Origin of the sequence: Agrobacterium sp. AGB01, from assembly GCF_014851585.1 — a bacterium.
GTDB lineage: Bacteria > Pseudomonadota > Alphaproteobacteria > Rhizobiales > Rhizobiaceae > Agrobacterium.
Window position 1 is genome coordinate 1381871 of record NZ_JACVAB010000001.1, and the last position, 57671, is coordinate 1439541.

Consider the following 57671-nt stretch of genomic DNA (forward strand, 5'->3'; position numbering starts at 1 on the left):
GTTTCCGGCGTCGTGCTCAAAGTAACCAACGGCTGTCTGAGCACTGCCGCCATGATGTGAAGGTACGAAAATGCAGGTTATCGAAACGCTCGCTGAAGGGCTGAAGCGCGAAATCAAAGTAGTTATTCCGGCTGACGACATGAAGTCTCGCCTCAATGAGCGTCTTGCTGACGCCAAGGACAAGGTCCGTCTGAACGGCTTCCGTCCGGGCAAGGTTCCTGCTGCACACCTGAAGAAGGTATACGGCAAGTCGATCATGGCTGAGCTGGTCAACGACCTGATCCGTCAGAAGCCTTCTGAAATCCTGACCGGCCGTGGTGAAAAGTCTGCAACGCAGCCTTCCATCGCGATGACCGAAGACGAAGCAGAAGCCGACAAGATCCTGAACGGCGAAGCTGATCTCGAATTCACACTGACCTACGAAGTCATTCCTGCCATTGAGCTGAAGTCCAACGACGGCATCAAGGTTACCCGCGAAGTTGTTGAAGTCTCTGAAGACGAAGTCAACGAGCAGATCCTCAAGGTTGCTGAGAGCGCCCGCTCTTACGAAACCAAGAAGGGCAAGGCTGCTGACGGCGACCGCGTGACCATGAACTACCTCGGCAAGGTCGACGGCGTTGCTTTTGACGGCGGCGCTGCTGAAGATGCTGAACTGGTTCTCGGTTCTGGCCGTTTCATTCCTGGCTTCGAAGACCAGCTCGTTGGCGTCAAGGCTGGCGACGAAAAGACCATCACCGTTACGTTCCCTGCTGATTACCCAGCTGCAAACCTTGCTGGCAAGGAAGCTGCCTTTGACATCACCGTCAAGGAAGTTGCTGCCGCTGCTGCTGTTGAAATCAACGACGAACTGGCTTCCAAGCTCGGTCTCGAATCGGCTGAAAAGCTGAAGGAAATCGTTCGTGGCCAGATCGAAAGCCAGTACAGCAACGTAACCCGCCAGAAGGTAAAGCGTCAGATCCTTGACCAGCTGGACGAAATGTACAAGTTCGACACGCCAGCTGGCCTGGTTGATGCCGAGTTCGACAACATCTGGCGCCAGATCAACACCGATCTTGCACAGTCTGGCAAGACCTTTGCTGACGAAGACACCACGGAAGAAGAAGCACGCGAAGAATACCGCAAGCTTGCTGAGCGCCGCGTTCGTCTCGGCCTCGTTCTCTCCGAAATCGGCGAGAAGGCAAATGTTGAAGTGAGCGAAGAAGAAATGCAGCGCGCGCTGTTCCAGCAGCTGCAGCAGTTCCCTGGCCAGCAGAAGGAAATCCTTGATTTCTTCCGCAACACCCCAGGCGCTTCCGCTTCGCTGCGTGCTCCGATCTTCGAAGAGAAGGTCATCGACAAGCTGCTCGGCGAAATCTCTGTAACGGACAAGACCGTTTCCAAGGAAGAACTGCTGGCTGACGATGCTGAAGAAGCATCCGAGACCAAGAAGAAGGCTCCGGCAAAGAAGAAGGCTGCTCCTAAGAAGAAGGCAGCTGAAGGCGACGCCGAGTAATCCTTTTCATCCACCGGATGACCAATTTAAAAAGGCCGTAGCACCCGCTACGGCCTTTTTCTTTTGCCATAACAGGAAAATTGCCACTTTCACCTGTAGTTTCGACTATTCGCAATTGCAAAAATATCACGCTGCATAGCAAACAAAAATGTGAACGCCTTTCACTCTTGTTCATCTCCCGTTCATCTGGCACCCTTGGGTCATCGTTATCGAGTCACGTCTGAGAGATGTGGGTGAGGGATGACGTACTGCCGATAGTCGGCGGTTGGCGAAGGTCTGCTCGTCGCAGCATGGCTTTTGCGCGTGGTGCCGGATGCGTTCCGCACTCAGTAGCGTCGATGTGAACCAGATATGGTTCGTTGTGGGTCGATGCCAATATTCAACGGGTTTTGCGTCATGGCACTGCGTGAAGACGCATGTCTGGCGCCCTGAGGTGATTGAGGGCAGACTGATGTATGCAAAAACCAGCCAGCGTATGTTTCTGGCAATTGTCATGCTGGTTCTTTCTCCGTCCCTGTCATTGGCAGATGAGCGTGGATTGATCTGGAACCCGGTGAAGAACTCGGACCGGTCCTACACGACAAGGATTGGTGCCAGGTTGCCGACCGACACGCCCATTCGTGGCGGGTTGGAAATGGGCGTGAACGCGTCCAAGGGGGGCGCGATCGTTGATTCCCCGGTGCGCCTGTGGGGCAATCTCACGCTGTTGTCAGAGAATCTGCCTGGTGTGTCGATGGCGCGTGATATCGGCGTGCTGATGAATGCGCTGACCGGTTCGGGCAGCGTTACAATGACGTCCTCGCAAAAGCGCATCGTCACGTCCGAGCTGGACGTGGAAACCAACAGGAACTTCACTGTGCGGTATGATGGTTCGGCCCGCCAATGGGGTGGGGTGAATGTGTCGCAATCGCTGCGACTGACGCGCTCGGAAACCGGGACCAGCTTCGTGCTGACCGGCAATAGCAAGGATACGTTTTCTGAATTCAGTTCGGATGTGGCGCTTGAGCAGCGTCTGGGTGACAATATCACTGTAACCGGAACGCTGAGGCAGGGTTATGAAGATCACTTCCGCCCGGCCATCAGCGCCCGTTACAAAATCAGTTGGTAGTGACGTAAGGCGAGTGCGCCTTACGTTTCTTTTTTCAGTTCACCCATACGGTTCCATGCGTCGAGGCCGGCAATCTTGTAGGCTTCGGCAAGGGTAGGGTAGTTGAAGGTATTTTCGACGAAATATTCGACGGTGCCTTTGAGGTTGAGAACCGCCTGGCCGATATGCACCAGCTCGGTTGCACCTTCACCGACAATATGAACGCCAAGCAGGCGGCGTGTCTTCAGCGAGAAGATCATCTTCAACAAGCCGGTATCGAGACCCATGATATGGCCGCGCGATGTTTCGCGAAAATGCGCAATGCCGCATTCATAGGGAATGCCACGTTCTGTGACTTCCTCTTCGGTCAGGCCGCAGGTGGAAATCTCTGGAACAGCGTAGATGCCGTAAGGGAAAAACTGCGGTGGTTCGCTGGTCGGTGCACCAACCGCGTGGCGCGCGGCAATACGGCCCTGTTCCATTGAGGTTGATGCGAGGCTTGGAAAGCCGATTACGTCACCGGCCGCATAGATGTTGGGAACCGAGGTCTGGAATGTCTCGGGGTCCACCTTAAGGCGGCCGCGACTGTCAGCCTCAAGGCCGCACGCGGCAAGGTTAAGCGTGTCGGTCGCGCCAACACGACCCGCAGCAAACAGCACAGTTTCCGCCTGCAGAACACGGCCGTTGCCAAGTGTCACCTTGCACTTGCCGTTTTCTTCGCGCTCGATCTTTTCCGCCTTCTGGCCGAAGATCAGCTTCATGTTGCGGTCGCGCAGCTGGTAGGCAAAGTCTTCGACAATTTCCTTATCGATGAATTCAAGCATGGTGTCACGCGGTTCAACTACGGTCACCTGGGTGTCGAGCGCGCTGAAAATCGTGGCATATTCAATTCCGATAACGCCGGCGCCAATCACGATCATCGAGCGGGGCAGTTCCTTGATTTCAAGGATTTCGTCGCTGTCGAGAATGGCATCATGGTCAAAGGGCACATGTGGCGGACGGTAGGGCCGAGTGCCTATAGCCAGCAGAATCGAAGTACCAGTGACTTTCTGCACTTCGCCATCACTCTTCACAACCTCAAGCGTGTTGGCATCAATGAAGGTTGCCATGCCGCGCAGATGCTGCACACGGTTTCTGGCAAACTGATGCTCCAGAACTTCGACTTCATGGTCGAGTGTGATGAGAAGACGGCGGCGAAGATCTTCGGCGTTGATTTCCTGTTTGACACGGTATGAGCGGCCGTAAAAACCGCGCTCACGCCAGCCAGTCAGGTTCAAGGCTGTCTCACGAAGCGTCTTGGAAGGAATGGTGCCAGTGTGCACCGAAACGCCGCCCACGCGTGAACCTTTTTCGATAACCAGAACTTTCTTTTCCAGTTTTGCTGCCTGAATAGCGGCGCGACGTCCTGCCGGGCCACTACCGACAACGATGAGATCGTATTGATTCATGCAAAGCCTCGAAACGATGAACTTCTAAAGATAACGGTATTCCCGTTTAATGAATGGCTTCCGGTGGAGATGTCATGATGCCATCCGCGTCAGGCGATAAACCGAATCCGCCTGCCATTGCTGCGCCAACAGTGCACTGCAACAATTGCCTGCGTCAATCTGTAGCGTACGAGTCTGACGGATTCGTAACTGAATGGCCGTTTTGCGAAAATAAATATCGTGGCGTTACAAACCGCTAGGGAGACGGACTGCGTCGTCCGGAGACACTTGCGAGCCACCTGCTTACGGTCACTTACTGTTTCTGTAGGTTTGACAGCTGTTCACGAATGCCCGCCATATCTTCGCGCAATGCTGCCAGTTCCGCCAGCACCTTCATGTCGATCTTCTGGTGCAGGGCAAACACTTCCAGCTCGGCCTTCAGGTTGACCTCATAATCCTTGGCCGCCTCAAACCTGTCACGGGTCGTCTGCCGGTTTTGCGACATCATGATGATCGGTGCCTGAATGGCTGCCAGCATCGACAGGATGAGATTGAGGAACACGAAGGGGTAGGGGTCGAAGGCATCCGAGGTCAATACGATGACGTTGATCACAGCCCAGGCAATCAGGAAGGCTAGAAAAGTGAGGATGAAGCCCCATGATCCGCCCACTCTGGCGATCGAGTCGGCCAGACGTTCCCCGAATGATGTTTCGGCCGAAAAGGCCGCATTGGTGTCCGTACTGACAAATTCCCGGTTTTTCGCGATTTCGAGAACACGCTTCTCGACATCTCCAATGTCTTTTTTGGAGCTTTTGAAACGCGAAACAATGGCTTCATGAATATGGGACACAATATCTCTCCGTCATGGGAACCTGCTAGAGGCTGACGAAGAGATAAGCGTTTGCCGGGCGTTCGTTCAACTGCTTTCGGCGGGTGTCCGTGTTTCGCCCCAGCTATCTAAATTGTTCAGCCAGTCAAAGCCGGGGAAAAAGCGCGACTTGCCGTATTTTTCGCCAAACATCATGTCGTACTGCAGCAAGCGGTAGTCCCTGATGATGTCGGGTATCGACTGGGAGGAAATCGACCAGTCGGCAATGCCGTTATCCTTGGCATCCACCAGCATGTGACGGTCCACAACCGGGTACTGCTTCTGCACACGGCCAAGCATGCCGGTGTAGAAGGGATCATCCATACCGGCAGTTTTCAGCACGTGGTACGGCAACATGGCAGGGCTGATCGAGCCGATGTTTTTGCGTGTACCTGACTTGGACGACCACACTACCAGAGGGGTCTCATGTTCGCGCTTCATCACCTCAAGCGGCGCGCGGCGTGTCGCCACCATGCCCGGCATATAGCCGCTTTCGACATAGACCTGACCCATCGGTGGCAGGTGATCGCCAAAAGTCACGATGATGGTTTCGCGGTTGCGTTTCTTGGCCCAGTCGATCAGGCGCGCAATGCTCTTGTCGGACTCGTTCACGCCCTGCGCATAGGTCGCCAGCGCGTCTTCGGCACCGGGCGAAAGATTGCCCTTGCCATCAACCCGGATGGAATTGCTGGCGTAACGGTTTGCCTCATAGGGGCCATGGCCCTGCAGCGTCACCGCAAACAGGAACAGCGGGTTCTGCGCGTTATCGGCCGTGCTCATGATCTGCTCGAACAGCGCCTCGTCAGAGGCGAAGATGCCGCGCTTTTCCATGGCCGGCATGTTTTCTTCCGAGCGGAACTCTTCAAAGCCAAACGACTTGTAGACCTCCTTGCGGTTCCAGAACCATTCCTGGAACGGATGCATGGCAATGGCCGAGTAGCCCTCAGCGCGGAAGAACGTCGCCAGCGATGGCACCGGGCCGCGTATATATTGCTGATAGGGAATGCTGCCATAGGGCAGGAAGGCGTTGGAGAAGCCGGTCAGCGCTTCAAATTCCACATTGGCCGTCATGCCGCCAAATTCCGGCGAAAACACATTGCCGGACTGTGTGGCGCGAATGGTCGGCATCGGGTCTGGCGTCAGCGAGACGTTGGAAAGCTTGCGCGGGTCCCACAGCGACTCGTTCATGATGACGATAACGTCGGGCCTTTTGCTGTTGTTGATGGCAAAGGCCGAACCGTCGGCATAGATATCGGCAATATTATCGGCATTATAGGCATCCGGCGCCGAGACATTGGCCATCGGAATGTTGAAGGTAAAGGCCATGACAAAACCGTTATGGCGATAGTTTTCCTTCTGGTCCCACATCATCGGAATAATGTTCAGGCGATCGCGGATCCAGGAATATTGCGAATATTCCATCAGGGAACCAAGACCGGCCAGAACCGGAACGGCAAGCACGAGGCGCCACAGACGGCCGGTGAGTGGCAGCGCAGGCGACGCCTTGTAGATGAAGCGGGCTGCGAAAACGATGGCAACAATGGCAATGGCAAGACCGGCAAACACACCGACCGCCGCCAGTGGCCGCGCCTGCAACATGGCGGGCAGCAACTGGAAAATCTGCCGGCCAAACAGCATGTCTGACGGGTAGAGCGGGTCAGACAGATAAAACTGCTTCTGGCTGGAAATGAGGGCCGGGATGAGCAGTGCCGGTACCGCAATGATAAACGATTGGTAGTGGCGGCCAAACAGCGCGTCGAGTGCGATCATCGCCAAAAAGACCGCAGCAACCGTGGTCATGCCGGGGCGGGCGGTCGAGGTCAAAAATGTGCCGACATCGGTCAGCGTGCCGCGGGCAATCCATTCCAGGAGAACGACCAGAAGCAGCGCGCCAAGCAGGGTATTCACCACGAAAACCGCTTCGCCCAGCAGCATCGTTATGCGCTTGATACTTCTTGTTGAAAGGGCAAAAGCAGCCCTCTCGGTTTCCTCGATCTCGGGAACCGATTTACTCAATGTCGTCACTCCGGCGGTATGGTCACAGAATCATGAAAAGATCTGTCGTCAATTTGTCATGTAACTGTCACATAAGTTTCATGAACGCGACATGAACTGTTGAAAATGCACAGTGTTTCGGGATGAAATTTACGTGACCGCGCCTGTGCTTCTCATCACTGATTGCGGAGTAGGACGCCACACGTTAAATGGTTATGTATGAGCGACTTACACACCACACCGAATACTCTTCGAATTGCTGTCGGGCAGTTCAATCCAACGGTTGGCGACGTGGCGGGCAACCTCGCCAAGGCGCGTGAGGCAAGGGCAGATGCGGCCAGCCAGGGTGCTGACCTTCTGCTTCTGACCGAGCTGTTTATTTCAGGTTATCCGCCGGAAGATCTGGTTTTGAAGCCGGCGTTTCTCAACGCCTGCCTGACGGCGGTTGAAGATCTGGCGGCAGACACCGCCGATGGCGGTCCCGGCGTCATCGTCGGTTTTCCACGACAGGGTGAACTTGGCCGCCACAACTCGGTCGCCGTGCTGGACGGCGGCAAGATCTTGATGCTGCGCGATAAGATCGACCTGCCGAACTACGGCGAGTTTGACGAAAAGCGTGTGTTCGTGGCCGGTGAAATGCCCGGTCCCGTCAATTTCCGTGGTGTCAGGCTTGGTATCCCGATTTGCGAAGAAATCTGGAACGACATGGGCGTGTGCGAAACGCTGGCCGAAACCGGTGCTGAATTGCTGCTGGTGCCCAACGGTTCGCCCTACTATCGCGGCAAGGTGGAAGTGCGCCATCAGGTGGCGCTGCGTCAGGTGATCGAAACCAATCTGCCGCTGATTTTTGCAAACCAGCTTGGCGGGCAGGACGAACTGGTATTCGACGGCGCAAGTTTTGCGCTGAATGCCGACAAGAGCCTGGCATTCCAGATGAGCCAGTTTGAGGCGACACTTGCGGTCACCGACTGGAAGCGCACTGAAAACGGCTGGCACTGCCACAGCGGCCCGATGTCGAAAATCCCCGAGGGCGAGGAAGCGGATTACCGCGCCTGCCTGTTGGGCTTCCGCGACTACGTCAACAAGAACGGTTTCAAGAGCGTCGTGCTTGGGCTGTCCGGTGGTATCGATTCCGCCATTTGCGCCGCGATTGCGGTCGATGCGCTGGGTGAAGAGCGTGTTCGCTGCATCATGCTGCCATACCGCTACACCTCAGATGAATCGCTGAAAGACGCTGCCGATTGCGCCAAGGCGCTGGGCTGCCGTTACGACATCGTGCCAATTGTCGAGCCGGTGGAAGGTTTCCTGTCGTCGCTTGCCGACCTGTTTGAGGGCACCGAAGAGGGCATTACCGAAGAAAACCTGCAAAGCCGTACCCGTGGCACCATCCTGATGGCGGTGTCTAACAAGTTTGGCTCCATGGTGGTGACAACTGGCAACAAGTCCGAGATGTCGGTGGGGTATGCAACACTCTACGGCGACATGAATGGTGGCTTCAACCCGATCAAGGACCTCTACAAGATGCAGGTCTACGCCATTTCGAAATGGCGTAACGAACACGTGCCGCCAACCGCGCTTGGTCCGTCCGGTGAGGTGATACCGGCTAACATCCTGTCCAAGGCGCCATCGGCCGAACTGCGTCCAAACCAGACAGACCAGGATTCGCTGCCACCATATCCAGTGCTCGACGATATTCTGGAATGCCTGGTGGAGCAGGAAATGTCGGTGGATGACATTGTGGCGCGCGGCCATGACGTCACGACCGTACACCGCATCGAGCATCTGCTTTATCTTGCGGAATACAAGCGCCGGCAGTCTGCACCGGGTGTGAAAATTACCAAGAAGAACTTCGGGCGTGATCGGCGTTATCCGATCACCAACCGGTTCCGAGACCGGTAGAGATAATAGCGGCGCGGATCAAACCGCGCCGTTTTTGTATTGTGGGTTGCCGTGCATGGCCGCAACACTACTCTCGTCGTCATTCTCGGGCTTGGCCCTGATATCTGTCGGCGTTGCATATTTGGCGCCGGTTTAGATCCTCGCCACCGGGGCGAGGATGACGTTTGAGTGAGGCGCGTCCCACCATCTCCCTTACTCCTATACCTGTTACAGGAGTCCAGTTGACGTGCGTCCGCACGGCGTAAAAACTCTATTCAGCCCAAAGACTTGGGCTGGCCTGGATTCCCGTGACGAGCACAGGAATGAGGATCGGTTGGTGTTGCTCTCTACACCAAGAGTTTCTTCTATTCGTGAACGTTGCCGGTGCCGCAACCAAACTCTCGTCGTCATTCTCGGGCTTGACCCGAGAATCTATCCACGTTGCATATTTGGCACCGGCTTAGATCCTCGACACAAGGACGAGGATGACGTTTGAGTGGGTGGATGAGCTTGAAACACACTCATCTCTGTCCTCGGGACAAGCCCAGGATGACGGCAGAAATAGAGGAATGCACCATTCCCGTACCTATATCACCTGACCGACATCGATGCGGTTGCCATCCGGGTCTTCAAACACGAAGGCGCGCAGGCCGTAATCCTTGTCTTGCAGACCTTTGATGATGCGCAGGCCATGTTGTTTGCACAGCGTATGCAGGGCATCGACGTCACTCACCATCATGTGGGCCACGTTGAAGGGGGCTGCCTCGTGTGACGGCTGCAGGGTCAGATGCAGCTCAGCATTGCCCTGTTTCAGGATCATGAAACCAACGGGATTGCCGTTTTCAAATGACTTAGTGAAACCGAGTACACCGACATAGAAGTCATGGGCCTTTTGAATGTCCTTGACGGGAAGCATGGCGGCAATCCGGCCAAAACGGATGCCTTGATCGGCGATGGAATTCATCGCGGAACCTCGAACCTGGGAGAAACGGGGCAGGGTAAACGGACGGTGCCGAAACGCTGCTGTTCTCCTTTTTTGAATTTGCAGGACGGTGCCTGCGGCAATAGGATCATTATGTGAAGGTGTCGGGCGATGCAAATGAAATGTCGGCCACTCCTGTCGATGAGCAACCCCGGGAGGATGCGTGCGCAGTTCCATCGAAATCTACAACATCCGTACCCGTCAGATGCGTGTGGTCTGGCAGACCGAGGCGCTGTTTGAAGCGCCCAACTGGTCGCCGGATGGCCAGTACCTTCTGCTCAATGCCGATGGGCTGATCTATCGCCTGTCGCTTTCGGGTGATCCGACACCGGTCAAGGTGGACACAGGGTTTGCGACCCTGTGCAACAACGATCACGGCATTTCGCCTGACGGTTCGCTTTATGCCATTTCCGACAAGGTGGAGTTTGGCAAGAGCGCAATCTACCTGCTGCCGTCTTCCGGCGGCACGCCAAGGCTGATGACGCACAATTTGCCATCCTATTGGCATGGCTGGTCGCCGGATGGAAAATCATTCGCCTACTGCGGCATTCGCGATCAGGTTTTTGATATATATTCCATGGACATAGAAAGCGAAGTTGAATCACGTCTTACGCATGGTGAGGGCCGTAATGACGGGCCGGATTATTCCGCCGATGGCCAGTGGATCTATTTCAATTCCAGCCGCACCGGACTGATGCAGATATGGCGTGTGAAGACTGATGGCTCATCCGTCGAGCGCGTCACCGACAGCAATTTTGGAGACTGGTTTCCACATCCGTCGCCATCAGGCGACAAGGTGGTGTTCGTGTCCTACGACGCCGATGTCTTTGATCATCCCCGTGATCTGAATGTGCGGGTGCGGTTGATGGATGCCGATGGCGGCAATGTCGAGACGCTGTTTGAACTGTTTGGCGGGCAGGGCACCATGAACTCGCCCAACTGGTCGCCTGATGGCGATGAGTTTGCCTATGTCAGGTATTTCCCGGCGACCTAACGCCACATGCTCCCGTGCTTGCATTTGCGCGATGTAGCGGACATAAGCACTGCCGTCAGGTGCCTGCACGACGTGCGGGAGAATCGGGAATCCGGTGCAAGACCGGAGCGTGCCCAACGCTGTAAGGCGGACATCTGCTGCACCAATCGCCACTGGATGTTCCGGGAAGGCGGCAGCGGAAGGACGATGCCAAGCCAGAAGACCGGCCAGACATCATAGACCAGCCCGTATGGACGGCGGGAATGGTTGTTTGCCGGGTGGGTTCTGAGGGGCCTGCCGGCGATAGGCATTGTTGGGGATTGACGATGCAGGACGATCCGTTTTCTGAAGCCCGCCACGCGGCCGGCGCTTTTTCCTGTGACGACAAGGCAGCCGTTTACCGGGCCATTGAGACGCGCCGTGATGTGCGCAATGAGTTTGAAAGCCATCCATTGCCGGATGATCTGGTGACAAGGCTGCTGGCTGCCGCTCACGCCGCGCCCTCGGTCGGTTTTATGCAGCCGTGGAACTTCACACTGATCAGGGATCATGCGATGCGTGAGGCCGCCTGGCAGGCTTTTGCCCGTGCCGATGAGGAAGCGGCGCTGCTGTTCGAAGATGACAGGCAGAGCCTTTATCGTAGCCTCAAGCTCGAGGGCATTCGCACCGCCCCTCTCAGCATCTGCGTGACCTGCGATCCGACCCGTGGTGGCACCGTCGTTCTGGGGCGCACCCACAATCCACGCATGGATGTCTATTCCACGGTCTGCGCCATCCAGAATCTGTGGCTTGCCGCCCGTGCCGAAGGCGTGGGCGTCGGTTGGGTCAGTATCTTCCATGATGCAGACATACGCCGCATTCTCGGCATACCCGACCATATCGAAATTGTTGCCTGGTTATGTCTGGGTTATGTGACCGAACTCTACCGAGAGCCGGAACTGGCCGTGAAGGGCTGGGCCAAAAGGCTGCCGCTGGAAGATCTGGTTTTCCACGATCAATGGGGCCGTCGCTAAATCTATTGGCGCGTGTGAGGAAAAGCGTCGTGCATCACTGCTGCTGCGGTTGTGCACCTTGTAGAGCCGGATTGTGCAGATCGATCCGGCTGGTTTCCTCGGGCAGAAACTGTGGTCCGACGACCCGGACTTTACTATCTTTGGGATCATAGTCGCGCTCGACAGGCGCTGCGGCAACCGGCTGTTCTGTCTGCTTCTTTTCGCCATTCGGCGTCTTGATATCGGTAACGCCGGAATAGGGTTCTGCGGGTTTTGACTGGTTGGCCTCTTCCTGCTTTTTCATCTGGTCGAAATATGACGCCATGTTGCAGCCGCAGGACGGCGAGCGGGTGTCTGCTGACGTGTTGCGATAGGCAAAGGCGGTCGGCAGGTCCTTGTATGGTTTGCCGGTCTCGGCAGAAACCATGTCCGCACTCTCCTGACCTTGCAGGGAGTGGTAATAAAGCTCCGTCTCAGAACCCGGGCACATTTGTTCACAGGTCGCGGCCTGACGGCGAAAATCAAGCGGTGAGGCATTGGACGAAATCGGGAAAAATGCGCCGTCACAGGTCCGTACGCACAGGGTTCTAAGGCCGCCCTGCATTGGCGGTGTGAACACCGGCTGGCGGTTCGGGTCCACCTCGATCATGCCGGGTGGGGCAAATTCCTGGGTCTGGTCATTCGGGCTAGCGGCGGCAGACTGCGGGCGCTCGTCAAAGCAGCCATTGGCATCAAGTGCGGCCATGATACGATCACGGTCAACGCCTCGATTGCGCTGCTGTGCCATCATCTGGTCGCGGCTGACAAGCAGGTCGTCACGCTCCGCCTCGGCGTCATAAAGTGCATCTTCGATCTGGTCGCACAGCTGGGCATTTTCACCGCCGTAAACGACGATGCTGCCGCTCGAGCAGCCATAGGCTCTCAGATCATTGCGGATTTTGCGGATGATGATGTTCTGGCGGGTCAAGGCGCTGGCAAAATGGCGCACTTCGGCAGTGTTGCCAATAATCTGCGCCGGTGCGCGCAATTCCTGACGCAGGTCATCACACACCGAGGCAGCAAAGGACACGGCAGGAAAGCTACCGATCAATACCGGTAAAAACAGCATTGTAAAATTGCGCAGTTTCAAAGCTGTCACCTGTATGTTCCGCTTCCGATGTGGTTGCGTTTTCGGCTTCGCGTCTGCGGCCATCCAAACAAAAAGGATGGAAAAAGATATGCCGCAAGCGCCTCATTCATCAGATTGTTATCATATAAATGAGGCAGTTGCGGCAATCGGCAATTCAAAACTGCGTTAACGCAGCTTTAGGGCACCATTACGGATGCGAGGCTTCCACGACAGCCAGGGCTGCCATGTTGACCACGCCGCGCGATGTCACGGTTGGCGACAGAATATGTGCGGGCAGGGCGGTGCCGAGCAGGATCGGGCCAACATGCAGCGCATCTGTCATGGTGCGAACCAGACCGAGCGAAATATTCGCCGCGTCAAGGTTCGGGAACACCAGCAGGTTTGCTTCGCCAGACAGCGTGCTGTCAGGCATGGCGCGCTTGCGCAGGCTTTCGGTCAGGGCAGAACCACCCTGCATTTCGCCATCGACTTCCAGATCCGGTGCGGTGTCACGCACGATCTGCAAGGCGTCACGCATCTTGCGGGCGCTTTCCGAATCACGCGAACCAAAGTTCGAGTGGCTGATCAGCGCGGCCTTTGGCGTGATGCCGAAGCGGCGGATTTCCTGAGCGGCCAAAATGGTGCTTTCCGCAACTTCTTCTGCGGTTGGATTGTAGGTCACAAACGTATCGGTGAAGAAGGTTGCGCCACGTTGCGAGATGATCAGGCTGAGGCCGGAGAATGCACGCACATCCTTTTTCTTGCCAATGATCTGGTTGACGTCACGCAGGTGACGGTCAAAACGGCCTTCAAGACCGCAGATCAGCGCGTCTGCTTCACCGCGCTTGACAGACAGCGCACCGATGACGGTGGTGTTGGTACGAACGATGGTGCGGGCAGCTTCCGGGTTGATACCCATGCGGCCAACCAGCGCGAAGTAATCATCGACATATTCGCGGTAACGTGGATCGTCTTCCGGGTTGACCACGGCAAAGTCCGCATGAGGACGAATGCGCAGACCGAAACGCTTGAGGCGGGATTCGATGATCTGCGGACGGCCGATCAGGATCGGTACGCCGGTGCCTTCTTCCAGCAGAACCTGGGCGGCACGCAGCACACGCTCGTCTTCACCTTCCGAGAAGATGATGCGCTTCTTCTCAGCCGATTTTGCAGCGGCAAAGATTGGCTTCATCACGAAACCGGAGCGCCAGACGAAACGGTTCAGCTGGTCGAGATAGGCGTCGAAATCGGTGATTGGACGCGATGCAACGCCGCTTGCTGCCGCCGCACGGGCAACGGCCGGTGCAATGCGCAGGATTAGGCGCGGGTCGAATGGCGATGGAATGAGGTAGGTCGGTCCAAACAACGGTGTGTCACCGGAATAGGCTTTCGCAGCCACTTCCGAGATTTCTTCCCGCGCCAGTTCGGCAATTGCCTTGACGGCCGCCATCTTCATTTCTTCGTTGATGGTGGTTGCACCACAATCAAGGGCGCCGCGGAAGATGTACGGGAAGCAGAGGACGTTGTTCACCTGGTTCGGGAAGTCCGAACGGCCGGTGCAGATCATCGCATCAGGACGGGCCGCACGCGCGACTTCCGGCATGATTTCCGGGTTCGGGTTGGCAAGCGCCAGAATAAGCGGCTTTTCAGCCATCTGTACCAGCAGCTCAGGCTTCAGAACGCCAGCCGCCGACAGGCCGAGGAAGACATCTGCGCCATCGATGGATTCGGCCAGAACGCGCTTGTCGCTCTTCTGGGCGTAGATTTCTTTCCACTCGTCCATCAGGGTATTGCGGCCGTCATAAACGAGGCCTTCAATGTCGTGAACCCAGATGTTTTCTTTCTTGGCGCCCAGCGATACCAGCAGGTTAAGGCAGGCAAGGGCTGCCGCACCGGCGCCCGACGTGACGATCTTGACATTGCCAAGCGACTTGCCGGCCAGTTCCAGACCGTTCATCACGGCGGCAGCCACGATGATGGCGGTGCCATGCTGGTCGTCATGGAATACTGGAATGTTCATCTTTTCGCGCAGCTGGCGCTCGACTTCGAAACATTCAGGCGCCTTGATGTCTTCAAGGTTGATGCCGCCAAAGGTCGGCTCCAGCGCCGAGATGGTCGAGACCATGTCGTTGATGCCGGGCGCGTCGATTTCGATGTCGAATACGTCGATGCCGGCGAATTTCTTGAACAGGACGGCTTTTCCTTCCATCACTGGCTTGGAGGCCAGCGGACCGATATTGCCGAGGCCAAGAACAGCCGTGCCGTTGGAAATAACAGCCACCAGATTGGCGCGTGCCGTATATTCGGCGGCCGTTTCGGGGTTTTCGTGAATGGCAAGGCAAGGTGCTGCAACACCCGGCGAATAGGCCAGCGCCAGGTCGCGCTGGTTGCCGAGCGGCTTGGTCGGTTGAATTTCGAGTTTGCCGGGGCGCGGATAGCGGTGGAAAAAGAGCGCCTGTTCGTCCAGGTCAGCACTTGCTGGTTTTGGTTGAGTTTTGTTTTTATCCTGCGAATTCATTCCTGCACCGCTTTTTTCAAATGTTTTCGTTGGGCTTCTGAATACATCAATCAGCCCCATGGTACAGCCGTTATTTGATTGATTCGTGTCAAAATGAGTGTGGGTGAAGAGGGTTTTGCGGCAGAAAATAGTCCTTTGTCATGATGCTGAAACACGACTCTGGTTCTGGAGTATGTAGTTTGATTGCCAAGACAGGGGGATGAATTCCGTGGCCCGGCAAATGGAAACCAGACATTTCAGAACCTTATTTATCTCGGACGTGCACCTTGGCTCCAAGGCTGCCAAAACCGACTACCTCCTAGATTTCTTGCGTCATCATGATGCTGACACGATTATTCTGGTGGGAGACATCATTGACGGCTGGCGTTTGCGCCGCAACTGGTACTGGCCGCAAGGCTGCAATGATGTTGTACAGAAACTGCTGCGCAAGGCGCGCAAGGGTGCCCGGATCATCTATATTCCCGGCAACCATGATGAGTTCCTCAGAGAGTTTCCCGGTTCGCACTTCGGCGGTATCGAAGTCGCCGAACGCATGGTGCATGAAGCGGCAGACGGCAAGAAATACCTGATCATCCACGGCGATGAGTTTGACGTGGTCGTGCGCAATGCCCGTCTGCTCGCTTACCTCGGTGACTGGGCCTACGACGCAGCAATTGCCATCAATGTGATACTGGCGGCCGTTCGTCGCCGTATCGGCCTGCCATACTGGTCGTTCTCGGCCTGGGCAAAGCTGCAGGTCAAACATGCCGTCAACTTCATTGGCGAGTTCCAGCGCGTTGTGGTGGACGAAGCCAAGCGTAACGATGTGGACGGCGTTATCTGCGGTCATATCCACCACGCCGTGATCAGCGAGATGGACGGTATCCGTTACATCAATACTGGTGACTGGGTGGAAAGCTGCACGGCAATTGCCGAAAATGAAGATGGCAGCTTTGAACTGATCACCTGGATGCAGGCTGAAGAAAACCCTGAAAACATCGAGCAGGAAGAACAGATCGCTCTGCCACCGTTCCCGATGCGCGCTGCCTGATGTGACAGAGTGACAAGCGCCTCTCTGGGCGCGCATTTCATCTCAGGCTGTCACCCGAAAACAGCGGTTGCCTCCAGTGTTTGGCGGCAACCCAGCTACTTTTTCGGCGTTACTTTGCGTCCACGTGCCACTTTTTCCGGGACGCTTTTTCCATATTCATTCCACCAGGCCGTCAACGCTTCCATTGTCGGACCGAGGCCTCTGGCTTTCGCAGTTATCTCGTACTCCACGCGAGGCGGGACCTCGGCGTAGACCGTGCGGGAAACCAAACCGTCCAATTCAAGCTCCCGCAATTGGGCGGTCAACATATGCTGGGTGATGCCAGGAATGGCTTTGCGCAGCTCGTTGAAGCGATAAATGCGCTGGTTGAGAAGCCACATGATTTCGAGTTTCCATTTACCCGAAAGCAACGCGAATGCACGCCGCATTTCTTCGTGCATATTTGTGCCGTCCGGCTCATTAGTCTGGTTTTCCATACTTACCACGCGAAATTCATCCTACTCGCGAATATTCATCTAATACCACATTTTCGATGCGAACACCGGATAATCAGCAGTCCTAATCCGGAACACTGAAAATCTTGAATGGAGCAATCTGCCGAAGTCATTCGGCGGCAAGGGATATCTCATGTCTGAAATCTATATTTACTGGGCCGTAACGATCCTGCTGGTCGCGCTCTATCTTGCCTCTGCCATAACCTATGTCGCAAAGACCGAATGGGTCCGGCAGACAATTGCCGGGTTCGGTTACCCAACCTATCTCGTCCATATTTTGACGGTCGTGAAGGTCGCCGCTGTCGTGGCCATCCTGTCCCGCTTCAACGTTGGCTTGAGCGATCTGGCCTATGCCGGGATGCTGTTTCACCTTCTTCTGTCCGGGCTGGCCCATATCGGGGTTCGAAAGCCCGCAAGTGCTCTGCCTGCCATCATAGGGCTGGCGCTGCTTGCCGCATCCTTCACCACCCAGAACGCCGGGCGCGATGTTCCATCACCTTATGCCATGGCGCAGGCGCGCTAATCCCCCACTTGGAAAGGAAATCAAAATGGGAAAACTGACTGGAGAAATTGCCATCGTTGCAGGCGCTGGCAGAGGAATAGGTCGAGCGACGGCAGAGCTATTCGCCGCTGAGGGCGCAAAAGTGGCTGTGCTGTCGCTTACGCCTGCAAATGTAAATGCGGTGGTCGACAGCATTCAAGCCAAGGGTGGCACGGCGCTCGGCGTGACGTGCGACTTGAGTGACGGCAACCAGATTACCGAAGCCGTCGCCAAAGTCGTGCAGACATTTGGCGGCATCGACATTCTCGTGAATGTGGCCTTCGACCCATCTGCGGTTCACTCGCCGATTCTCGATTTGCCAGTCGACCAGTTGCAACGCAATTTCGATATGGGACCGATAGCGTATCTGCGGACCATGCAGGCCTGTCACCCACATCTGAAACGATCGGGTGAGGGATGTGTGATAAATTTCGCATCGCTGGCTGGTGTTTTGGGCATGTCGCCTTACGGACCGTATAACATGGCCAAAGAGGCCGTTCGTGCACTCACCAGGTCTGCGGCGCGCGAGTGGGGACCGGACAATATTACGGTCAACAACCTTCTTCCTGTCGCCGACACCTGGGGTGCTGCACAGAATGCTCCAGCGCCAACCAATGCACTTGGTCGTCACGGCTCGCCGGAAAACGACATCGCGCCCGTTGCGTTGTTCCTTGCCAGCAGCGATTCGAGATTTATTACCGGTTCAAGTCTGACGCCGGATGGCGGGCAAATCATCGATAGCGCAAGATAAAACATCTACGTTGGCGTGCTGTATCGACAGCACGCCAATTTCTATCAGCCCCACAGCGACCGTTCTGGCGGATGCACCAGCGAACCGTCATAGGTCAGTGCCGGTTCGCGATCTCTGGCCAGCAACAATGGACCGTCGAGATCGGCATATTCGGTACCCTGTGCCAACAGCACAGCAGGCGCCATGGCCAGTGACGTTCCAACCATGCAGCCGACCATGATGGTGTAACCCAACCGGATGGCTGCCTGCTTCATCACAAGCGCTTCCGTCAAGCCGCCGGTCTTGTCCAGCTTGATGTTGATGGCGTCATAGCGGTTGCGCAGGGTTTCGAGATCGGCGGTTGAGTGAACGCTTTCATCGGCGCAGATCTGCACCTGCCGGTGGATGCGTGCCAGGATTTCGTCCTTGCCAGCGGGCAGGGGTTGTTCGATCAGCGACACATTGAGCGCGGCTGCAACGGCAAGATGGTGCTCGATATTGTCGTCGGTCCAGCCTTCATTGGCATCGACAATGATCCGACTGTCTGGGGCGGCCTTTCGCACGGCCCGCATGCGGCTTTCGTCGTCATCGGTGCCAAGCTTGATCTTGAGCAGTGGGCGGTGTGCATTGGCAGCCGAGTTGCGCGCCATGGTCTCGGCATCACCAAGCGAAATCGTATAGGCGGTGACCAGTGGCACGGCCGGTTCATGCAGGATCTGTGAGGCAACACTCAGACCAGAGCGTTTTGCCTCATAGTCCCAGAGCGCGCAATCGACGGCGTTACGGGCGGCACCCGGCTTCATCACATGTTGCAGCTCCAGCCGATCCAGCCCTTGAGAGACGGCGTCTGCCATCTTCTCGATATCGGCAATCACGCCCTCTATGCTTTCGCCGTAGCGCTTATAGGGCACACATTCGCCAACGCCGGAAAAGGCGCCGTCGCCAATGGTGCATGTCACGACGTCCGCTTCGGTTTTGCTACCGCGTGAAATCGTGAAGCTGCCGGCTATTGGAAAGGATTCTGCTATCACCTGAAGTTGCGCGGACATAAGTTACACTTCGATATTGTGCGGAAATCGTGCGTAAAATCAAAAAACTCGCGAAATCCGGCCTGTTGCGATGGCTTGTCATCTTGTGAAAAGATATGAATCGATAGATTCGATGGCAAAGCTGCACGCGTATAGGAAAAGATGCAAGCTCGCGATAACAACACGGACGCCCATCAGGCGAGCATTGCTTCGGATGAAAGTTCCGCAGGCGGGCCTGTGCGTTTTTCGCTGAGCGGCGATTGGCGCAACGACACGATCACTGGCGTTCTCAAAGAAATTTCCCGGCCCGGCCAAAACAAACAGTCCGGCAGTGTCGAGATCGACCTGTCTGGTATTGGCCGTGTCGATACTGCAGGCGCCTGGATCATTCAGAAGTTTCGCAATGAACTGAACGCCAACGGCGCCGAGGTCAGCTTTACCGGTGGCAACACCCGCGTTGAGGAGCTGGTCGAAGCCTTGCCGAGCGAGGCGGGTCCGCCACCCGATGCCGCGCCGCGCAAACGTCTTGTTCAACGCGTTTTTGAGCCTGTTGGCCGCAATGTTGTACAGGCGGGCGGCGATTTTCTGGCTGGCATGTATATTCTCGGCTCGGCCGTGCGTGGTGCGCAGATGAAGCTCGGGCGGGGGACTGGTGTGTCTCCAGCCGCCATCATCAACCAGATTGACCATATGGGCGTGCGCGCCGTGCCAATCATCGTACTGATGTCGTTTCTGATTGGTGCGATCATTGCGCAGCAGGGCGCGTTCCAGCTTCGTTATTTTGGCGCGGAAGTGTTCGTGGTCGATCTCGTCGGCATTCTGCAGCTGCGCGAAATCGGTGTACTGTTGACCGCCATCATGATTGCCGGCCGCTCCGGTAGTGCGATCACCGCCGAAATCGGCTCGATGAAAATGCGTGAAGAAATCGACGCGCTGAAGGTCATCGGTCTCAACCCGGTTGGCGTGCTGGTTTTCCCGCGCCTTGTTGCGCTGACGATTGCCCTGCCGCTTTTGACCATTCTTGCCAACTTTGCCGCGCTGTTTGGCGCAGCCGTCGTGGCATTGATCTATTCCGGCATCACGTTTGAAGTTTTCCTGTCGCGTCTGCACGCGGCTGTTGAAATGTCGACCATCGCGTCTGGCATGATCAAGGCGCCGTTCATGGCGCTGATCATCGGTATTGTCGCCGCAGTCGAAGGCATGAAGGTGGGGGGCAGCGCGGAATCGCTTGGCCAGCACGTCACGTCTTCGGTTGTTAAATCCATCTTCGTCGTCATCCTCGTAGACGGGCTTTTTGCCATCTTCTACGCGGCGATCGATTTTTAAGGAGATGGCCGTGGCAGACAACACCGACGTCAAGAAAATCGACATCCAGAAAAACGACAGCAAAAAACAGGACCGGGAAGTCGTTCTCTCCGTGGAGGGACTGACGGTTGGTTTTGGCGATAAGCTGATCCTCGATAATCTCGACCTCGATGTCTACAGAGGCGAAATTCTCGGTTTCGTCGGGGCATCCGGTGCCGGCAAGTCGGTGCTGATGCGCACCGTGCTGCGGCTTTTGCCGCGCCGTTCCGGCAGCATCAAGATTTTGGGCACCGATTACGACACGGCTAATGAAGAAGAGCGCATGGCGCTCGACACACGACTTGGAGTGCTGTTCCAGCAGGGCGCGCTGTTTTCCGGCCTGACGGTCAAGGAAAACATCCAGCTGCCGATGCGCGAATATCTCGATCTGCCAAAGTCGCTGATGGATGAGCTCGCACGCCTGAAGATCGATATGGTCGGTCTGAAGCCAGATGCCGCTGATAAATATCCGTCTGAATTGTCCGGAGGCATGATCAAACGTGCGGCTCTTGCTCGGGCACTGGCGCTTGATCCTGATCTGGTGTTTCTGGACGAACCGACCTCGGGTCTTGATCCGATCGGTGCTGCAGAATTCGATAACCTTATTGCAAAACTGCGTGATACGTTGGGTTTGACCGTTTACATGGTGACCCACGACCTCGACAGTCTGTTTTCCGTCTGTGACCGCATTGCCGTTCTCGGCAACAAGAAGGTCTTGGTTGAAGGTACACTTGAGGATATGTTCGCCTGCGACGATCCTTGGGTTCAATCATACTTCAAGGGCAAGAGAGCCAGAGCGGTTGTGTCTCCGAATAACGTGCATGAAAATTCGATGGAGTAACAAAAGCTATGGAAACCAAGGCAAATTACACCATCGTCGGTATTTTCACGCTGATCGTTGTCGCGGCAGCCTTCGGCTTTGTCTACTGGATGGCCGAGTTTGGACGCGGCGGCCCGATGGCGCAGCTTATCGTGCGCATTCCCGGCTCCGCCAACGGTCTGTCGGTCGGCTCTCCTGTGCGCTTTAACGGTATTCCCGTCGGTACGGTGCGTGGTCTGTCGATCGATTCCGACGACCCGCAATATTCCATCGCTTTCACTGAAATTCAGGCACAGGCACCGGTGTTCACCAGCACCCGCGCTGTTCTGGAAATTCAGGGCCTGACGGGCGCTGCCTATATCGAACTGTCCGGCGGTCGCAAAACCGACGAACGTATCTTGCAAAAAGCGTTTGAAACCGGACTTCCGGCCGAGCTGACTGCCGATCTGTCAAGCGTGACCAACCTTCTGGCAACTGCCGACAAGATATTGACACGCGCCGACAATGCGATCGGCGAATTGCAGGGGTTCGTACAGGACGCGAGGGGTCCGTTGACCCAGACGGTGCGCAATGCCGAGAAATTTTCCACTGCGCTGGCTGATAACTCCGATGGTATCGACAAATTCCTGGAAAGCATGAGCTCGCTGTCGGTCACCGTAAAGTCGGTGTCGGGACGTCTGGAAAGCACGCTTGCCGCCGTGGAAGATCTGGTGCGCGCCGTTGATGCCAAGAAGGTCGATACAATTCTCGCCAATGCCGAAAAGGTCAGCGGCGATGTCGCCAGAGCTTCAGGCAACGTCGATGATCTCATGGCGAGTGTGAAACGTACCGCCGAAAGCTTTGAAAAAACCGGAGATGACGCGCAGGTCGTGTTGAAACGGGCAGACACGCTACTGGCTGCGGTGGATCCGGCCAAGGTTGGCACCGCGGTTGATGATATTTCTGTGGCGACCAAGGATGCACGCAGCGCGATTGCCTCCTTCAAGGGTGTGGCTGACGATGTGGACAAGCGCCGTGACCAGATTGATCGGACCATTGCCGATTTCCAGGAAATGGCCGGCAAGCTGAATGCTGCCTCCAACCGCGTTGACGGAATTCTTATAAAAGTCGACAACTTGCTTGGAACCGATGACGCCAATTCGCTGTTTGTGAAGGCGCGTGAAACTCTGGCATCGTTCAAAGCCGTGGCGGATAACCTGAATGCGCGTGTTGGTCCTATCGCCGATAATCTGGCACGGTTTTCCGGCGCAGGGCTGCGGGACGTCCAAGCGCTCATTGGAGACACCCGTCGGACGGTCGATCAGTTGAATAATACGATTATGAACTTCGACCGTAATCCGCAAAGGTTGATTTTTGGCGGTGAAACCGTCAAGCAGTATGATGGAAGAACACGGCGTTGATAATGATTCCGTACAAGGTGGCAAAGGGGTAATGTGAATATGGCTGTTGCAATACGCCCTGCGACTATCCGTGCGGTACTGGCATTTCCCTTTGTTCTTATGTCGTTGAGTGCTTGCGGCACTGCCGCCAAGAACGATACATTCGATCTTTCCGCGTCATCTTTGGCATCGACCGAAGGCCGTTCGCTAAAGAACCGCCAGATTCTGGTGCCGGAACCAACCGCGCTGAAAACGCTCGACAGCGAGAATATCGTTGTTCGCCTGTCCTCATCTGAGGTTCAGTATCTGGCAAGCTCGCAGTGGAGCGATCGCCTGCCGAAGCTGGTGCAGTCCAAGCTGGTGGAAGCCTTTGAAAACACCGGCAAGCTGGGTGGCGTTGGCCGTCCGGGGCAGGGCCTGGCCATCGACTATCAGGTCGTGACCGATATCCGTTCGTTTGAAATCGATACCAAGGGCGGCAATGTCGCGGTGGTGGAAATTTCGGTCAAGATCCTCAATGACCGTAACGGCACCATCAAGGCGCAGGAGTCGTTCAGAGCTCAAACGCGGTCGTCCGGCACGACAAATGCTGCCTTCGTGAAATCACTGGATGGCGCATTTGCCGCCGTATCGCGCCAGATTGTTGACTGGACGCTGAAGTCTCTCTGATAAAACGATCAGACTCTGTCTCTCGTTTAAGAGCGGCAGAGCTTGAGAATGAAGTTTTCAGCTTCCATGACAGAGCTTGTCACCTGCGCAAACAGATTGCTGTCAGCAGGATTGCTTTCCAGATCTCTCGCCGCTGCCGATACACGAAATGCACCGACCGCATCCGCAGAACCTTTCAGGCGATGGGCCAGTGCGACGATCTTGGCATGATCGGCGTCAGCCAGTTCATGCAGGATGACACGCGTGTTGCGGGCAAAAAGCTGGAGGATTTCGATTTCGAGATCTTTGTCACCCATGGTCTGTTTTGCCAGGTGGGCGAGGTCGACGGGTTTGGAATTGGCTGCAAAACTGGATGAAAAATTATCCGGCATACTAAATGCCATACTTGCCGCTGCCATGATGGATTTCCCATTTTGTTATATTCTGTGCCGGATTTACGCACATGACAGTGTGGTATCTTCCTAAAATGCGGCACAAAGCGGGCTGATTTTTTTAGATATGGTTAATTTATGTTAAATCGATATGAAACAAGAGCTTGCTGATTAAGATGTGATTTAAAAACTGTTAACAAGGGCGCTCATTCCCAGGTGAGGGCAAATGCGTTAATTGTTTCAAGGGCGTAAATGTGCCACTACGATACTGCTATGGTGCGTGCGCTCAGGCCGGAACTTTATGAAATGACACAATGATGTTATTTTCGTTCCGTGAATGAGGGGTGCGCCATAGGGGGTGCATAGTAATGAGCGGGACATGTTCTACCGTGTAAGGGTAGGGTTTCCTGTAGGCATGATGCCTCGGACGGTCTTAGGCGGCTGACTGATCGAGGTTATATCTGGCCGGGCGTATTAGTAACGAGGCGTAACCGCATGGCGAATAACAAGTTCAGTGACTCGATCGACGAGACTGCTTTTCAGGCGCTGGAGGATGCCCTCCAGAGTGGCAAATCTGAAGCAGATGCACAGCCTCGGAGACGATCGACGCCAAAGTCCTCGGAGGCTAAAGTGCCCGACACGTCCAGAAAGCCGGTAGCAGACCCTGCGCCGCGTACTGCCGCTGAACAGAACAGAGCATCGGGGCTTGAGGCCGCCAATGACGGTTCCAAGCGCAATCCGGTTGCTCTTTTGAAGTCGCTGGAAAGCACATCCATTACATCTGCCATCCGCAACGCCACAATCGTCTCGATTGTCTGGGCGCTGTGCGGCCTGGCACTCGGTCAGGCCATCTACGGCAATCTGATCTGGGAAGCCGGCTCATTGGCAGAACTGTTTGCCATTCCGGGCATCATGGCCGTGTTTGTCGGCATTGTTGTTCCTGTCATTCTTTTCTACGCCTTTGCCATCATGATGGCGCGTGCCCGCGACCTGCGTAACGCGGCCCGTTCGATGGCAGAAGTTGCTCTTCGTCTGGCAGAGCCGGAAACCGTTGCCGCTGACCGCATCATGTCGGTAGGGCAGGCGGTTCGCCGCGAAGTCTCCGCCATGAATGAGGGCATCGAGCGCACCATTGCCCGTGCGACAGAGCTGGAAACGCTCGTTCATTCCGAAGTGAATGCACTTGAGCGCAGCTATGCCGACAATGAACTGCGTGTTCGCAGCCTGGTCAGCGAGTTGTCTTCCGAGCGTGACGCCATCGTCAACCACGCCGAGCGCATCCGTGCATCGATCATCGGTGCGCAGGACGAGATCAAGGAAGAACTGTCGCTGGCTGGCGAAGAGCTGTCCATCCGTCTGGCAACAACTGGCGAAGCCTTTGCGTCGATGATCGACACCCGTTCGGCTGCTCTGCTTGAGAAGTCGCGTGTGACGACCGAAGCCATGGGCAGCCTGATTGCTGCCAAGACCGACAATCTGCTCAAGGCGCTGCACACATCCGGCACCAGCCTTGCCAATGAATTCGACATGCGCCTGCACAACCTCACCTCGACCATGTCGGACCGCGGCGGTGTGTTGCTGGAGCAGTTTGCGACGCAGGCTTCGACACTGGATGCCGGCGCTGAAAAGCTCAATTCCGCAATTGAAGAGCGCACACGCCTTCTCAACGAAGTGCTGACATCGCGCACCAAGGAATTGTCCGATAATCTCAACCGTGGCGAAGAGGCGATTGCCGGTTCGCTGGACACCGTTCTCAACAAGTTGGGTGAGACCCTTGACGAGCGCGGTCTGTCGTTCCGCAAGAGCTTGCAGTCCACGGCTGACGACGCAATCATGGATCTCGATCTGCGTTCGGGTCTGTTTGAAGAGCGCCTTCAGGCAACGGTTGGTCAGGTCAACTCGGCCTTTGACGAGCGCGTTGCAGAATTTGCCAGCGCGTTTGATCGTCGCGCCGGTTCGCTCGACAGCAAGCTTATGGAAAGCCTTGCCCGTATCAACGAGGCTGTTGCCGGCGGTTCCGATGCCATCGACGGTATCTTGAGCTCCAGCATTGATCGTCTCGGCTCTGCCCTGACGGACCAGTCCTTCGCTCTGGCGACGGCACTCGGCACCGGTCAGGAAATGCTCGAAAACGCTCTTGATGAGCGTAGCCGCGAACTCACCAATGCCGTTGCATCGCGCACCCAGGAAATCACCACGGCGCTTGGCGATACGCATGAACGTATCGACAGCATCATGGCAGAGCGCAGCGGTGCATTGTTCAATGCCCTGTCTGCCAGCCAGAACCGTTTTGACGAAACGCTTGCGCACCGCTCCGAAGCCATCACCAATTCGTTGTCTGGCGCTCCAGAGCGCATGGCTGAAATTCTCGATGCCAAGGCCGCAGAAATTACCAATGCTGTTGCCGATATCGAACAGCGTCTTGCTGCTGCTCTCGAAGGTCGCTCCACAGCCATTGCCGAGACACTGGAAGAGAAGGCCAACTACATCACCAGCGCAGTTGCCGGTGTTGAAGAGCGCCTGTCCAACACGCTGGATGATGCTTCCATGGCGATTTCGCTGTCGCTGGAAAGCCGCACCTCGTTCCTCGCGGATACCGTGTCTGATGCCCAGCAGCGCATTGCCTCGACACTGGATGGTGCTTCGTCTTCGATGACCAACGCTCTGGAAAGCCGCACGGCCTACCTGACCGAAGCGGTTGCCGACGCCGAACAGCGCCTGTCGAACAAGCTGGACGACGCATCCATGTCGATGCAGCTGTCGCTGGAAAACCGCACATCCTTCCTAGCCGACGCCGTCTCCGATGCCGAGCAGCGCCTTGCCTCGACACTGGATGGCGCCTCGACTTCGATTACCAGCGCGTTGGAAAGCCGCACGGCTCACCTTACGGATGCAGTCACGGATGTTGAACAGCGTCTGGCCAGCACGCTTGAGGGTGCATCGTCTTCGATCACCAACACGCTGGAAAGCCGCGCGGCTTACCTGACCGACGCCGTTTCGGATGTCGAACAGCGTCTGGCCAACAAGCTTGATGACGCCTCCATGTCGATAGCCATGTCGCTGGAAACCCGCACATCGATCTTTGCAGAGACGGTATCTGACGCTGAACAGCGCATTGCCAGCACGCTGGATGGCGCGTCGTCGTCGATTTCCACGGCGCTGGATAACAAGACGACCTACCTCGAAAACGCGGTTGCCGGTGTCGAACACCGCCTGACGTCGTCGCTCGAGCAGACGTCTTCGGCAATCCTCGGTTCTCTGGAAGAGCGCGCCGCTGTCATCTCCGGTTCGGTCATCAACGTCGAGCAGCGTCTTGCCGACACGCTCGAGGGATCTTCGGCCAATATTTCCGGCATGCTGTCCGGCAAGGTCAACGAGATCAGCAATGTTGTCACCGGCATCGAACATCGCCTGGTCAACACGCTCGACGACAAGTCGGCTGTTATTGCTGAAACACTCGGCCGTAACGCTGCCCATATCGAAAACACCGTCGGTTCTGCGGCCCACCTCATCGACAGCAAGGTCAGCGATGCTGCCTACCTGATCGAAAACAGCGTGACGGGTGCAGCCAACCGTATCGAAAACGCCATCGACGGCGGCACCGACAAGTTTGCCGGCACGCTGGAAACTGGTGTCTCGCGTCTCGAGCACAGCCTCACCGCGTCGCACGAGCAGATCAAGAACACCTTCGAGAAGCGTCACGCCGATATCGAGCAGACTTTGACATCTGCCGGCGACAAGCTGAACGAGATGTTGTCCGATCAGGCCGTATCCATCGGCACCAGCGTTGCGTCGAGCACCGGCATGCTGGAAATGTCTCTGGAAGGTCAGCAGGAAGCCCTGCAGCGCGTTATCGCCTCTAGCAGCGCCGATCTTGAAGCAAGACTGCGCAACGGCATTGGTGAAATCGCTGGCAAGATCAGCGATGCGGCAGGGGACATCAGCACTGCTGCAGACAGCCTGTCTTCGCGCATCGACCAGTCGGTCAGCGGCGTTGCTGGCCAGCTCGGTGAAACCGAAGCCCGTCTTGGCCAGTCGCTTGACGGCTTCCAGCACCGCATCAAGACAGACCTGCACAATGTCAGCGCAACGATTGATGAGGCCAATGCCCGCATCTCCGAGACGCTCGGCACACGGTCGCAGGAATTCGTCAGCGCCGGCAGCGAAGTTGCCGATCGCATTTCGTCGACCATCGACGAGCGCCTTGGCACCATGGACCGCGCGCTGAACATCGGTCTTGAAAACGTCAACCGCACCATCGGAGAAAAAGCCACAGGCCTTGCCATGACACTGCGTGAAGCCGTGACTTCGGCCACCCAGAGCATGGACGGTGAAGCACTGCGGTCTGCTGAACTTTTGGCCAGAACCGGCAGCGAGTTTGCCTCGAACCTGCGTGACACGGTTTCCACCACCACCCGGAACATGGATGGCGAAGCCCAGCGCTCGGCAGAACTGCTGGCCAGAACCGGTAGCGAGTTTGCCTCGACCCTGCGTGACACGGTCTCGACCGCCACCCAGGACATCGGTGGCGAAGCCCAGCGCTCGGCAGAACTTCTGGCCAGAACCGGTAGCGAGTTTGCCTCGACCCTGCGTGACACGGTCTCTGCCGCCACGCAGAACATCGACGGCGAAGCGCAGCGCTCGGCAGAACTGCTGGCCAGAACCAGCAGCGACTTTGCCCAGCAGGTGCAGGCTCGTAATGCTGAGTTCACACAGGCCATCGAAAACCGGTCTGGCGATATCATCAACCGTATTTCGGATGCGCAGAACCGCTTGTCCTCGCAGGCTGCTGCCGTTGCCCAGACCTTCTCCGAAGCTGGCAATGTCATCGTCAACAAGGTTGCCGAAGCAGAAACCGTGGTCCGTTCGCAGGCCGACACCATTGCCCAGAGCCTGTCGCAGGTTGAGGCAGCACTTGGTGCCCGTGGCGACTCCATCCGCACGACGCTGGATGAGCGCACCCGCGAACTGAACTCGATGCTGGCCAGCCGTTCGGCAGAACTGTCGCGCCTGATCGAAGAAAAGGCCCGTCCGGTCGTCGACCAGTATGCCAATATCGGTCAGGAAGCTGCCCACCGCATCGCAACGGCTGCCCGTGAGGGTGTTGAAACCCTGTCGGCCACCAATGCAGAAATCGTCAACCGCGTTGAACAGACGGTTGGTGATCTCAATGCTGCGGTCAGCAAGGCCTCGGTAGACTTCAACGCGGCCGACCAGTCGCTCGGTCAGACGGCAAACCGTTTTGCCGAAACCGCTTCGCAGGCTGCCGACATGGTGTCCAGCTCCAGCCGTCTGCTGGAAGGAAAGATCGACCGTCTGTCGAACATTTCCGGCCAGACACTGTCGCAGGTTGCCGGTATCGTTGGCCGCTTCGAAGAGCACTCCAAGATGCTGTCGCAGGCATCCGATCTGCTTGGCGCGGCCCAGTCCAGCCTGGTTGGCACATTGGAAGAGCGTCAGGATACCCTGCGCAGTCTGGCCGTAAGTCTGGTTAAGCGCTCCGAAGACATTGAAGCCACAATGCGCAACGTTGTTTCTTCCGTTGAAGGAACAATGGGCCATGCGGAAGAACGTGCAGCCAATGTTGCCGGTACGCTGAAAGAAAACCTGTCGTCTTCGTTCTCTGAAGTTGGCAAGGCTCTGGACGAGACCGAACAGCGTGCCCAGTCTGCCGCTGCCAATATGCGCAACGCTCTGCTCTCTGCCGGTCAGGAAGCAAACCGTTCCATCGAAACGACACTTGCGGACGCTCGCAAGTACTCGGACGAACTGGCCGACCGTGTTCGCAGCGGCGTCCAGTCCTCGCTGGCCGACGTCGACAGCATCCTTGGCAGCGCCACGGAGAAGTCCACGGCTGCCGCTGCAAACGTCCGCGAAACACTGCGTCTGGCAGTCGAGGAGGCGGTAACCCGCTTCTCCGGCGCAACCGACGAGATCCGTCGCTCCAGCCAGGACATTCGCAAGGAACTGGATTCGACCCGTGCAGAACTGAAGCGTGGTGCTTTCGATCTGCCGGAAGAAGCCAAGGAAAGTGCGGCCGCCATGCGTCGCGCCGTAGCAGAACAGATCAAGGCGCTGCAGGACATTTCGCAGCTGGTCGGCCGCTCGGCCACCCAGATGGAAATCTCCCACGCACGCCCTGCAGCCCCGCAGCCGGCTCCACAGGCACCACAGCAGGCCGCCCCACAGGTTGAGCGTCGTGTTGCAGAACCTGCACCACAGCCAGGTGTCGCGGCTCCTGTAGCGCGTGCACCACAGCCACAGACCCCGGCACAGGTGCTGGGCACCTCTGCTGGTCTGCGTGGCAGCCTGCCACTGGAAACCGCAAAGCCGCAGGTCCAGACAACAACCATCTCTGACCAGGCCGTACAGCGTGGTGAGGGCAGTGGCTGGATCAGCGATCTGCTGCGTGGTGCATCACGTGACCCGAATGCGCAGCAGGCAACCGCTGCTGTCCGTCAGCCGGCAACCCGTCCGGCTGCTGAAACAGTACCAAGCCAGGCATCGCGCAACACAGACAACCGCAATCCGCGTCACATGGTGGAATCGCTCAATTCCCTGTCTGTCGATATCGCCCGTGCTATTGACCACGATGCCTCGGTAGACCTGTGGCGCCGTTACCAGCGCGGTGAGCGCGACGTGTTCACCAGACGCCTCTACACGCTGAAGGGTCAGCAGACCTTTGATGAAATCAAGCGCAAGTATGAGCGTGAATCCGAGTTCAGAACTGCGGTTGACCGTTACATCGCTGACTTCGAAAAGCTGCTGGCCGACGTTGCGAAGACAGACCGTGACCGCACTGTAACCCAGTCCTACCTCACGTCTGACACCGGCAAGGTCTACACGATGCTGGCCCACGCCGCCGGTCGTTTCAATTGATCTGAAAAGTATGTAAGCACTTACGTACATTGAAAACCGCCCCAATCGGGGCGGTTTTTGTTTGTGCAGGGGGTAAAATCCTTAAGCCTTGGGCGTTCCAACGCAAAGGAATGCCCCATCGATGTTGCCATTTGGGTCTTGGCTTTCTATGTGTGGAACAAACGATAACCCGCAATTTCTGGATTTCTGACATGACAAAACTGACAATCGTTGCTTTCGACGGCGCGGCCATTGACCTTGATGTTGCAGACGGCTCCACCGTTATGGAAAACGCCGTGCGCAATTCTGTTCCTGGCATTGACGCCGAATGTGGCGGTGCCTGCGCCTGTGCTACCTGTCATGTCTATGTCGATGATGAGTGGGCCGAACGTGTTGGCCCGCCAGAAGCGATGGAAGAGGATATGCTGGACTTTGCATTCGACGTGCGTCCAACCTCGCGTCTGTCCTGTCAGATCAAGATGAGCGCCGAGCTGGATGGCCTCATCGTACACGTGCCTGAGCGCCAGGGCTGATATTGCCAGCTGCCGGCACCCGTTACAGGCACCATCTGCCAACAAACGCGCCGGTCATTTTCCGAATTCGGTTTCGGCCAAAAAAAGCCTCGCTCTCCGCATGAAGAGCGAGGCCAGGCGGGCATGCCGCCACGAGGCGAGGGAGGATGACACCTGTGGTTCTGTGGACACGCCAGGGAACTCGAACGCTGCTAACAACTTGGAAATTTGCCGAACGGATGGGTATCGCATAACCACATGTTGGCGCGACCCTAATCCATTGAAATCTGAAGTCTTTCCCACTCCGTATTTAAGTTTTTTATAATTAAAAACACTGATTCGCCACGCCAAGAAATCAATCATAAAAGCGTGGGATCAACCTTAGGTGAGCAGGGTTGGCCGGGCGGCCTTGACGGCCATCGCCGGGCCAAATCACGAGAAAACATCACGTAACGGAAGTTTGTTGCCGAACGCACATTGATGCAGCCGCGCGGTGCCAGCGGTTAGTTGGGCTGTCAAAGCGCCAAGGGAGGCGTCATAAGCAATGTTTTGGCATGGCAGGGCCAAACCTCGCCAGCGTCATCCTCGCCCTTGTGGCGAGGATCTAAGCCATCAGCCAAATCCGCAGCGCCGCAAGCGAAATGCCTGAGCGGCACCAACCGCAGCCTCGAATCAAACCATCCGTCTGCAACATGTGCGGAAAAACGGCCCAACCGCTCGAGGAAAACAGCGATCAGTTGTCACGCGCCTTGAGACGGTGGCTGAGCAGGCGCATCATGCGTGCATCGAAGTTCTTGCTTTCGATGCGATCAAAACGCTGCTGGTCTCTGTCATGTTCGGCCATGACCTTCTGCGTTGTGTCGGCCACTTGGGCTTGCAGTGCTTCACAGGTCTTTTGCGGACGAAGACCTTTCAATCTTTTTTCCAGCATCCGGCCATAGCTGCGCGAAATCTCGGCGTGGCGTTCTTCATGCCGTTTGATATCGGCCGACAGGGTGTCCCAGATCAGCGCCAGATCGGCGCTGGTGCGTGCGCGGTTTTTCCAGCGCGGCAGCAATATCTTGGTGTGCAGGGTGACCTTCACTTCGCCAATATTGCAGCGGCCGTCCTTTTCCACATAGGTCAGCTCACCGCCGAACTTGATTTCGGTGGCACCGGGATGTCTGGCACCTGTGGATTGGGTCAGTGGGCCGCGATTGGACAATTCACGGTCGAGATCTGCCGCAGTTTTGCCCCCGATCTGGAAGTAGGAGATCGATTTCTGAAACTGGGTTTCCGCCTGTGTCGAATGCGTGAATGCAAACAGAAAAGCCGATGCGGCAACTGCACGCATGAGACCGGGTATAAAATTCATGTGCCAGACTGCCGGTTGAACTCGTGAAACGATTGCTGCATAGGCGGAGGTGATACAATACAAATTGGCGTGACTCTTTGTAATATCGAAAGGTCCTGACTGTGGTGATAACAGCCAACAACAAGGTGTGGCAAGCCGCTCATGGCCGAAGCCTGAAACTGGATAGGCGTGGCCGTATTATGGCCATCGTCAATGCTACGCCGGATTCCTTCTCCGATGGTGGCCAATTCAACACAGTGGATGCCGCCTTCAGTCATGCCATGATTTGCCTGTCGCAAGGCGCCGACATCATCGATATCGGTGGCGAATCCACCCGTCCGGATGCCAGTGTCGTTGGCGCTGCAGAAGAGCAGGACAGGGTGTTGCCACTGATTGAAAAGCTGGCACAAGAAACCGATGCACTGCTGTCCATCGATACCTACCGGGCTGAAACGGCTCGCCTTGCCGTTGCGGCCGGTGCCCATATCATCAATGATGTCTGGGGGTTGCAGAAGGATCCTGATATGGCCTCAGTGGTCGCGGAGACCGGCGCCGGTGTCTGCATCATGCACACAGGACGTGAGCGCCAGAAGCTGGCTGACGTGATTGATGACCAGATTCATTTTCTGAAACAATCGCTACAATCCGCTGAAAAGGCAGGCATAAACCGCGATGCCATCGTGCTGGACCCCGGTTTTGGTTTTGCCAAGAACACCGAGGAGAATATGGCGCTGATGGCAAGGTTTGGTGAGTTGCAGGCGCTTGGCCTGCCGATTCTGGCCGGCACATCGCGCAAACGTTTTATTGGCGCTGTCACCGGGCGGGAGGTCGCCAGCGACCGCGACGCCGGTACCGCCGCCACCACCGCCTTGCTGCGCATGGCAGGTGCGGTGGTGTTTCGCGTTCACAATGTTGCCGTCAACCGTGACGCGCTGGCGATGGCAGATGCAATGCTTGCTGCGCGCAAGGTCCAATCAGGAGAAGAAGAATGAGCCGCTACACAATCCTTTTGAAAAATTGCTCCTTCTTTGCGCGCCATGGTGTGCTTGATCAGGAAGAGGCGCTGGGTCAGCGGTTCTTCGTCGATGCGGAAATGGAGGTCGAGGCTGGCGATGCGCTGGAGACCGACAATATCGACAACACCGTCGATTATGGCGTGGCCTTTGCCGTCATCGAAAAGATCGTCATTGGCAAGCGCCGTTATCTCATCGAGGCGCTGGCCAATGATATCGCGTCTGCGCTACGCCAGCGTTACCCGCAGATCGTGCGCGTCAACATCACGGTGCGCAAACCGTCAGCGCCGGTTCCCGGCATTCTCGACTATGCGCAGGTCAGTGTAGAACAACATGCCTGACATGGAATGGACCATTGCAGCCCTTGGGCTAGGCGGCAATCTCGGTGACCCGCAAGCCAGTATGGCACAGGCGCTGAAACTGATTGACGAGGACGCCGATTGTGGCGTGCTGGCCGTGTCGAAACTTTATCGCACACCGCCATGGGGCAAAACCGATCAGGCCGATTTTTACAATTGTTGTGCGCTAGTCAAAACACGCTTGCAGCCGCTGGCGCTTCTTGATCGTTGCCTTGAGATAGAGCGCGGCATGAAACGTGTGCGTATTGAGCGCTGGGGCCCGCGCACCATCGATATCGATGTGTTGGCCTATGGTGATGTGACACTGCAATCGGAGCGGATTGAAATTCCGCATCCACGCATGACCGAGCGCGCCTTCGTTATGGTGCCGCTTGCCGATATTGCCGCTGATATGGTGATAAAGGGCAGGGCCGTGTCGCAGTGGCTGTCCGGTCTCAGTGCTGAGGGCATTGTCGAGGCAAATAAAAACCCGCTCTGGTGGCGGGTTTAAAGGGGGCGTCAGAATTGGTTCGGCTTATTTCTTGATAGAGCCGACAGCAATCTGGTCAATGTCGCGTGCCAGTGTCAGGCCGATAACCGGAACCATCTGGTCTGCTACCTTCACCGAAATGGTGATGTTCATGGAATTGCCGTTCTGTACGCGGGCAACCATGGCCCCGTTCAGCTTTGAGCGGTTGATGCCAACCACAACCTTGTCGCCGGAAACCTGACCGGACACGATGTCCAGACCCTTGCCTTCAGCGCCGTCAAGGAACTTGCCGGTGTAACCATTGCCGCTGCGGGTAATGGTGGCCGACATAGGCTGCTTGAACACGCCAACGCGGCAGGTGCCACCCAGCTTGATGCCGGTTTCCTTGCCGTCAGCAGGTTCGCCCACCAGATCACAGGTAAACTTGGTGCCCTTGTATTTGCCGGCAACAATCTCGCCCGGCCCCTTCCAGGAGCCGGCGACCGACGAGAAGAAAACGTCATCAGCAGAGGCTGCATTGGCAGCGCTCGGCGTCATTGAAAATGCAAGCGGCACAACAGCGGCAAATCCGCACACGACCGAAAAGAAGCGCGAATACATGATACTTTCCTTGGCGAAAATGCCTCGATTTGATGGGGCTAATGTATTGCGGGAATGGTTAATGTTTGGTTTATTTCGAGTGAGGAATTGACAGGTTGGTAAGTTTTGAAGCGCCTTTTCGCGGCTTCAACCCTGTGTAAGCAGGGGTGGAATTTACACCTTTTGCCTCAGGCCTGACCCTTCAGGTCAGGCCGCAAATCCGAGATGAAATCGCTGATGCCGGGCCGTTTCAAGGCGCGGAATGGCAGCGGGCGGCACAGATCCATGGCGGCAATACCGATGCGCGCCGTCATCAGCCCGTTGATCATCCCTTCACCGAGGCGGGCCGAGAGTTTGGAGGCCAGTCCATGGCCCAGAACCTGTTGTGCCAGCCCGTCGCCGACCGCAATTGAACCGGTGACAGCCAGATGTGCAATGACATCCCGCAGCAGGCGCATCATGCCAATTGATCCCGGGCGCCCGCCATAAAGTTCGGCCATGGAACGGACAAGCCGCACCACTTCAAACAACACATAGGCCAGGTCGACAATGGCGCGTGGGCTGACGGCGGTAACGATCGACACGCGTTTGGAGGCGTTGAGAATAAGCGCACGCGCCTGCCGATCGATGGGTGTCAGCAATTCGCGCTCGGCAAAATCCAGCAGATGCGGACCGTCGATAATATCGTCCTGCGTTGCCTTCAATGCCGCGCGGCCTTTGGCAGTTTCGGCGCGGTGCGACAGGATGTTTTCGAGCTTGGCAACAACGGCTTTCGCAGCGGTTGCCTTTCGCTCCAGCGCGGCCTGTTCAGCCTCGACCTTGAGCGATTGCACGGCGTTAAGCCGCCATATGCCAGCCACCTCGCGGGCCACGATCACCAGCAGCGCCAGAACGGCTATCGCCACGGCGGTTATGGCAGTGTAGCCCAGCCAGTCGGCGCGGGTGAACAGATCACGGATCAACTGGTCGGCCCACAGACCAAGCGCCAGCGACAACAGGAAACCGAATGCGCCAACTGCCAGCTTGCCGAAAGAAAACCGGTGTGGGCGCGGTTCGGCAACCGGCGGCGCAAGGCCCGCATCCACGCCACCCAGAAACGGATCATCCTCGTCAGGCGTTATGGCAACTTCGCCGGCAAAGGCCTGCGGCAGACGGCGCACTGGTGGCGGCTGTTGTTTTTCTGTGTCGAGAGAAAATGCCTCGGGGCGTCTTTTGCCTGGTGTCGGGCCATCATTGTTGGAATTGGTCATGCGAGCCTGTCTCCGAAAAGGAACTGCATGGCACGGTCAAGCCGGATATGGGGAACCGAGAGCTTGATGCCACCGCCAGTTTCTTCGATTTGCGGCGGCCGGAACCGCACAAAATTGATGTCGGGCATGCCGTCGCTATTATCAGCGGCAAATAGCGGTTCGGGATTTTCCGGCAGGTCGCCGGGAAAGATTGCCGTGGCGCGGTTGCCGTCGAATATTTCGCCATTGATGCTTTCACCTGATATCGGCGTGCCGACGATCACCGGCAGGGTGTGGCCATCCTGCTTGACCGTTGCCTCACGCGTTGCGCGCACCGACGCCAGCGCCATTACGTCAATGCCGGCACCGCTCATGCCAATGCGGGTAATGGCGCGGTCCACCAGTCGGCGCGTCAGGCTTTCCAGCCGGTCATGGCTTTCATGGTGCAGATGGTCGGCCTTGGTGGCAGCCACCAGAACCTTGTCGATGCGCCGCCCCAGAAGCGACGACAGCAGCGTATTAGTGCCGGGACGGAAGCAGGCCAGCACGTCGCCCAGCGCCCGCTCCAGGTCGTGCAACGCCTCCTGACCGCGATTGACGGCCTGCAGCGCATCGATCAGCACGATCTGGCGGTCAAGGCGGGCGAAGTGTTCACGGAAGAACGGTTTCACCACGATATTTTTATAGGCGTCGTAGCGCCGCTCCATCATGGCGCGCAGTGAGCCCTTGGGGGCTTTTTCATCTGTCAGGCCCGGCAGCGGCGCAAAAGTCAGGGCAGGTGATCCCTCAAGATCACCCGGCATCAGGAAACGGCCCGGCGGCAGGGTGGACAGCGACCGCTCATCGGATTTGCAGGCGCGCAGATAGCCGCTGAAATGTTCTGCCAGTTTCTTGGCTGTCATTTCATCGGCCGGTGCATTGACGTCGAGAGTGGCGGCATACTCCAGCCAGTCACGGGCCAGCTCTGCCCGCACGCCGGTTCCGGCCAATTCGACAGTCTCATTGCTGAAAGTGTTGTAGTCGCGCTCCAAAAGCGGCAGGTCCAGCAGCCATTCGCCGGGATAGTCGATGATGTCGATCGACAGCTGGCCGGGCGACAACCAGCGACCCCAGCCGCTGGCGCTCTGGTACTCGATGGTAATGCGCAGCTCGGAAATGGCGCGGGTCGAATCAGGCCAGCTTCGGTCGCGCACCAGCGCCTGAATGTGGTCTTCATACTGAAAGCGCGGAATGGCGTCGTCAGGCTGTGGTTCCAGCCGGATGGAGGACACACGGCCCGATCGCACCGGTTCAAACAACGGCAGGCGGCCGCCATTCAGCAGATTATGCACCAGCGAGGAGATAAAAACCGTCTTGCCGGCACGCGAAAGACCGGTCACGCCGAGCCGCAATGTGGGATGCGTCAAGGAACTTGCCCGGTCATAAAGATTGTCAAATGCGATCAGCGCGCCGTCTGTTATCGATGAAAGCGATGGGGGCAAGAGCAATTATCCCATTAAAATTAGAAATTTCTCCACGAATATAAGAAGGATTGGTGCTTAAAAAAGTGGCTGGAAAACAGAAATATACCGGGCCGACGGCGGCCGCGGCTTTTATGGCGCAATAAAATCTACAACTTTCCACTTCAGCGGCGATGCCTCGTCGCTGGCATCACAACTGAGCACAGCAAGGCCGGCGGTGGGGAAACCTGACGGTAAATGGCTGTGGAAATCATCTTCGCCAACCAGTGATTCCAAGAGGTCGGCAATAGTTGGATTATGGCCAATCAACATCACCGATTGACTTTCGCTTTGTGAGGAAATCAGGTCGAGATACGTTTGTTCGCTGGCATTATACATTTCATCGATGAAGGTAATCTCCGGCTCACCTGGCAGCGAACGGCGGATCGCATCGCTTGTCTGGCGGCAGCGTACAGCCGTTGAACACAGGATGACCTGCGGGCGATAACCCTTGTCAGCTGCCTTGTCCGCAACGATTTCCGCTTCCGCATAACCTCTGTCATCAAGCGTTCTGTCGAAATCTCCCTGACCCGGATTTGCCATGCCAGAATGGGCGTGACGAAGCAGATAGACACGGTTGAGGGAAGTAGAGTGCAGCGCCATCTGTTGAGATTCCATTCTGTAAAATTCCGGTTTTTGAAGAATAGACTGCTTTGCCTCAAGTGTCCTCAAGGAATACGCGAATGCAATCAATGTTTTGATGCTGGCTATTCACGGATTGTAAAAGGGATTAAAAAATGGACATTTAGCTGATTTTTGTGACAACTTTAAAAATGCCTTAAAACCTCTCAGAAGGCTTGAATCTCCATAGGTCCTTGGAGTATACACCGCCGCATAAGAGATGTTCTTCGAGGAGAATCGCGTTGAGTGAGAAGATCGATCTTAGTGACTATGTGCTCTCTGAGAATGATGAGTTCATGAATGCCAATCAGCGCGCGTACTTTCGTGCGAAACTGATTGGTTGGAAAAATGACATCCTTCGCGAAGCAAAAGAGACCCTTGGTCATCTCGCGGAAGAAAGTGCAAACCATCCTGACATTGCTGATCGCGCCTCTTCGGAAACAGACCGCGCCATCGAACTGAGAGCAAGAGACAGGCAGCGCAAGCTTATTTCCAAAATCGATGCTGCCTTGCAGCGTATTGACGAGGGAACCTACGGTTACTGTGAAGAAACCGGTGAGCCTATTGGCTTGAAACGGCTTGATGCCCGCCCAATCGCAACGCTTTCCATCGAAGCTCAGGAACGCCATGAACGTCGCGAGAAAGTTTATCGCGACGAGTGATCTCAAACGGTGAAAGCCGGATGAGTTTCAACTGACCAAAAAAAAGGCGCGTTTTACGCGCCTTTTTTCATGTCTGCTGGTGGCCGATTGTGGCCCGTTATTACCGATCGCGTGTCACGGACATTTCGCCGAAGATGCGCGCCATTTCCTTCTGGATTTCGTTTTCGGTCGAGGCGCCGGAAATGGGCGGGGCAGAGGGGTCACGACGCGGCTGCTGCTGTGTGCTGGCAACCTGCGCAAAACCTTGCTCGGCAGGAGCGCTCTTGGCGATTTCCGCTTCCAGGAACTTTTCAAAGTCGCTGCTCAGAGCCTCGTTCGACAGAGTTGGCTCAGGGGCGGGTGCGACCGGCTTGATTGGCGGTTCAACGGTTTCGCGGTTTGGCAGAACCCGATTGCGCGCCGATTCCAGGATGTCGCCGGCATTGATCTCATCCAGCGTATAGGGCGACGTCTGAAGGATCGGTGGAGGCTCGACTGCTGTTGTCACAGCTGCTGGTTTGATGGGGGGCACAACATCGGGTGGCGTTGCAACGGCGGCAGCCACGGGGGCTGCGGCAACCACCACTGGCGGTCTGTCGATGACCGACGGTGCAATAGGGCCAGCAACCGGTGGAGCAGCCGGAGATGGCGCAGCTTGGGTGGCAGGCTGAGTAATTGGCGACTGGACTGCAGATACGGGCGGCGCGCTGGCAGGCGCAACAACGGGTGGCTCCTGGCGGAATGGGCGTGGCGCCTCGGACGCAGGTTCAACCGATGGTGCCGGTCTTGCGACGGATGGTTCCCTGGTCACGGATGGCGTTGCTACTGTCGGAGCAACAGCAGGGGCGGCTGGCGTGATGATCGGCGGCACTACAGGTGGTGGTGTGATGACAGGCGCAGGCGCTGAAGCCGGTGCAGAGGAAACGACCGGTGGCGGCGTGATCACGGGTGCCGGAGCCGGAGTAGGCGCAGGCGGCACGACCGGTGCGGACACAGGGGCAGGGGTCACGATTGGCGCGGCCTTGACCGGCTGCTCATGGGTCACTTCACGGGTCTGCGAAATCGTGCGCGGGGTCTCGCGCTTTTCAACCTGCTCCTGCCGCTCATCATCATAAGGTGAGCTGGACAGCAGGTTGTCACGCTGATCGACCGGCGTCAGAACCGGAATGGCGCCAATGCCGCTTTCAATGACGATATCGGTCGGGCCGCCAATCATCACAAGATGTTCGACATTGTCCCGGCGCACCAGAACCAGCCTGCGGCGCGCATCGACAGCTGCCGCATCCAGCACCTGCAAGCGCGGCTGGCGATTTCTGCCGCCACGAATGAAGGGGGAAGAGCCGCCGCGCCGCTTTATCAGCCACAGGACGATAGCAAGACCGATTAATGCAACGCCAACACCGACGACAGCAATAATGAGATTGTTTCCGTACGAGCCGAGGGCCTCGTTCACCATATCCATGATAGTTGCGTCTTTCTAAAATTCGAAAGCGGACAAATCCTTATAAACGGATGTTACATTATCCGCTAAGTTGCTCAAAAAGACGATTTTTTTAAGTCGCTGACAAGATTTTATCGCTGTTGTCCCGGATTATATCTCACCTGCGGAGCAAATCATTCCGTATACACGCACTAATCTGTGGTGATTTCCTTCAATTTCTTGATGGTTTGATGGTGGTTATGTCGCAGCATAGCTTTTGGCTGGCTGGTTAACTTGCTACAAGGGCAAGAGGTGGGCGATTCCGTGTGTTTCACGGAAATGAGCTGCAAGAATACGAGGTTGAGATGACACGGGTGGGCCAGGCCAGCGAAAATGACGACCTGCCATTGATGGACAGGCAAGCCCGTTCAGGAACGGTTGTACGAATACTTTTCCTTGCGGTCATTCTGGTGGCCGCTGCAGTGGCTTTCGTCTATTTCAAAGATTCTCTCGAAAACGAGATCGTGCTCGGCATTCTTGGCGTGCTCGCCATGGTCGGCATATTTTTTCTGGTGTCGTCGATCATCGGTTTTATCGAGGTCATGCCGCAGTCGCGCTCCGACGTGTTGGCGAGACGCTTTCTGGCAAGCCATCCCGATGGGATTATCGTCACCGACCCCAAGGGCCGCATCGTTTATGCCAACAGCGCCTATTGCCAGATGACCGGCGCGGTCAAGGCCATGGATATCCAGAGCCTTGAGACGCTGCTGTCGCGCAATCGCGAATCGACCGAAGCACTGTACCGGCTGATCAACAAACTGCGCGAAGGTCAGAGCGGCCACGAAGAATTCCGGCTGCTGAAATCGATCGGTGATGGCACGACGTCATCCGGCCCGCATTGGTACCGCCTGAAAGCCCGTCTGTTGATCGAAGCCAGTGGCGATGCGTTGCACGTGTTCCAGATCATTGACATCACCGCCGAGCGTGAAGATCAGGAGAGATTTTTCCGCGAGCTGCAAAATGCCATCGATTATCTCGACCATGCACCATCAGGTTTCTTCTCGGCCGGTAAAAAGGGTGAGATTATCTATTTGAACGCCACGCTGGCCGAATGGCTGGGTATCGACCTTGCCCAGTTTGCGCCGGGTTCAGTGACCGTGTCCGATATTGTGGCGGGCGAGGGCATGGCTTTGCTGCAATCGGTCAAGCCGTCGGCTGGCCAGTCACGCACCGAAACGGTTGATCTGGACATGCGCAAGGCCAATGGCCAGAGCGTGCCGGTTCGCCTCGTGCACAAGGTTGCCGCCGCCCGCGATGGTTCTATCGGCGAAAGCCGCACCATCGTGCTGATGCGCACCAATGTCGAAAGCGATGATCGTTCGGCCTCAGCCATGCGCTTCACCCGCTTTTTCAACAATACGCCAATGGCTATTGCCTCGCTGGACGGGCAGGGCCGCATTCTGCGCACCAATGCGCCGTTCCTCAAACTATTCTCGTCGGTGGTCAGTCGTGATGATGTTGACCGCGGCATTCCGTTTGAAAAGGTCATCCACGACAATGAAAAGGGTCATCTGGCGCATGCGCTGGAAGCAGCCCGTGACCGCCAGGGCGATATTGCACCCTTTGATTCCCGCCATCCGGGCGAAGAAGGCCGCCATTTCCGCTATTACGTGAATGCGGTTATCGACCAGAATGAGGAGGCGCCTGAAGAGGTCGCCATCGTTTATGCCATCGAGGTGACAGAGCAAAAAGCGCTCGAAACCCAGATGGCACAGACCCAGAAGATGAACGCAGTCGGCACGCTGGCCGGTGGCATTGCGCACGACTTCAACAATGTGCTGACCGCCATCCTGCTGTCGTCTGACCATCTTTTGTTGCAGGCGCGTCCAGCCGACGCCTCCTTTGCCGACCTGATGGAAATCAAGCGCAACGCCAACCGTGCAGCCGTGCTGGTGCGCCAGTTGCTGGCTTTCTCGCGCAAGCAGACCATGCGTCCAGCCGTGTTGAACATGACCGATGTCGTCGGTGACCTGCGCATGTTGGTCGACCGGCTGATTTCCGGCACCAATGTCAAGCTGGAGGTCGACTACGGCCGTGACCTGTGGTCGGTCAAAACTGACCTGTCGCAGTTCGAACAGGTGCTGATCAACCTGTGCGTCAATGCGCGTGATGCCATGCCAAGCGGCGGTACCATTCGCATCAAGACGCGCAATGTCAGCACTGAAGATGCTGCCGCGCTGAACCGGCCAGACATTCCAATCGAAGAACTGGTGATGATTGAAGTGTCCGATACCGGCACCGGTATTGCGCCTGAAATCATGGACAAGATTTTCGAGCCGTTCTTCACCACCAAGGATGTTGGCAAGGGTACCGGTCTTGGCCTGTCGATGGTTTATGGCATCGTCAAACAATCCGGTGGTTACATCTACCCCGAATCGGAAGTGGGCAAGGGCACGGCATTCCGCATCTTCCTGCCACGCCACATCGTCGAGGTTGTTGCCGTTGATCCTGACGTCGCCGCTGCCGCTGGCGATAAAAAGCTACTCGGCGCAGCACCAGCCGCAGCTGCCAAGAATGACGATGTCGACCTGACCGGCAAGTCTGCCGTCGTTCTTCTGGTGGAAGACGAAGAGGCAGTTCGCCGTGGTGGAAAGCGTATGCTGGAAACCCGTGGTTACACGGTGCACGAGGCCGGTTCCGGCATCGAGGCGCTGGATGTGATGGAAGAGCTGGAAGGCAAGGTTGATATCGTAGTTTCCGACGTTGTCATGCCGGAAATGGATGGCCCGTCGCTGCTGCGCGAACTGCGCAAGAACTATCCAGACATGAAGTTCATCTTTGTGTCCGGTTACGCAGAAGACGCCTTTGCCAAGAACCTGCCTGAGGATGCCAAGTTCGGCTTCCTTCCCAAACCGTTCTCCTTGAAACAGCTGGCCGTTGCGGTTCGTGAAATGCTTGATAATGAAGGGTGATCTCTCCCTTCTCTCTCTTGGCGTCCGGACAAGACCGGGCGCATTCACGGCGACAGGCCGCGTGATATCTTGACGATAGGCAGCACTGACTGGGCAGATATCGTACTGAGAACCAATCGGGTATCGTCAGTTGAACAGGCCGCGAAGGTGCTTTCCGACGTACAGTGGCTGTTTGGTTTCCGCGCCTATTATGTGTTCGACCGACCGAAGGCGAGCAGCTTGGGCTTTGAAGAACCGCACCAGTTTTCCAATTTGACGGATCTGTTTCTGTCACGGTTGAAGGCAAGCGTGCCTGACTTCGAAGACAAGATCTTCATTGATTCCCTGTCGCGGCTCATGCCTGTGCCGTGGTTTATTGAGGAATACAGCAAGCGCGCCATGTTGAGCGATGCGGCGGTTAAGCTGTTTACGGAATCACGGCTGACCATGGGCGTGAATTTTCCAGGCTTTGGGCTGTGGGACAAGATTCGCATCGTCGGTTTTGCTGGCTCTCGAAAAAGGCCGGAACGTGACGAGCTTGATCAACTTAATTTGTTGATGATCCAGATGCATGAACGCCTGTCTTTGGTGTTCAAGCCGCAGGACAACACTGAAACCACGATGACATCTCTGGAAAAGCAGGTGCTTCATGCCGTTTCGGAAGGAAATCGTGTGGCGCATGTGGCCGGAAATCTTGGTCTTTCCACACGCACAGTTCAATATCTGATGAATTCCATTTGCCGAAAGCTGGATGCTTCTTCGGTAGAACATGCTGTTGCCAGTGCCTTGCGGCAGGGGCTTATCTACTGAAATACTGAACTTTATGCCCTTTGCGATGGTGTTCGTAAAACTGCAAGTAAATTCATTTGATTTTACGGTTGCGTCAAAGGGGCTTAAAATCGCAATCTGAACACTTAAATAAGTGGGGAAGGGATTTGATTTCCGATATGATCTCCCCACCGGAATTGATTTGGAGAATGATGAAACATGATCGCTAAGACGATCTACATGCAGGGTGAAGGTGACAATGATGGTGAAGGCGGTACCAACCGCGGAACATCGGTTATCACCCGCACTAAGCCCAAAACCAAAAAACCAAATCTCTACCGGGTTTTGCTTTTGAACGACGACTATACGCCAATGGAATTCGTTATCCATATTCTGGAGCGCTTTTTCCAGAAAGACCGCGAAGCGGCAACGCGTATCATGTTGCACGTCCATCAGCATGGGGTCGGTGAATGTGGTGTCTTTACATATGAAGTCGCCGAGACGAAAGTAAGTCAGGTCATGGATTTCGCCCGACAGCATCAGCATCCGCTGCAATGCGTCATGGAAAAGAAATGAGGATCGCAACGTGCCAACTTTTTCCCCAAGTCTTGAGAAGGCGCTGCATCAGGCATTGACCTTTGCCAACGAGCGTCATCATGAATATGCAACTCTTGAACACCTGCTTCTGGCACTGATCGACGATGCAGATGCAGCAGCCGTTATGGGTGCGTGCAACGTCAATCTGGACGTTCTGCGCAAGACCGTCGGCGATTATATCGATAATGAACTGTCCAACCTCGTCACAGGTTATGATGAGGATTCCAAACCGACATCCGGTTTCCAGCGCGTCATCCAGCGTGCGGTCATTCACGTCCAGTCGTCTGGCCGGGAAGAGGTAACAGGCGCCAACGTGCTCGTTGCGATCTTTGCCGAGCGTGAAAGCCACGCCGCTTACTTCCTGCAGGAGCAGGAGATGACCCGTTACGACGCGGTCAACTACATCTCGCATGGTATCGGCAAACGTCCGGGTACGTCCCAGACCAGAACACCGCGTGGTTCCGAAGACGGCGAACCGGAAAACAAGGCTCCGCGCAGTGACGAGGATGCCGGCCCGAAAAAGCAGCAGGACGCCCTGAAGGCTTACTGCGTCAACCTCAATGAAAAGGCCAAGGTCGGCAAGATCGATCCGCTGATCGGCCGCCACGAAGAGGTCAACAGGACCATTCAGATCCTGTGCCGTCGCTCGAAGAACAACCCGCTTTATGTGGGTGATCCTGGTGTCGGTAAAACGGCGATTGCCGAAGGTCTGGCCAAGCGTATCGTGGAAGGCAAGGTGCCGGAAGCACTGCGCAACGACACGATCTTCTCGCTCGACATGGGCACGCTTCTGGCGGGCACACGTTACCGCGGTGACTTTGAGGAACGTTTGAAGCAGGTCGTCAAGGAACTCGAAGAGTTTCCTGGTGCGGTGCTGTTCATCGACGAAATCCACACGGTTATCGGTGCTGGTGCGACCTCCGGCGGCGCAATGGATGCTTCAAACCTGTTGAAGCCAGCCTTGTCCTCCGGTTCTATCCGCTGCATCGGTTCGACGACCTACAAGGAATATCGCCAGTTCTTCGAAAAGGACCGGGCATTGGTTCGTCGCTTCCAGAAGATCGACGTCAATGAGCCATCGATCGATGATGCCATCGAGATCATGAAGGGCCTCAAGCCATATTTCGAAGATTACCATCATCTTCGTTATACCAATGAAGCCATCAAGGCGGCGGTTGAGCTGTCGGCACGTTACATTTCCGATCGCAAGCTGCCGGATAAGGCAATTGACGTGATCGATGAAACCGGTGCCGCACAGATGTTGCTGCCAGCGTCGCGTCGTCGCAAGCTGATCACCGAAAAGGAGATCGAGGTTACGATTGCCACCATGGCCCGTATTCCGGCGAAAACCGTTTCCAAGGACGACGAGATGGTTCTCGCCAACCTTGAAAAGGAACTGCTGTCGGTCGTTTACGGTCAGGATACGGCGATTGAAGCTCTGTCCACAGCCATCAAGCTGGCCCGTGCAGGCTTGCGCGAACCCAACAAGCCGATCGGTTCCTATGTCTTCTCCGGCCCGACGGGCGTGGGCAAGACCGAGGTTGCCAAGCAGCTTGCTGCTTCGCTCGGTGTGGAGATGCTGCGCTTCGACATGTCGGAATATATGGAACGTCACACCGTTTCGCGGTTGCTTGGCGCACCTCCCGGCTATGTCGGTTTCGACCAGGGCGGTCTGTTGACCGATGGCGTCGATCAGCATCCGCATTGCGTCGTGCTGCTGGACGAAATCGAAAAGGCCCATCCGGATATCTACAACATCCTGTTGCAGGTTATGGACCACGGCTCGCTGACCGACCACAACGGCAAGAAGATCGACTTCCGCAACGTCATTCTGATCATGACGACCAATGCGGGTGCATCGGAAATGGCCAAGTCGGCAATCGGTTTCGGTTCGTCCAAGCGTTCGGGTGAGGATGAAGAGGCATTGAACCGCCTGTTCACACCGGAATTCCGCAACCGTCTGGATGCGATCATTCCGTTCTCGCCGCTGCCAACCACCGTTATCCACCGCGTGGTTCAGAAGTTCGTTATGCAGCTGGAAAGCCAGCTTTCCGAGCGTAACGTTACTTTCGACCTGCACGAAGATGCGATTGCCTGGCTTGCAGAGCGTGGTTACGACGAAAAGATGGGCGCACGTCCGCTCAGCCGCGTCATTCAGGAACATATCAAGAAGCCTCTGGCCAATGAGATCCTGTTCGGCAAGCTGAAAAAGGGCGGTGTCGTTACCGTGACCGTCGGCAAGAAGGAAGATGGCAAGGAAGGTCTTGTTCTGGAATCACATCCAGAAACTGCACCGGTCAAGCCAAAGCCGGAAGCCGAGTTGAAAGCTGCCAAGGCAGCCAAGACAAAGGTCAAGGCTGCCAGCAAAACGGCCAAGGCTGAGCAAGCGGAAGCCGAGGTTCTGGTCGTGGACGAGCCGGAAAAGGCAAAGTCTGAAACCAAGGCACCACGCAAGGCCAATACGGTGCCGAAGGTGCCAAAGAAGAAATAAGCGACAGCTTGTTATCAACGAAGTGCCGGGTAAAACCCGGCACTTTTTATATGTGCCCGGCACTGTTCACAAAACATTCGGGCCACCATTTTTTGACCTGCGCGCAGCAGGTTGTGATCCATGAAAGCGTGACAATGTCTGCGGAAGTAAATCAGGGTACGCATGCCCTGTGGTTTGCCAAGGGAATGAAGGGGATATTCTCGTTGCCCGCCATGATCCTCATGGCGTCCTTCATTGGCTTTAGCGCCTTTGCCCTGGAATCCGGTTTTACCCGTGAGCAGGCTGTGTTCATGACCTTCACCGTCTGGGCACTGCCAGCCAAGATGATCCTGATCGGTTCGATGCTCGGCGGTGCCAATCTGGCGGCATGTTTCCTGGCGGTGACATTGTCTTCCGTGCGCATGATGCCGATGGTCGCTTCCATCGTGCCGGACCTGAAAACCTCACGCACACCCACCTGGCTTTTGCTGTTTCTGTCGCATTTCGTGGCAATTACCGCCTGGGTGTTCACCACCCAGAACATCAATTCCGTGCCGCGTCCGTTTCGTGTGTCATGGTTTGCCGGTTTTGCCATCACGCTGACACTGGTCAATACGCTGATCGTGGCGGTGTCCTTCGGCATCGTTGCGTCCTTTCCGCCGCTGGTGGCGGGCGTGCTGTTTTTCATGACGCCGGTCTACTTCGTGGCCTCCATCTGGGCGTCGGCCACCCATTCGGTGGTCAAGGTCGCCTTTATCATCGGCCTGATCGCCGGCCCGCTCTTTGCGATGATCGAACCGGAATTCGACATCATCTACGCCGGACTGGGCGGCGGTACGCTGGCCTATTTCATTGACCGCCGGTGGTTTCGCCGCAAGATCCAGTCGCAACCCGGGGAGATCGAACCATGATCGCCCTGGAAGGCTGGTGGCCTTATCTGCTGATTGCCGTTGCCGGGTGGCTTGCCACCGATATCTGGCGCTGGCTTGGCGTGATTGCCGGCAACAGGCTGAAAGAGGGCTCTGAGGCGCTGTACTGGGTGAGGGCGGTTGCCACCGCTCTTGTCATGGCCGTGACGGCCAAGCTGATCGTGTTTCCAACCGGCACGCTGGAGCAAACGCCGATGTGGCTGCGCATTGGTGCTGCAAGCCTCGGTTTTGCAGCGTTCCTGCTTTTGGGGCAGCGCGTGCTGGTGGGGGTGGCAGTGTCGATCCTGCTGCTGACTGCAGGGCTGTTGTTCATCGGTTTCTGAATTTGATACCGCGCATGAAAAAGGCAGCTTACCCCGGGGGAAGCTGCCTTTTCGTTTTTCTGTCAGGTGCATTGATATGCGCCGAGATGATTACAGTGCGTCGCGCACCTTCTGTGCATTGGCAGCCAATACAGCGCCATCCTCCATCGTGCCGGAATGTGGCTTCAACGGCTCGCCTTCCTTGCGTGGCACGACGTGGAAATGCAGATGGAACACGGTCTGACCGGCCGCCGGCTCATTGAACTGCGCGACGTAAACGCCATCCGCATCAAAGGCCTCCTTTGCGGCATTGGCGAGCTTTTGCACGACAGGCAAGGTCTTTGCCAGAACGGCCGGGTCAGCATCGAACAAATTGCGCGAACCGGTCTTTGGTATCACCAGCAGGTGACCCGGTGCCTGTGGCATCACATCCATGAAGGCCAGCGTGTCGTCATCCTCGTAAACCTTGTGGCAGGGAATTTCGCCACGCAGGATTTTTGCAAAGATGTTGTTGTCGTCATAACCGGTGGTCATTGGAAGCTCTCCTCATGAAATAAAGGGCAATAGACGGCCTAGAGATTAAAGGTTCACTCCTGCCGTTCGCCTTTGCGGAATGGGCTGTGGTCGTCAAGATAGTCGCTGATCTGCTCCACTTCCTCGCGCTCTCGTTCGAGATAGGCGGAAATGGCGTTGCGCAGACCGGCATGGGCAATGAAATGCGCCGAGTGGGTGGTAACTGGCGTATAACCGCGCGCCAGCTTGTGTTCGCCCTGTGCACCGGCCTCAACCCGCTGCAGGCCGCGTGACAGCGCAAAATCGATGGCCTGATGGTAACAGACCTCAAAGTGCAGATAGGGGTGGTCTTCAATGCAGCCCCAATGACGGCCATACAGCGCATCGGAGCCGATGAAGTTGATGGCGCCAGCCACATAACGCCCGTCGCGTTTGGCCATGACAAGCAGGATGTCATCCGCCATGCGTTCACCAATCAGCGAGTAGAAGCTGCGGGTCAAATAGGGGCGTCCCCATTTGCGGCTGCCCGTATCCATGTAGAAGGTAAAGAACTGGTCCCAGATTTCCTCGGTCAGGTCGCTGCCGGTCAGCCAGTCGATGCTGATGCCGTTATCCAGTGCCGCCTTGCGTTCCTTCTTCAGGTCCTTGCGCTTGCGCGACGATAGCGCATCCAGAAAATCCGCATGGTCGCGGAACCCAGTATTGATGAAATGGAACTGCTGGTCGGTGCGATGCAGAAAACCTGCATCCGTCAGAGCCTGTGTGTCACCATCCGGTGTGAAGGTGACATGGGCGGAGGAAACGCCAATCTTTTCCGTGACCTGACGAAGACCCGAGGCCAGTACCGGCCGGAAGCGGGCAGCATCGACATCACCTGCCGTCAGCAGGCGCGGGCCGGTTGCCGGCGTGAACGGCACTGAACATTGCAGCTTGGGATAATAGTGGCCGCCAGCCCGCTCGAAAGCATCGGCCCAGCCATGGTCGAACACATATTCGCCCTTGCTGTGGTTCTTGAGATAAGCGGGGATGGCGCCAACGAGAACGCCGTCGCCGCGCTCCAGCAGCATATGGTGGCCAAGCCAGCCGGTTTCTGCGGTGGCTGATCCGGACTGTTCCATGGCCGATAGAAAGGCATGGGAGACGAACGGATTATAAGGTTCCATCCGCATTGTTTTCGACGCGCCGGAAAGCCTGTTCCAGTCTTCCGGGTCGATATCGCCAAAGGATTGTTCAATGCGGATGGAGTATTCTTCGCTCATGCGTTTGCCGACTGGCTCTCTCGTGGGTCAGAACCGCGAGGGTCAAATCCCTCGAATGTCATCTGGTCTGCATATTTATAGGTAATCGCACGGGCATTTTCATCCCTTACCGTCCAGGTAATTACCGGAATGCTCAATTTGCGCTGCGCTTCGATGAAGCTGTTGGGCAAATGACCGTAGTGATAGGAAATGAAATCGATACCGATCTGCATCGCCTCGTCATGACGGAAAAACTCTTCCGGCTTGTCACCTTCTGCTGTCAGGCCGATTGGCCATGGCGAACCGGCCCTTTTCAGGTCCTTCAGCAGGTGGTGGTCAAAGCTCATCAGCGCAACCGGGCCCTGATAACCCTCAAGGTCTTCCAGCACGGCTTCGGCAAAACCGTCATCCACGCCGTCACCTTCGCGGCCCTTCAGCTCGATGACCAGCGGCACCTTGCCGGCGCACAGCTTCAACAGCTGTTTCAGGGTTGGAATACGGTCCTTTGTCTGGCCGACCGACAGTAGCCCGAGCTCGGCGGAGGTCTTTTCGCGCACATCGCCCTTCATGCCGGTCAGGCGCTCCATGTCGTCATCATGGAAAACAACGGGAACACTGTCTGCTGCCAGTTGCACGTCGCACTCAATGGCAAAACCGGCCTCAATGGCACGGCTGAAGGCAGACAGCGTGTTTTCCCACACCTGATGGTTCATGTCATGATAGCCGCGATGGGCGACGGGCTGGGCTGTCAGAAAGGCAAGCTTTACGGTCATACGTCTATTTCCACGATTGCGTCGATCTCGACGGCAGCATTGAAGGGCAGGGAGGCAACGCCAACGGCGGCGCGGGCATGTTTACCCGCTTCACCGAAAACATGGCCAATGAGGTTGGAAGCCCCGTTGATGACAAGGTGCTGTTCTACAAATTCCGGAACCGAGGCCACGAACCCGGTCAGCTTGACCACGCGGCGTACTTTGGAAAGGTCTCCATCAAGGGCGGTTTTGACCTGTGCGATGATATTGACGGCGCACAGTTCTGCAGCGCGCTGGGCACCTGCCACGTCGACATCTCGGCCCACATGACCGGTCACCGCAATCTTGCCTGATTCCATGGGCAATTGCCCGGAGACATAAAGAAGATTGCCGCTGATGGTGAAAGGAACGTAGTTTGCCGCAGGTGCCGCAGCAACTGGCAGTGTATAACCAAGCTCTTTAAGGCGCCCTTCAATGACATCAGACATTTTTGACTCGCGGTTTTGTTGTAAAACGAACAAGAATCCGGCATTCAGGATGGACGATCCCAAGCGACGGGCGCATGCTTTCTACAATATGGGCGATGAGTCCAACAGGAGATATTGAATGTTAGTTCGCAACATTGCGTTTGTTTTCGTCGCCAGCCTTTCAGGCTCCATTGCAGGCGCGGCGCAAGCAATACCTGGCACTGCTGCGACAGGCCTGATTGCCCACCGTGCGGTTTATGATCTCGAGCTGCGCGATTCCACCGATCGTTCCGGCATTGAAGACATGTCCGGCCGCATGGTCTACGAGTTTACCGGCTCTGCATGTCAGGGATACAAAACCGATTTCCGTTTCGTCACCCAGATCAATACCGGCGATGCCGTGCGCATGACCGACCAGCAGACGACGACGTTTGAAGACGCGGCCGCAAAAAAGTTCACCTTCGACACCAAGTCGTTCACCGACGATAAGCTGGACAAGGAAGTCGGCGGCTCGGCAGCCGAATCGGACGCCGGCACGGTTGTCGATCTGGTGCGGCCCGACAGCCGCAAGGTCGATCTGGTGGCCAGCGACTTCCCGACCGAACACATGCTGCAGGTCATCGACAATGCCCGCGCCGGCAAGCGCATGTTCGAATCACGCATTTTCGACGGTTCCGACAATGGCGATGAAAGCCTGATCACCTCGACGCTGGTTGGTAAATCGCAGACACCTGTGTCGGATGACAAGGAAGCAGGCGAGGCGGGCCAGTTTTCCAAGGCGCCGTTCTGGCCTGTGACCATTGCTTATTTCAACGACAAAAGCGGCACGGACGCGCTCCCGATCTACCGTATGTCGTTCAAGCTCTATGAAAACGGCATTACCCGTGATCTGGTTCTCGATTACGGTGACTTTGTTTTGACCGGCAAGCTGAAAAAGCTCGATATCCTCGAAACGGCTTCCTGCGACAAGCAAACCCAGAAATGACATAGGCGTGCCTGAAAAGCGTGTAACAAACGCAGTTCAGGCACCTGTTGTGTTGAAATTCTCTCTTATTCGCTTGCTTTTTTCGTGAAGCAGCGGTATGCGCCACACCATTCCACACGCGAAGCTTGGGATGTTCCGGGAGAAATCCGGTTCGTTCCGCCCGGTGGCACTCTTTAAAACAGTGCTGTTCGCTTCGCGGGGGTTAAACCGGAAAAGGAGTTACAGGCATGGCATTGCCAGATTTTTCTATGCGCCAGCTTTTGGAAGCGGGCATTCACTTCGGTCACCAGACACACCGCTGGAACCCGAAAATGAAGCCGTACATCTTCGGCGATCGTAACAACATTCACATCATCGACCTGGCCCAGACCGTTCCGATGCTGTCGCGCGCCCTTCAGGTCGTGTCCGACACCGTTGCTCGTGGCGGCCGCGTTCTGTTCGTTGGTACGAAGCGTCAGGCTTCCGACATCATCGCAGATAGCGCAAAGCGTTCGGCTCAGTACTACGTCAACTCGCGTTGGCTCGGTGGTATGATGACCAACTGGAAGACGATCTCCAACTCGATCCAGCGTCTTCGCAAGCTCGACGAGATCCTGAATTCGGAAGGCTCTGGCTACAACAAGAAAGAGCGTCTGAACCTTGAGCGCGAGCGCGAAAAGCTCGACAAGGCTCTCGGCGGTATCCGCGATATGGGCGGCACCCCAGACCTGATGTTCATCATCGACACCAACAAGGAAAAGATCGCAATCGAAGAAGCCAAGCGTCTTGGTATTCCGGTTGTTGCAATCATCGACTCGAACTGCGATCCGGATAGCATCGACTTCCCGATCCCAGGTAACGACGACGCTTCCCGCGCAATCGCGCTGTACTGCGATCTGATCGCTCGCGCTGCCATCGACGGCATCGCACGCCAGCAGGGCGCTTCGGGCCGTGACCTCGGCGCTTCCGAGGAGCTGCCAGTTGAGCCAGCTCTCGAAGACGAAGCAGGCGCCTGATATTAAGGCCGTTGGGCGACCTTAGGGTCGCCTTTCACAATCAGGATGCGCAAGGCCGTTTCTGACCGTCAGGTCGACGGCCTTGTTTGTTTAAGCCCGCTCTGTCCTTTGAGTTTTCGGGGCAGGGCGAGCTGATAAAGTTTCGTGATGGGTTTTTCATCACGCTGTCATAATACCGGGACATTCGTTCCAAAACTTGGCGTCGGTGCCGCGTGATTCCGCCGGTTGACCGACTGAAGCGACAAGAGGCACACAATGACTGAAATCACAGCCGCAATGGTAAAGGAACTGCGCGAGAAGTCCGGCGCAGGCATGATGGATTGCAAAAAGGCTCTGGCCGAAACCAATGGCGACATGGAAGCCGCTATCGATTGGCTGCGTGCCAAGGGTATCGCCAAGGCTGACAAGAAGTCTGGCCGTACCGCTGCTGAAGGTCTCGTTGGCATTGCAACGATCGGCCATAAGGCTGTTGTCGTTGAAGTTAACTCTGAAACCGACTTCGTTGCCCGTAACGATGCCTTCCAGGACATCGTTCGCGGTATTGCGCAGGTTGCTCTGACAACCGATGGCACTGTTGAGGCAGTTGCTTCCGCCAACTACCCTGCAACTGGCAAGTCTGTTTCCGACTCGCTCAAGGACGCTATCGCGACCATTGGCGAAAACATGACCCTGCGTCGTTCGGCTGCTCTCGAAGTTGAGCACGGCGTTGTTGCAACCTACATCCACAACGCTGCTGGCGACGGCATCGGCAAGCTGGGCGTTCTGGTTGCTCTGAAGTCTGTTGGCGACAAGGAAGTTCTGAACTCTGTTGGCCGTCAGGTTGCCATGCACATTGCTGCAACCAACCCGCTTGCTATCCGTTCTGAAGAAGTTGACGCTGCTGTTGCAGAGCGCGAACGCAACGTATTCATCGAGCAGGCCCGTGAATCCGGCAAGCCAGAAGCCATCATCGAAAAGATGGTTGAAGGCCGCATGCGCAAGTTCTTCGAAGAAGTTGCTCTTCTGTCGCAGGCTTTCGTTGTCAACCCGGACATCACCGTTGGCCAGGCTGTCAAGGACGCTGAAAAGCTCGCTGGCGCCGAAATCGAAGTGACCGGCATGGTTCGTCTTCTGCTCGGCGAAGGCGTCGAAAAGGAAGAAAGCGACTTCGCTGCTGAAGTTGCAGCGGCTGCAAAAGGCTGATTGCCTCTTCACCAAACAGTGAAAAAGCTGAGGGCATCGCGTGACAACGCGGTGCCCTTCGTGTATCGGCGTTTCGGATAGATTGCGAAGGATCAACAATGTCTCCCAAACCGCTTTATAACCGTGTTCTTCTCAAAGCGTCTGGCGAAGCCCTGATGGGGGATCAGGGGTTCGGTATTGACGTGAATATCGTCGACCGTATTGCTTCTGATATTGCCGAGGCCCGCGCTATGGGTGTCGAGGTTGGCGTCGTGGTCGGCGGCGGCAATATTTTCCGCGGCGTGGCCGTGGCTTCCAAGGGTGGTGACCGCGTCACCGGCGACCATATGGGAATGCTGGCAACCGTCATCAACGCGCTGGCGCTGGCGACATCGCTGCGCAAGCTCGATATCGACACCGTTGTCTTGTCGGCTATTGCCATGCCTGAGATCTGTGAGAGCTTCTCGCAGCGTGCGACGCTCTACCATCTGTCGCTTGGCCGCGTTGTGATCTTTGCAGGTGGCACAGGCAACCCGTTCTTCACCACCGACTCGGCTGCCGCACTGCGTGCAGCGGAAATGGGCGCACAGGCCATCTTCAAGGGCACGCAGGTGGACGGCATCTATTCTGCCGATCCGAAGAAGGTTCCGGACGCGACCCGCTTTGACGAACTGACGCATTCCGAGGTTCTTGCCAAGGGCTTGGCGGTGATGGACGTTGCAGCCGTTGCACTGGCCCGTGAGAACCATATTCCGATCATCGTCTTCTCGATCCACGAGAAGGGCGGTTTTGCACAGATATTGACCGGCGGCGGCCGCAAGACCATCGTGCACGATAAATAATCAGTGTGAGGTGATTCCGTATTCCGGAATTTTGCCTTTGCTGCCTGAAAAAGATGGAGTGAAAAATGAGTGGTGTTGACCTTAATGACATCAAGCGTCGTATGGATGGCGCAATTAACGCATTCAAGAGCGATATCGCGTCCCTGCGTACGGGCCGTGCTTCGGCCAACATTCTTGATCCGGTAACAGTTGATGCCTATGGTTCGCGTGTTCCGCTCAATCAGGTGGCCAACATTACCGTTCCAGAATCACGCATGCTTGGCGTGTCCATCTGGGACAAAACCATGGTTGGTGCTGTTGACCGCGCCATCCGCGAATCCAACCTCGGCCTGAACCCGATCGTTGACGGTCAGAACCTGCGTATTCCTCTGCCTGAGCTGAACGAAGAGCGCCGTAAGTCGCTCGTCAAGGTCGCGCATGATTATGCGGAAAAGTCCAAGGTCGCTATTCGCCACGTTCGCCGTGACGGCATGGACGACCTGAAAAAAGCCGAAAAGGATGGCGACATCGGCCAGGACGAGAGCCGTTCGCTTTCTGAAAAGGTGCAGAAAATGACGGATGATACCATTACGGATATCGACCGCTTGCTTTCTGAAAAGGAAAAGGAAATCATGCAGGTTTGATGGCGTATTTACAGCCTCCTTATACTGCAGTCTTAATGCTTTTCGTGTCCGTATTTGTTGACTTGGATCCCCATGCCAAACGTTGATAGTTCTTCTATTCCCGAGCATGTTGCCATCATTATGGATGGTAATGGACGCTGGGCAAAGCAACGTGGCCTTCCTCGTGTCATGGGACACAAGCGAGGCGTTGAGGCTGTGCGCGAGGTTGTGCGTGCATCTGCTGATTATGGCATCAGGTATCTGACCCTGTTTGCCTTTTCCTCTGAAAACTGGCGCCGTCCGGAAGCCGAGATCAATGATCTCCTGGGCCTCCTGAAGGCGTTCATCCGCCGCGACCTGGCTGATCTGCATCGCTCGAACGTGCGCGTTCGGGTGATTGGTGAACGCACAAATCTCGGTTCGGACATCAAGTCTCTGTTGCTGGAGGCTGAGGAAACCACACGCAATAACACCGCGCTGACGCTGGTGATCGCGTTTAATTACGGCTCGCGCGATGAGATTGCGCGTGCTGTCGCTGGCATGGCGCGGGATGTTGCTGCGGGACTTCTGTCTCCCGCCGACATTACACCCGACAGCATCTCTGCACGGCTGGATACGGCCGGTATTCCAGACCCAGACCTGATTATTCGCACCAGCGGCGAAGAGCGTCTGTCCAACTTCCTTTTGTGGCAGGCCGCTTATTCCGAACTGGTATTTGTGCCGGACTTCTGGCCAGACTTTGATCGCCAACACTTCATGGCAGCCCTAGAGCAGTACAGATTGCGTGACCGCCGCTTTGGCGGATTGACAGCGCAGGCTGCTGTGGCTGGTGCCTGATGAGCCGTGAACTCAAGCTGCGGATCGTTTCCGCATTGGTCATGGCTGCGGTCATTCTGTTCGCAACATGGAACGGCGGAATGATCTTCCGTTTCGTGGCGGCGGCTATTGCCCTGTTGATCTATTACGAGTGGACCAAGATCACCAAGCTCGGTGAGACCAATCCTGCCGGTTATTCCTGGGGCTGGTTTGCCATTGCCGTCATTGCCGGCAATACACTGTTTGGTGAACCGTCTCTCGACCTGCCATTGTTGTGTGGTTTCACCCTGACGGCGACGATTTTCCCCATTCTGCGCGGCAAGAACTGGTGGCTGGTCGGCGGCATTGTCTACGCCGGCCTCAGCGGCATTTCGCTGGCAGCCATCCGTGGCGATGATTTCCCCGGCCTCGTGTCGATGCTGTTCATCTTCGCGGTTGTCTGGGGAACCGACATCCTGGCCTACTTCGTGGGCAGGGCGATTGGCGGTCCAAAGCTTGCGCCATCCATCTCGCCCGGCAAGACCTGGTCAGGCGCGATTGGTGGTACGGTTTCTGCCGTTATTGCCGGTGGTATCGTGGCCTTTGCCTATAAGGGCGAGCTGAGTTTCAGCGTGATTTTGCTGGCCGTGGTCTTGTCTGCCTTCAGTCAGATCGGTGATCTGTTCGAATCATTTATCAAGCGCCGTTTCGGCGTGAAGGATTCCAGCCATTTGATCCCGGGTCATGGCGGGGTTATGGACCGGGTTGACGGACTTGTTTTCGCCTGCTTTACCGTATTTGTAATCGCGGTTGTCCATGCCGCCTACACCGGTTACGCACCCGGTTCTACTGGTGGGCTTCTGCTGGGCTTTTGATTCGCAGATATTTCGCAATCGTGTGAAGAACGGAAGTTATGATGAGTGTGCTGATGTCGGTGCTGGGTTTCCTCGGGGGCTATATTGTTCCGTTCATCCTCGTGCTCACGGTTCTGGTTTTCGTGCATGAGATGGGCCACTACCTCGTCGGTCGCTGGTCTGGTGTGCGC

Annotated in this window: 51 protein-coding genes and 1 riboswitch (1 of these 52 cut by a window edge); of the genes, 32 read left to right on the top strand and 19 right to left on the bottom strand. The window is 56.3% G+C overall.

Annotation, left to right across the window (positions count from 1 at the left end; genetic code table 11):
• Positions 1-70: 70 nt before the first annotated feature.
• Entirely contained in the window at positions 71-1492 is a 1422-nt protein-coding gene (gene tig / locus IB237_RS06510; RefSeq protein ID WP_192487736.1) for a trigger factor, read from the top strand.
• Positions 1493-1967: 475 nt separating this feature from the next.
• Entirely contained in the window at positions 1968-2600 is a 633-nt protein-coding gene (locus IB237_RS06515) for a hypothetical protein (protein WP_371815257.1), read from the top strand.
• Positions 2601-2620: 20 nt separating this feature from the next.
• On the opposite strand, the gene sthA is transcribed toward IB237_RS06515, so the two are convergent.
• From sthA to IB237_RS06530, 3 genes are all read right to left on the bottom strand, one after another.
• Entirely contained in the window at positions 2621-4027 is a 1407-nt protein-coding gene (gene sthA, locus IB237_RS06520) for a Si-specific NAD(P)(+) transhydrogenase (RefSeq protein WP_192487738.1), read from the bottom strand.
• A gap of 292 nt (positions 4028-4319) precedes the next feature.
• Positions 4320-4856 carry a DUF1003 domain-containing protein gene (locus tag IB237_RS06525; protein WP_192487739.1) on the bottom strand — a complete coding sequence of 179 codons (537 nt, stop codon included), beginning with the start codon at positions 4854-4856 and terminating at the stop codon, positions 4320-4322.
• A 66-nt stretch (positions 4857-4922) separates the two neighbouring features.
• Positions 4923-6890, bottom strand: a complete 1968-nt coding sequence (locus IB237_RS06530) for an LTA synthase family protein (protein WP_371815241.1) — start codon at positions 6888-6890, stop codon at positions 4923-4925.
• A gap of 198 nt (positions 6891-7088) precedes the next feature.
• On the opposite strand from IB237_RS06530, the gene IB237_RS06535 reads away from it, so the two are divergent.
• Positions 7089-8768 carry an NAD+ synthase gene (locus tag IB237_RS06535; protein WP_192487740.1) on the top strand — a complete coding sequence of 560 codons (1680 nt, stop codon included), beginning with the start codon at positions 7089-7091 and terminating at the stop codon, positions 8766-8768.
• 565 nt (positions 8769-9333) lie between these two features.
• Here IB237_RS06535 and IB237_RS06540 read toward each other — a convergent pair.
• Positions 9334-9711, bottom strand: a complete 378-nt coding sequence (locus IB237_RS06540; RefSeq protein WP_192487741.1) for a glyoxalase superfamily protein — start codon at positions 9709-9711, stop codon at positions 9334-9336.
• Positions 9712-9892: 181 nt separating this feature from the next.
• Here IB237_RS06540 and IB237_RS06545 point away from each other — a divergent pair, with 181 nt between their 5' ends.
• Positions 9893-10723, top strand: coding sequence for a TolB family protein (locus IB237_RS06545; RefSeq protein WP_192487742.1), 831 nt, complete (start codon positions 9893-9895; stop codon positions 10721-10723).
• 40 nt (positions 10724-10763) lie between these two features.
• Positions 10764-10949, top strand: a riboswitch (cobalamin riboswitch).
• 79 nt (positions 10950-11028) lie between these two features.
• A complete protein-coding gene (gene bluB / locus IB237_RS06550) occupies positions 11029-11715 on the top strand; it encodes a 5,6-dimethylbenzimidazole synthase (RefSeq protein ID WP_192487743.1) in 687 nt (228 codons plus the stop codon).
• Positions 11716-11749: 34 nt separating this feature from the next.
• Here the strand turns inward: bluB and IB237_RS06555 are convergent, their stop codons facing one another.
• The gene (locus IB237_RS06555; RefSeq protein WP_371815242.1) at positions 11750-12832 is read right to left on the bottom strand and encodes a DUF2865 domain-containing protein; all 1083 of its coding nucleotides are present in this window, start codon (positions 12830-12832) and stop codon (positions 11750-11752) included.
• Positions 12833-13010: 178 nt separating this feature from the next.
• Positions 13011-15320, bottom strand: a complete 2310-nt coding sequence (locus IB237_RS06560; protein WP_192487744.1) for an NADP-dependent malic enzyme — start codon at positions 15318-15320, stop codon at positions 13011-13013.
• A 199-nt stretch (positions 15321-15519) separates the two neighbouring features.
• Between IB237_RS06560 and IB237_RS06565 the strand changes: the two genes are divergently transcribed.
• A complete protein-coding gene (locus IB237_RS06565) occupies positions 15520-16350 on the top strand; it encodes a UDP-2,3-diacylglucosamine diphosphatase (protein ID WP_192487745.1) in 831 nt (276 codons plus the stop codon).
• Positions 16351-16445: 95 nt separating this feature from the next.
• On the opposite strand, the gene IB237_RS06570 is transcribed toward IB237_RS06565, so the two are convergent.
• Positions 16446-16826 (bottom strand): helix-turn-helix domain-containing protein, encoded by a 381-nt coding sequence (locus tag IB237_RS06570; protein ID WP_192487899.1) that lies wholly within the window; start codon positions 16824-16826, stop codon positions 16446-16448.
• Positions 16827-16977: 151 nt separating this feature from the next.
• On the opposite strand from IB237_RS06570, the gene IB237_RS06575 reads away from it, so the two are divergent.
• Together IB237_RS06575 and IB237_RS06580 are read left to right on the top strand one after the other, a co-directional pair.
• Entirely contained in the window at positions 16978-17367 is a 390-nt protein-coding gene (locus IB237_RS06575) for a DoxX family protein (RefSeq protein WP_192487746.1), read from the top strand.
• Between the two features lie 25 nt (positions 17368-17392).
• Positions 17393-18136, top strand: a complete 744-nt coding sequence (locus tag IB237_RS06580) for an SDR family NAD(P)-dependent oxidoreductase (RefSeq protein ID WP_192487747.1) — start codon at positions 17393-17395, stop codon at positions 18134-18136.
• Between the two features lie 44 nt (positions 18137-18180).
• Here IB237_RS06580 and dgcA read toward each other — a convergent pair whose 3' ends face one another.
• Positions 18181-19164, bottom strand: a complete 984-nt coding sequence (gene dgcA / locus IB237_RS06585) for an N-acetyl-D-Glu racemase DgcA (protein ID WP_192487748.1) — start codon at positions 19162-19164, stop codon at positions 18181-18183.
• A gap of 141 nt (positions 19165-19305) precedes the next feature.
• Here dgcA and IB237_RS06590 point away from each other — a divergent pair, with 141 nt between their 5' ends.
• The 4 genes from IB237_RS06590 (at position 19306) to IB237_RS06605 (ending at position 23355) form a co-directional block, all read left to right on the top strand.
• Positions 19306-20469, top strand: a complete 1164-nt coding sequence (locus IB237_RS06590) for an ABC transporter permease (protein WP_192487749.1) — start codon at positions 19306-19308, stop codon at positions 20467-20469.
• 4 nt (positions 20470-20473) lie between these two features.
• A complete protein-coding gene (locus IB237_RS06595; RefSeq protein WP_192487750.1) occupies positions 20474-21328 on the top strand; it encodes an ABC transporter ATP-binding protein in 855 nt (284 codons plus the stop codon).
• Positions 21329-21336: 8 nt separating this feature from the next.
• Entirely contained in the window at positions 21337-22707 is a 1371-nt protein-coding gene (locus IB237_RS06600) for an MlaD family protein (protein WP_192487751.1), read from the top strand.
• Positions 22708-22806: 99 nt separating this feature from the next.
• Positions 22807-23355, top strand: a complete 549-nt coding sequence (locus IB237_RS06605; protein WP_246787715.1) for an ABC-type transport auxiliary lipoprotein family protein — start codon at positions 22807-22809, stop codon at positions 23353-23355.
• A 26-nt stretch (positions 23356-23381) separates the two neighbouring features.
• Here IB237_RS06605 and IB237_RS06610 read toward each other — a convergent pair whose 3' ends face one another.
• Entirely contained in the window at positions 23382-23753 is a 372-nt protein-coding gene (locus tag IB237_RS06610) for an Hpt domain-containing protein (RefSeq protein ID WP_192487753.1), read from the bottom strand.
• A 468-nt stretch (positions 23754-24221) separates the two neighbouring features.
• On the opposite strand from IB237_RS06610, the gene IB237_RS06615 reads away from it, so the two are divergent.
• Both IB237_RS06615 and IB237_RS06620 read left to right on the top strand, forming a co-directional pair.
• Complete coding sequence (locus IB237_RS06615; protein ID WP_192487754.1) at positions 24222-30605, top strand: hypothetical protein; 6384 nt, start codon at positions 24222-24224, stop codon at positions 30603-30605.
• Positions 30606-30796: 191 nt separating this feature from the next.
• Positions 30797-31117 carry a 2Fe-2S iron-sulfur cluster-binding protein gene (locus IB237_RS06620; protein ID WP_192487755.1) on the top strand — a complete coding sequence of 107 codons (321 nt, stop codon included), beginning with the start codon at positions 30797-30799 and terminating at the stop codon, positions 31115-31117.
• A gap of 712 nt (positions 31118-31829) precedes the next feature.
• Here IB237_RS06620 and IB237_RS06625 read toward each other — a convergent pair.
• Positions 31830-32450, bottom strand: a complete 621-nt coding sequence (locus IB237_RS06625; RefSeq protein WP_192487756.1) for a DUF922 domain-containing protein — start codon at positions 32448-32450, stop codon at positions 31830-31832.
• A 179-nt stretch (positions 32451-32629) separates the two neighbouring features.
• Here IB237_RS06625 and folP point away from each other — a divergent pair, with 179 nt between their 5' ends.
• From folP to folK, 3 genes are read left to right on the top strand one after another with little or no spacing between them, the layout of a single operon-like run.
• Positions 32630-33421: a dihydropteroate synthase gene (gene folP, locus IB237_RS06630; protein ID WP_192487900.1), complete on the top strand. Its 792-nt coding sequence runs from the start codon at positions 32630-32632 to the stop codon at positions 33419-33421.
• Entirely contained in the window at positions 33418-33783 is a 366-nt protein-coding gene (gene folB, locus IB237_RS06635; RefSeq protein WP_192487757.1) for a dihydroneopterin aldolase, read from the top strand. The genes folP and folB overlap by 4 nt, the downstream gene beginning before the upstream one ends.
• A complete protein-coding gene (gene folK / locus IB237_RS06640; protein WP_192487758.1) occupies positions 33776-34291 on the top strand; it encodes a 2-amino-4-hydroxy-6-hydroxymethyldihydropteridine diphosphokinase in 516 nt (171 codons plus the stop codon). The genes folB and folK overlap by 8 nt, the downstream gene beginning before the upstream one ends.
• A gap of 24 nt (positions 34292-34315) precedes the next feature.
• Here the strand turns inward: folK and IB237_RS06645 are convergent, their stop codons facing one another.
• The 4 genes from IB237_RS06645 to IB237_RS06660 all read right to left on the bottom strand — a co-directional run bounded on the left by IB237_RS06645 (position 34316) and on the right by IB237_RS06660 (position 38195).
• Positions 34316-34870 carry a hypothetical protein gene (locus tag IB237_RS06645; RefSeq protein WP_192487759.1) on the bottom strand — a complete coding sequence of 185 codons (555 nt, stop codon included), beginning with the start codon at positions 34868-34870 and terminating at the stop codon, positions 34316-34318.
• Positions 34871-35037: 167 nt separating this feature from the next.
• A complete protein-coding gene (locus IB237_RS06650) occupies positions 35038-36099 on the bottom strand; it encodes a YcjF family protein (RefSeq protein WP_192487760.1) in 1062 nt (353 codons plus the stop codon).
• A complete protein-coding gene (locus IB237_RS06655; protein ID WP_192487761.1) occupies positions 36096-37559 on the bottom strand; it encodes a YcjX family protein in 1464 nt (487 codons plus the stop codon). The genes IB237_RS06650 and IB237_RS06655 overlap by 4 nt, the downstream gene beginning before the upstream one ends.
• A 111-nt stretch (positions 37560-37670) precedes the next feature.
• Entirely contained in the window at positions 37671-38195 is a 525-nt protein-coding gene (locus IB237_RS06660; protein ID WP_246787659.1) for a histidine phosphatase family protein, read from the bottom strand.
• A gap of 245 nt (positions 38196-38440) precedes the next feature.
• Between IB237_RS06660 and dksA the strand changes: the two genes are divergently transcribed.
• The gene (gene dksA, locus IB237_RS06665) at positions 38441-38860 is read left to right on the top strand and encodes an RNA polymerase-binding protein DksA (protein ID WP_192487762.1); all 420 of its coding nucleotides are present in this window, start codon (positions 38441-38443) and stop codon (positions 38858-38860) included.
• A 100-nt stretch (positions 38861-38960) separates the two neighbouring features.
• On the opposite strand, the gene IB237_RS06670 is transcribed toward dksA, so the two are convergent.
• Positions 38961-40301: a flagellar biosynthetic protein FliO gene (locus IB237_RS06670; protein ID WP_371815244.1), complete on the bottom strand. Its 1341-nt coding sequence runs from the start codon at positions 40299-40301 to the stop codon at positions 38961-38963.
• A gap of 323 nt (positions 40302-40624) precedes the next feature.
• On the opposite strand from IB237_RS06670, the gene cckA reads away from it, so the two are divergent.
• The 6 genes from cckA (at position 40625) to IB237_RS06700 (ending at position 48297) form a co-directional block, all read left to right on the top strand.
• The gene (gene cckA / locus IB237_RS06675) at positions 40625-43231 is read left to right on the top strand and encodes a cell cycle histidine kinase CckA (protein ID WP_192487763.1); all 2607 of its coding nucleotides are present in this window, start codon (positions 40625-40627) and stop codon (positions 43229-43231) included.
• 69 nt (positions 43232-43300) lie between these two features.
• Positions 43301-44020 (top strand): helix-turn-helix domain-containing protein, encoded by a 720-nt coding sequence (locus IB237_RS06680; protein ID WP_192487764.1) that lies wholly within the window; start codon positions 43301-43303, stop codon positions 44018-44020.
• Positions 44021-44197: 177 nt separating this feature from the next.
• Positions 44198-44554 carry an ATP-dependent Clp protease adapter ClpS gene (gene clpS, locus IB237_RS06685; RefSeq protein ID WP_192487765.1) on the top strand — a complete coding sequence of 119 codons (357 nt, stop codon included), beginning with the start codon at positions 44198-44200 and terminating at the stop codon, positions 44552-44554.
• A gap of 10 nt (positions 44555-44564) precedes the next feature.
• The gene (gene clpA, locus IB237_RS06690; RefSeq protein ID WP_192487766.1) at positions 44565-47066 is read left to right on the top strand and encodes an ATP-dependent Clp protease ATP-binding subunit ClpA; all 2502 of its coding nucleotides are present in this window, start codon (positions 44565-44567) and stop codon (positions 47064-47066) included.
• A gap of 134 nt (positions 47067-47200) precedes the next feature.
• A complete protein-coding gene (locus IB237_RS06695) occupies positions 47201-47956 on the top strand; it encodes an AzlC family ABC transporter permease (protein ID WP_246787661.1) in 756 nt (251 codons plus the stop codon).
• Positions 47956-48297: an AzlD domain-containing protein gene (locus IB237_RS06700; protein WP_192487904.1), complete on the top strand. Its 342-nt coding sequence runs from the start codon at positions 47956-47958 to the stop codon at positions 48295-48297. The genes IB237_RS06695 and IB237_RS06700 overlap by 1 nt, the downstream gene beginning before the upstream one ends.
• A gap of 90 nt (positions 48298-48387) precedes the next feature.
• Here the strand turns inward: IB237_RS06700 and IB237_RS06705 are convergent, their stop codons facing one another.
• Genes IB237_RS06705 through IB237_RS06720 form a run of 4 tightly spaced genes read right to left on the bottom strand, consistent with a single transcriptional unit; the run spans position 48388 to position 51267 of the window.
• Positions 48388-48810: an HIT family protein gene (locus tag IB237_RS06705; RefSeq protein WP_192487767.1), complete on the bottom strand. Its 423-nt coding sequence runs from the start codon at positions 48808-48810 to the stop codon at positions 48388-48390.
• Between the two features lie 53 nt (positions 48811-48863).
• The gene (locus IB237_RS06710; RefSeq protein ID WP_192487768.1) at positions 48864-50048 is read right to left on the bottom strand and encodes a GNAT family N-acetyltransferase; all 1185 of its coding nucleotides are present in this window, start codon (positions 50046-50048) and stop codon (positions 48864-48866) included.
• Positions 50045-50800 (bottom strand): glycerophosphodiester phosphodiesterase, encoded by a 756-nt coding sequence (locus IB237_RS06715; protein WP_192487769.1) that lies wholly within the window; start codon positions 50798-50800, stop codon positions 50045-50047. Before IB237_RS06715 ends, IB237_RS06710 begins: the two co-directional genes overlap by 4 nt.
• A complete protein-coding gene (locus IB237_RS06720) occupies positions 50797-51267 on the bottom strand; it encodes a RidA family protein (RefSeq protein ID WP_192487770.1) in 471 nt (156 codons plus the stop codon). Before IB237_RS06720 ends, IB237_RS06715 begins: the two co-directional genes overlap by 4 nt.
• 118 nt (positions 51268-51385) lie before the next feature.
• On the opposite strand from IB237_RS06720, the gene IB237_RS06725 reads away from it, so the two are divergent.
• The 8 genes from IB237_RS06725 to rseP form a co-directional block, all read left to right on the top strand.
• On the top strand, positions 51386-52231 hold the full coding sequence (locus IB237_RS06725; protein ID WP_192487771.1) for a cell envelope integrity EipB family protein: 846 nt from the start codon (positions 51386-51388) through the stop codon (positions 52229-52231).
• Positions 52232-52458: 227 nt separating this feature from the next.
• Positions 52459-53226, top strand: a complete 768-nt coding sequence (rpsB, locus tag IB237_RS06730; RefSeq protein ID WP_192487772.1) for a 30S ribosomal protein S2 — start codon at positions 52459-52461, stop codon at positions 53224-53226.
• Between the two features lie 255 nt (positions 53227-53481).
• Entirely contained in the window at positions 53482-54408 is a 927-nt protein-coding gene (gene tsf, locus IB237_RS06735; protein WP_192487773.1) for a translation elongation factor Ts, read from the top strand.
• A gap of 98 nt (positions 54409-54506) precedes the next feature.
• A complete protein-coding gene (pyrH, locus tag IB237_RS06740) occupies positions 54507-55229 on the top strand; it encodes a UMP kinase (protein ID WP_192487774.1) in 723 nt (240 codons plus the stop codon).
• Between the two features lie 65 nt (positions 55230-55294).
• Positions 55295-55852 carry a ribosome recycling factor gene (gene frr / locus IB237_RS06745; protein ID WP_192487775.1) on the top strand — a complete coding sequence of 186 codons (558 nt, stop codon included), beginning with the start codon at positions 55295-55297 and terminating at the stop codon, positions 55850-55852.
• Between the two features lie 72 nt (positions 55853-55924).
• Complete coding sequence (locus IB237_RS06750; protein WP_192487776.1) at positions 55925-56668, top strand: isoprenyl transferase; 744 nt, start codon at positions 55925-55927, stop codon at positions 56666-56668.
• The gene (locus tag IB237_RS06755) at positions 56668-57501 is read left to right on the top strand and encodes a phosphatidate cytidylyltransferase (protein ID WP_192487777.1); all 834 of its coding nucleotides are present in this window, start codon (positions 56668-56670) and stop codon (positions 57499-57501) included. Before IB237_RS06750 ends, IB237_RS06755 begins: the two co-directional genes overlap by 1 nt.
• Before the next feature lie 41 nt (positions 57502-57542).
• Positions 57543-57671 carry the 5' end (the start) of an RIP metalloprotease RseP gene (gene rseP, locus IB237_RS06760; protein ID WP_371815245.1) on the top strand. Its footprint extends 1005 nt past the window's final position, so 129 of the gene's 1134 nt are visible here — the first part of the coding sequence; its start codon is at positions 57543-57545; its stop codon lies beyond the right edge, outside the window.

Coding starts and splice junctions, on each gene's coding strand:
- IB237_RS06625 (WP_192487756.1), bottom strand. CDS start 32,450: ATGAATTTTATACCCGGTCTCATGCGTGCAGTTGCCGCATCGGCTTTT.
- rpsB (WP_192487772.1), top strand. CDS start 52,459: ATGGCATTGCCAGATTTTTCTATGCGCCAGCTTTTGGAAGCGGGCATT.
- cckA (WP_192487763.1), top strand. CDS start 40,625: ATGACACGGGTGGGCCAGGCCAGCGAAAATGACGACCTGCCATTGATG.
- IB237_RS06705 (WP_192487767.1), bottom strand. CDS start 48,810: ATGACCACCGGTTATGACGACAACAACATCTTTGCAAAAATCCTGCGT.
- IB237_RS06645 (WP_192487759.1), bottom strand. CDS start 34,870: ATGTATTCGCGCTTCTTTTCGGTCGTGTGCGGATTTGCCGCTGTTGTG.
- tig (WP_192487736.1), top strand. CDS start 71: ATGCAGGTTATCGAAACGCTCGCTGAAGGGCTGAAGCGCGAAATCAAA.
- IB237_RS06515 (WP_371815257.1), top strand. CDS start 1,968: ATGTTTCTGGCAATTGTCATGCTGGTTCTTTCTCCGTCCCTGTCATTG.
- IB237_RS06540 (WP_192487741.1), bottom strand. CDS start 9,711: ATGAATTCCATCGCCGATCAAGGCATCCGTTTTGGCCGGATTGCCGCC.
- IB237_RS06605 (WP_246787715.1), top strand. CDS start 22,807: ATGTCGTTGAGTGCTTGCGGCACTGCCGCCAAGAACGATACATTCGAT.
- IB237_RS06620 (WP_192487755.1), top strand. CDS start 30,797: ATGACAAAACTGACAATCGTTGCTTTCGACGGCGCGGCCATTGACCTT.
- folP (WP_192487900.1), top strand. CDS start 32,630: ATGGCCATCGTCAATGCTACGCCGGATTCCTTCTCCGATGGTGGCCAA.
- frr (WP_192487775.1), top strand. CDS start 55,295: ATGAGTGGTGTTGACCTTAATGACATCAAGCGTCGTATGGATGGCGCA.
- IB237_RS06720 (WP_192487770.1), bottom strand. CDS start 51,267: ATGTCTGATGTCATTGAAGGGCGCCTTAAAGAGCTTGGTTATACACTG.
- pyrH (WP_192487774.1), top strand. CDS start 54,507: ATGTCTCCCAAACCGCTTTATAACCGTGTTCTTCTCAAAGCGTCTGGC.
- dgcA (WP_192487748.1), bottom strand. CDS start 19,164: ATGTCCGCGCAACTTCAGGTGATAGCAGAATCCTTTCCAATAGCCGGC.
- IB237_RS06590 (WP_192487749.1), top strand. CDS start 19,306: ATGCAAGCTCGCGATAACAACACGGACGCCCATCAGGCGAGCATTGCT.
- IB237_RS06560 (WP_192487744.1), bottom strand. CDS start 15,320: ATGAATTCGCAGGATAAAAACAAAACTCAACCAAAACCAGCAAGTGCT.
- folK (WP_192487758.1), top strand. CDS start 33,776: ATGCCTGACATGGAATGGACCATTGCAGCCCTTGGGCTAGGCGGCAAT.
- IB237_RS06575 (WP_192487746.1), top strand. CDS start 16,978: ATGTCTGAAATCTATATTTACTGGGCCGTAACGATCCTGCTGGTCGCG.
- sthA (WP_192487738.1), bottom strand. CDS start 4,027: ATGAATCAATACGATCTCATCGTTGTCGGTAGTGGCCCGGCAGGACGT.
- bluB (WP_192487743.1), top strand. CDS start 11,029: ATGCAGGACGATCCGTTTTCTGAAGCCCGCCACGCGGCCGGCGCTTTT.
- IB237_RS06660 (WP_246787659.1), bottom strand. CDS start 38,195: ATGGAATCTCAACAGATGGCGCTGCACTCTACTTCCCTCAACCGTGTC.
- IB237_RS06610 (WP_192487753.1), bottom strand. CDS start 23,753: ATGGCAGCGGCAAGTATGGCATTTAGTATGCCGGATAATTTTTCATCC.
- IB237_RS06715 (WP_192487769.1), bottom strand. CDS start 50,800: ATGACCGTAAAGCTTGCCTTTCTGACAGCCCAGCCCGTCGCCCATCGC.
- folB (WP_192487757.1), top strand. CDS start 33,418: ATGAGCCGCTACACAATCCTTTTGAAAAATTGCTCCTTCTTTGCGCGC.
- clpS (WP_192487765.1), top strand. CDS start 44,198: ATGATCGCTAAGACGATCTACATGCAGGGTGAAGGTGACAATGATGGT.
- tsf (WP_192487773.1), top strand. CDS start 53,482: ATGACTGAAATCACAGCCGCAATGGTAAAGGAACTGCGCGAGAAGTCC.
- IB237_RS06565 (WP_192487745.1), top strand. CDS start 15,520: ATGAATTCCGTGGCCCGGCAAATGGAAACCAGACATTTCAGAACCTTA.
- IB237_RS06600 (WP_192487751.1), top strand. CDS start 21,337: ATGGAAACCAAGGCAAATTACACCATCGTCGGTATTTTCACGCTGATC.
- IB237_RS06580 (WP_192487747.1), top strand. CDS start 17,393: ATGGGAAAACTGACTGGAGAAATTGCCATCGTTGCAGGCGCTGGCAGA.
- IB237_RS06710 (WP_192487768.1), bottom strand. CDS start 50,048: ATGAGCGAAGAATACTCCATCCGCATTGAACAATCCTTTGGCGATATC.
- IB237_RS06615 (WP_192487754.1), top strand. CDS start 24,222: ATGGCGAATAACAAGTTCAGTGACTCGATCGACGAGACTGCTTTTCAG.
- IB237_RS06570 (WP_192487899.1), bottom strand. CDS start 16,826: ATGGAAAACCAGACTAATGAGCCGGACGGCACAAATATGCACGAAGAA.
- IB237_RS06670 (WP_371815244.1), bottom strand. CDS start 40,301: ATGGATATGGTGAACGAGGCCCTCGGCTCGTACGGAAACAATCTCATT.
- IB237_RS06695 (WP_246787661.1), top strand. CDS start 47,201: ATGTCTGCGGAAGTAAATCAGGGTACGCATGCCCTGTGGTTTGCCAAG.
- IB237_RS06755 (WP_192487777.1), top strand. CDS start 56,668: ATGAGCCGTGAACTCAAGCTGCGGATCGTTTCCGCATTGGTCATGGCT.
- IB237_RS06535 (WP_192487740.1), top strand. CDS start 7,089: ATGAGCGACTTACACACCACACCGAATACTCTTCGAATTGCTGTCGGG.
- IB237_RS06650 (WP_192487760.1), bottom strand. CDS start 36,099: ATGACCAATTCCAACAATGATGGCCCGACACCAGGCAAAAGACGCCCC.
- IB237_RS06750 (WP_192487776.1), top strand. CDS start 55,925: ATGCCAAACGTTGATAGTTCTTCTATTCCCGAGCATGTTGCCATCATT.
- IB237_RS06595 (WP_192487750.1), top strand. CDS start 20,474: ATGGCCGTGGCAGACAACACCGACGTCAAGAAAATCGACATCCAGAAA.
- IB237_RS06725 (WP_192487771.1), top strand. CDS start 51,386: ATGTTAGTTCGCAACATTGCGTTTGTTTTCGTCGCCAGCCTTTCAGGC.